The organism is Aeromonas sp. FDAARGOS 1411 (assembly GCF_019047125.1).
Classification (GTDB): Bacteria; Pseudomonadota; Gammaproteobacteria; order Enterobacterales; family Aeromonadaceae; genus Aeromonas; species Aeromonas veronii.
On sequence record NZ_CP077214.1, the window covers coordinates 2,986,754 to 3,042,387 of the forward strand.

At 56.4% G+C, this 55,634-nt stretch carries 61 protein-coding genes (2 of these 61 running past the window's edge); 15 read left to right on the top strand and 46 right to left on the bottom strand.

Annotated elements, in window-relative coordinates; translation table 11 throughout:
* The 4 genes from I6L41_RS13305 to rpsF all read right to left on the bottom strand — a co-directional run.
* On the bottom strand, positions 1-34 hold the start of the coding sequence (locus tag I6L41_RS13305) for a ferredoxin--NADP reductase (RefSeq protein ID WP_160880913.1). Its footprint begins 707 nt before the window's first position; the window shows 34 of its 741 coding nt (coding positions 1-34); it begins with the start codon at positions 32-34; its stop codon lies off the left edge, out of view.
* A gap of 101 nt (positions 35-135) precedes the next feature.
* Positions 136-582, bottom strand: a complete 447-nt coding sequence (gene rplI, locus I6L41_RS13310; RefSeq protein ID WP_005340490.1) for a 50S ribosomal protein L9 — start codon at positions 580-582, stop codon at positions 136-138.
* Positions 583-634: 52 nt separating this feature from the next.
* Positions 635-865 (bottom strand): 30S ribosomal protein S18, encoded by a 231-nt coding sequence (gene rpsR, locus I6L41_RS13315; protein WP_005308890.1) that lies wholly within the window; start codon positions 863-865, stop codon positions 635-637.
* A 30-nt stretch (positions 866-895) separates the two neighbouring features.
* On the bottom strand, positions 896-1,282 hold the full coding sequence (rpsF, locus tag I6L41_RS13320; protein WP_005308887.1) for a 30S ribosomal protein S6: 387 nt from the start codon (positions 1,280-1,282) through the stop codon (positions 896-898).
* A 237-nt stretch (positions 1,283-1,519) separates the two neighbouring features.
* On the opposite strand from rpsF, the gene I6L41_RS13325 reads away from it, so the two are divergent.
* The 3 genes from I6L41_RS13325 to I6L41_RS13335 all read left to right on the top strand — a co-directional run bounded on the left by I6L41_RS13325 (position 1,520) and on the right by I6L41_RS13335 (position 4,319).
* The gene (locus I6L41_RS13325; protein ID WP_162511762.1) at positions 1,520-2,743 is read left to right on the top strand and encodes an Nramp family divalent metal transporter; all 1,224 of its coding nucleotides are present in this window, start codon (positions 1,520-1,522) and stop codon (positions 2,741-2,743) included.
* Positions 2,744-2,854: 111 nt separating this feature from the next.
* On the top strand, positions 2,855-3,712 hold the full coding sequence (locus I6L41_RS13330) for a hypothetical protein (RefSeq protein WP_216959427.1): 858 nt from the start codon (positions 2,855-2,857) through the stop codon (positions 3,710-3,712).
* 163 nt (positions 3,713-3,875) lie between these two features.
* Positions 3,876-4,319, top strand: coding sequence for a PACE efflux transporter (locus I6L41_RS13335; protein ID WP_005358045.1), 444 nt, complete (start codon positions 3,876-3,878; stop codon positions 4,317-4,319).
* 127 nt (positions 4,320-4,446) lie between these two features.
* On the opposite strand, the gene hupA is transcribed toward I6L41_RS13335, so the two are convergent.
* Positions 4,447-4,719, bottom strand: coding sequence for a nucleoid-associated protein HU-alpha (gene hupA / locus I6L41_RS13340; protein WP_005340484.1), 273 nt, complete (start codon positions 4,717-4,719; stop codon positions 4,447-4,449).
* A gap of 337 nt (positions 4,720-5,056) precedes the next feature.
* Between hupA and rsd the strand changes: the two genes are divergently transcribed.
* Both rsd and I6L41_RS13350 read left to right on the top strand, forming a co-directional pair.
* Complete coding sequence (gene rsd, locus I6L41_RS13345) at positions 5,057-5,539, top strand: sigma D regulator (protein ID WP_216954864.1); 483 nt, start codon at positions 5,057-5,059, stop codon at positions 5,537-5,539.
* Positions 5,540-5,639: 100 nt separating this feature from the next.
* Positions 5,640-6,020 carry a PilZ domain-containing protein gene (locus tag I6L41_RS13350; RefSeq protein WP_005340482.1) on the top strand — a complete coding sequence of 127 codons (381 nt, stop codon included), beginning with the start codon at positions 5,640-5,642 and terminating at the stop codon, positions 6,018-6,020.
* A gap of 79 nt (positions 6,021-6,099) precedes the next feature.
* Here the strand turns inward: I6L41_RS13350 and radA are convergent, their stop codons facing one another.
* A complete protein-coding gene (gene radA / locus I6L41_RS13355) occupies positions 6,100-7,467 on the bottom strand; it encodes a DNA repair protein RadA (protein ID WP_005340481.1) in 1,368 nt (455 codons plus the stop codon).
* A gap of 100 nt (positions 7,468-7,567) precedes the next feature.
* Here radA and I6L41_RS13360 point away from each other — a divergent pair, with 100 nt between their 5' ends.
* A complete protein-coding gene (locus tag I6L41_RS13360; protein ID WP_216959430.1) occupies positions 7,568-9,946 on the top strand; it encodes a PilZ domain-containing protein in 2,379 nt (792 codons plus the stop codon).
* A 54-nt stretch (positions 9,947-10,000) separates the two neighbouring features.
* Here the strand turns inward: I6L41_RS13360 and I6L41_RS13365 are convergent, their stop codons facing one another.
* Both I6L41_RS13365 and serB read right to left on the bottom strand, forming a co-directional pair.
* A complete protein-coding gene (locus tag I6L41_RS13365) occupies positions 10,001-10,906 on the bottom strand; it encodes an alpha/beta fold hydrolase (protein ID WP_216959433.1) in 906 nt (301 codons plus the stop codon).
* Positions 10,907-10,935: 29 nt separating this feature from the next.
* A complete protein-coding gene (serB, locus tag I6L41_RS13370) occupies positions 10,936-11,946 on the bottom strand; it encodes a phosphoserine phosphatase SerB (RefSeq protein ID WP_216959439.1) in 1,011 nt (336 codons plus the stop codon).
* Positions 11,947-12,066: 120 nt separating this feature from the next.
* On the opposite strand from serB, the gene I6L41_RS13375 reads away from it, so the two are divergent.
* On the top strand, positions 12,067-12,687 hold the full coding sequence (locus I6L41_RS13375; protein WP_005340472.1) for an AhpA/YtjB family protein: 621 nt from the start codon (positions 12,067-12,069) through the stop codon (positions 12,685-12,687).
* Positions 12,688-12,754: 67 nt separating this feature from the next.
* Here I6L41_RS13375 and deoD read toward each other — a convergent pair whose 3' ends face one another.
* From deoD to I6L41_RS13410, 7 genes are all read right to left on the bottom strand, one after another.
* Positions 12,755-13,471, bottom strand: coding sequence for a purine-nucleoside phosphorylase (deoD, locus tag I6L41_RS13380; protein WP_005340471.1), 717 nt, complete (start codon positions 13,469-13,471; stop codon positions 12,755-12,757).
* 76 nt (positions 13,472-13,547) lie between these two features.
* Positions 13,548-14,756, bottom strand: coding sequence for a phosphopentomutase (locus tag I6L41_RS13385; protein WP_216959443.1), 1,209 nt, complete (start codon positions 14,754-14,756; stop codon positions 13,548-13,550).
* A 14-nt stretch (positions 14,757-14,770) separates the two neighbouring features.
* Positions 14,771-16,102, bottom strand: coding sequence for a thymidine phosphorylase (deoA, locus tag I6L41_RS13390; RefSeq protein WP_042030712.1), 1,332 nt, complete (start codon positions 16,100-16,102; stop codon positions 14,771-14,773).
* A 109-nt stretch (positions 16,103-16,211) separates the two neighbouring features.
* Entirely contained in the window at positions 16,212-16,985 is a 774-nt protein-coding gene (deoC, locus tag I6L41_RS13395) for a deoxyribose-phosphate aldolase (RefSeq protein ID WP_005340468.1), read from the bottom strand.
* A gap of 424 nt (positions 16,986-17,409) precedes the next feature.
* The gene (locus tag I6L41_RS13400; RefSeq protein ID WP_005340467.1) at positions 17,410-17,580 is read right to left on the bottom strand and encodes a XapX domain-containing protein; all 171 of its coding nucleotides are present in this window, start codon (positions 17,578-17,580) and stop codon (positions 17,410-17,412) included.
* 125 nt (positions 17,581-17,705) lie between these two features.
* Positions 17,706-18,980 (bottom strand): NupC/NupG family nucleoside CNT transporter, encoded by a 1,275-nt coding sequence (locus I6L41_RS13405; RefSeq protein ID WP_005340466.1) that lies wholly within the window; start codon positions 18,978-18,980, stop codon positions 17,706-17,708.
* A 222-nt stretch (positions 18,981-19,202) separates the two neighbouring features.
* A complete protein-coding gene (locus I6L41_RS13410; protein ID WP_216959446.1) occupies positions 19,203-19,976 on the bottom strand; it encodes a TatD family hydrolase in 774 nt (257 codons plus the stop codon).
* Between the two features lie 41 nt (positions 19,977-20,017).
* Between I6L41_RS13410 and I6L41_RS13415 the strand changes: the two genes are divergently transcribed.
* A complete protein-coding gene (locus I6L41_RS13415) occupies positions 20,018-20,659 on the top strand; it encodes a type II secretion system protein (RefSeq protein ID WP_202003075.1) in 642 nt (213 codons plus the stop codon).
* Here I6L41_RS13415 and I6L41_RS20880 read toward each other — a convergent pair.
* From I6L41_RS20880 to I6L41_RS13440, 5 genes are all read right to left on the bottom strand, one after another.
* Positions 20,628-20,807, bottom strand: coding sequence for a DUF5363 family protein (locus I6L41_RS20880; RefSeq protein ID WP_075113932.1), 180 nt, complete (start codon positions 20,805-20,807; stop codon positions 20,628-20,630). The genes I6L41_RS13415 and I6L41_RS20880 overlap by 32 nt on opposite strands.
* Before the next feature lie 177 nt (positions 20,808-20,984).
* A complete protein-coding gene (gene luxS, locus I6L41_RS13425; RefSeq protein ID WP_005340462.1) occupies positions 20,985-21,494 on the bottom strand; it encodes an S-ribosylhomocysteine lyase in 510 nt (169 codons plus the stop codon).
* 18 nt (positions 21,495-21,512) lie between these two features.
* A complete protein-coding gene (locus I6L41_RS13430; RefSeq protein ID WP_272502552.1) occupies positions 21,513-22,106 on the bottom strand; it encodes a hypothetical protein in 594 nt (197 codons plus the stop codon).
* Between the two features lie 59 nt (positions 22,107-22,165).
* Entirely contained in the window at positions 22,166-22,504 is a 339-nt protein-coding gene (glnB, locus tag I6L41_RS13435; protein WP_005308848.1) for a nitrogen regulatory protein P-II, read from the bottom strand.
* 9 nt (positions 22,505-22,513) lie between these two features.
* The gene (locus I6L41_RS13440; protein ID WP_216959449.1) at positions 22,514-24,136 is read right to left on the bottom strand and encodes an NAD+ synthase; all 1,623 of its coding nucleotides are present in this window, start codon (positions 24,134-24,136) and stop codon (positions 22,514-22,516) included.
* 146 nt (positions 24,137-24,282) lie between these two features.
* On the opposite strand from I6L41_RS13440, the gene I6L41_RS13445 reads away from it, so the two are divergent.
* Together I6L41_RS13445 and I6L41_RS13450 are read left to right on the top strand one after the other, a co-directional pair.
* Positions 24,283-24,801: a GspH/FimT family pseudopilin gene (locus I6L41_RS13445; RefSeq protein WP_069554505.1), complete on the top strand. Its 519-nt coding sequence runs from the start codon at positions 24,283-24,285 to the stop codon at positions 24,799-24,801.
* Between the two features lie 98 nt (positions 24,802-24,899).
* Positions 24,900-25,427, top strand: coding sequence for a GspH/FimT family protein (locus I6L41_RS13450; protein ID WP_058058695.1), 528 nt, complete (start codon positions 24,900-24,902; stop codon positions 25,425-25,427).
* 27 nt (positions 25,428-25,454) lie between these two features.
* Here the strand turns inward: I6L41_RS13450 and tapY2 are convergent, their stop codons facing one another.
* The 12 genes from tapY2 to murJ all read right to left on the bottom strand — a co-directional run bounded on the left by tapY2 (position 25,455) and on the right by murJ (position 39,355).
* Positions 25,455-25,736 (bottom strand): type IVa secretion system protein TapY2, encoded by a 282-nt coding sequence (gene tapY2 / locus I6L41_RS13455; RefSeq protein WP_019445572.1) that lies wholly within the window; start codon positions 25,734-25,736, stop codon positions 25,455-25,457.
* On the bottom strand, positions 25,733-29,395 hold the full coding sequence (locus tag I6L41_RS13460; protein ID WP_216959451.1) for a pilus assembly protein: 3,663 nt from the start codon (positions 29,393-29,395) through the stop codon (positions 25,733-25,735). The genes tapY2 and I6L41_RS13460 overlap by 4 nt, the downstream gene beginning before the upstream one ends.
* A gap of 10 nt (positions 29,396-29,405) precedes the next feature.
* Complete coding sequence (tppD, locus tag I6L41_RS13465; RefSeq protein ID WP_203119274.1) at positions 29,406-29,843, bottom strand: PilX N-terminal domain-containing pilus assembly protein; 438 nt, start codon at positions 29,841-29,843, stop codon at positions 29,406-29,408.
* Positions 29,840-30,838 carry a PilW family protein gene (locus I6L41_RS13470; protein WP_216959453.1) on the bottom strand — a complete coding sequence of 333 codons (999 nt, stop codon included), beginning with the start codon at positions 30,836-30,838 and terminating at the stop codon, positions 29,840-29,842. The genes tppD and I6L41_RS13470 overlap by 4 nt, the downstream gene beginning before the upstream one ends.
* Positions 30,835-31,404, bottom strand: a complete 570-nt coding sequence (pilV, locus tag I6L41_RS13475) for a type IV pilus modification protein PilV (protein WP_005348939.1) — start codon at positions 31,402-31,404, stop codon at positions 30,835-30,837. Before pilV ends, I6L41_RS13470 begins: the two co-directional genes overlap by 4 nt.
* Positions 31,405-31,406: 2 nt before the next feature.
* Complete coding sequence (locus tag I6L41_RS13480; RefSeq protein WP_005358030.1) at positions 31,407-31,811, bottom strand: type IV pilin protein; 405 nt, start codon at positions 31,809-31,811, stop codon at positions 31,407-31,409.
* 110 nt (positions 31,812-31,921) lie between these two features.
* Positions 31,922-32,857, bottom strand: a complete 936-nt coding sequence (gene ispH, locus I6L41_RS13485; protein ID WP_204419656.1) for a 4-hydroxy-3-methylbut-2-enyl diphosphate reductase — start codon at positions 32,855-32,857, stop codon at positions 31,922-31,924.
* Positions 32,857-33,309: an FKBP-type peptidyl-prolyl cis-trans isomerase gene (gene fkpB / locus I6L41_RS13490; protein ID WP_216959455.1), complete on the bottom strand. Its 453-nt coding sequence runs from the start codon at positions 33,307-33,309 to the stop codon at positions 32,857-32,859. The genes ispH and fkpB overlap by 1 nt, the downstream gene beginning before the upstream one ends.
* On the bottom strand, positions 33,306-33,803 hold the full coding sequence (lspA, locus tag I6L41_RS13495) for a signal peptidase II (protein WP_019445577.1): 498 nt from the start codon (positions 33,801-33,803) through the stop codon (positions 33,306-33,308). The genes fkpB and lspA overlap by 4 nt, the downstream gene beginning before the upstream one ends.
* Entirely contained in the window at positions 33,803-36,664 is a 2,862-nt protein-coding gene (gene ileS, locus I6L41_RS13500) for an isoleucine--tRNA ligase (RefSeq protein WP_216959457.1), read from the bottom strand. Before ileS ends, lspA begins: the two co-directional genes overlap by 1 nt.
* Positions 36,664-37,638, bottom strand: a complete 975-nt coding sequence (gene ribF, locus I6L41_RS13505) for a bifunctional riboflavin kinase/FAD synthetase (RefSeq protein WP_216963964.1) — start codon at positions 37,636-37,638, stop codon at positions 36,664-36,666. The genes ileS and ribF overlap by 1 nt, the downstream gene beginning before the upstream one ends.
* A gap of 154 nt (positions 37,639-37,792) precedes the next feature.
* Complete coding sequence (murJ, locus tag I6L41_RS13510) at positions 37,793-39,355, bottom strand: murein biosynthesis integral membrane protein MurJ (RefSeq protein ID WP_201947054.1); 1,563 nt, start codon at positions 39,353-39,355, stop codon at positions 37,793-37,795.
* Positions 39,356-39,546: 191 nt separating this feature from the next.
* Between murJ and rpsT the strand changes: the two genes are divergently transcribed.
* Entirely contained in the window at positions 39,547-39,810 is a 264-nt protein-coding gene (gene rpsT, locus I6L41_RS13515) for a 30S ribosomal protein S20 (RefSeq protein WP_005308808.1), read from the top strand.
* Positions 39,811-39,859: 49 nt separating this feature from the next.
* On the opposite strand, the gene I6L41_RS13520 is transcribed toward rpsT, so the two are convergent.
* The 8 genes from I6L41_RS13520 to rppH form a co-directional block, all read right to left on the bottom strand.
* Positions 39,860-40,162, bottom strand: a complete 303-nt coding sequence (locus tag I6L41_RS13520; protein WP_013724128.1) for a metalloregulator ArsR/SmtB family transcription factor — start codon at positions 40,160-40,162, stop codon at positions 39,860-39,862.
* A gap of 51 nt (positions 40,163-40,213) precedes the next feature.
* A complete protein-coding gene (gene nhaR, locus I6L41_RS13525; RefSeq protein ID WP_005340434.1) occupies positions 40,214-41,146 on the bottom strand; it encodes a transcriptional activator NhaR in 933 nt (310 codons plus the stop codon).
* The gene (locus I6L41_RS13530) at positions 41,133-41,540 is read right to left on the bottom strand and encodes a hypothetical protein (RefSeq protein WP_216959459.1); all 408 of its coding nucleotides are present in this window, start codon (positions 41,538-41,540) and stop codon (positions 41,133-41,135) included. Before I6L41_RS13530 ends, nhaR begins: the two co-directional genes overlap by 14 nt.
* The gene (gene nhaA / locus I6L41_RS13535) at positions 41,537-42,727 is read right to left on the bottom strand and encodes a Na+/H+ antiporter NhaA (protein WP_005348917.1); all 1,191 of its coding nucleotides are present in this window, start codon (positions 42,725-42,727) and stop codon (positions 41,537-41,539) included. The genes I6L41_RS13530 and nhaA overlap by 4 nt, the downstream gene beginning before the upstream one ends.
* Positions 42,728-42,950: 223 nt before the next feature.
* Positions 42,951-43,745, bottom strand: coding sequence for a thymidylate synthase (gene thyA, locus I6L41_RS13540; RefSeq protein WP_005340427.1), 795 nt, complete (start codon positions 43,743-43,745; stop codon positions 42,951-42,953).
* The gene (gene lgt, locus I6L41_RS13545; protein ID WP_031227775.1) at positions 43,745-44,569 is read right to left on the bottom strand and encodes a prolipoprotein diacylglyceryl transferase; all 825 of its coding nucleotides are present in this window, start codon (positions 44,567-44,569) and stop codon (positions 43,745-43,747) included. The genes thyA and lgt overlap by 1 nt, the downstream gene beginning before the upstream one ends.
* A gap of 67 nt (positions 44,570-44,636) precedes the next feature.
* Complete coding sequence (ptsP, locus tag I6L41_RS13550) at positions 44,637-46,916, bottom strand: phosphoenolpyruvate--protein phosphotransferase (protein WP_005340422.1); 2,280 nt, start codon at positions 46,914-46,916, stop codon at positions 44,637-44,639.
* A 14-nt stretch (positions 46,917-46,930) separates the two neighbouring features.
* The gene (gene rppH, locus I6L41_RS13555) at positions 46,931-47,458 is read right to left on the bottom strand and encodes an RNA pyrophosphohydrolase (RefSeq protein ID WP_005340421.1); all 528 of its coding nucleotides are present in this window, start codon (positions 47,456-47,458) and stop codon (positions 46,931-46,933) included.
* A 733-nt stretch (positions 47,459-48,191) separates the two neighbouring features.
* Here rppH and mutH point away from each other — a divergent pair.
* Positions 48,192-48,866, top strand: a complete 675-nt coding sequence (gene mutH, locus I6L41_RS13560; RefSeq protein WP_042084339.1) for a DNA mismatch repair endonuclease MutH — start codon at positions 48,192-48,194, stop codon at positions 48,864-48,866.
* 80 nt (positions 48,867-48,946) lie between these two features.
* Positions 48,947-49,270 carry an isoamylase early set domain-containing protein gene (locus I6L41_RS13565; RefSeq protein ID WP_005348910.1) on the top strand — a complete coding sequence of 108 codons (324 nt, stop codon included), beginning with the start codon at positions 48,947-48,949 and terminating at the stop codon, positions 49,268-49,270.
* Between the two features lie 108 nt (positions 49,271-49,378).
* Here I6L41_RS13565 and rplS read toward each other — a convergent pair whose 3' ends face one another.
* The 5 genes from rplS to ffh form a co-directional block, all read right to left on the bottom strand.
* Positions 49,379-49,726: a 50S ribosomal protein L19 gene (gene rplS / locus I6L41_RS13570; protein ID WP_005313505.1), complete on the bottom strand. Its 348-nt coding sequence runs from the start codon at positions 49,724-49,726 to the stop codon at positions 49,379-49,381.
* Positions 49,727-49,758: 32 nt separating this feature from the next.
* A complete protein-coding gene (gene trmD, locus I6L41_RS13575) occupies positions 49,759-50,508 on the bottom strand; it encodes a tRNA (guanosine(37)-N1)-methyltransferase TrmD (protein WP_005340400.1) in 750 nt (249 codons plus the stop codon).
* A gap of 34 nt (positions 50,509-50,542) precedes the next feature.
* Positions 50,543-51,064 carry a ribosome maturation factor RimM gene (rimM, locus tag I6L41_RS13580; RefSeq protein WP_019445585.1) on the bottom strand — a complete coding sequence of 174 codons (522 nt, stop codon included), beginning with the start codon at positions 51,062-51,064 and terminating at the stop codon, positions 50,543-50,545.
* 24 nt (positions 51,065-51,088) lie between these two features.
* On the bottom strand, positions 51,089-51,337 hold the full coding sequence (gene rpsP, locus I6L41_RS13585) for a 30S ribosomal protein S16 (protein ID WP_005340392.1): 249 nt from the start codon (positions 51,335-51,337) through the stop codon (positions 51,089-51,091).
* 177 nt (positions 51,338-51,514) lie between these two features.
* Complete coding sequence (gene ffh / locus I6L41_RS13590) at positions 51,515-52,891, bottom strand: signal recognition particle protein (RefSeq protein WP_005357987.1); 1,377 nt, start codon at positions 52,889-52,891, stop codon at positions 51,515-51,517.
* A 202-nt stretch (positions 52,892-53,093) separates the two neighbouring features.
* Between ffh and ccsA the strand changes: the two genes are divergently transcribed.
* Complete coding sequence (gene ccsA, locus I6L41_RS13595) at positions 53,094-53,882, top strand: inner membrane protein YpjD (protein ID WP_005340390.1); 789 nt, start codon at positions 53,094-53,096, stop codon at positions 53,880-53,882.
* Positions 53,883-53,924: 42 nt separating this feature from the next.
* Positions 53,925-55,205 carry an HlyC/CorC family transporter gene (locus tag I6L41_RS13600; protein ID WP_201988056.1) on the top strand — a complete coding sequence of 427 codons (1,281 nt, stop codon included), beginning with the start codon at positions 53,925-53,927 and terminating at the stop codon, positions 55,203-55,205.
* 40 nt (positions 55,206-55,245) lie between these two features.
* Here I6L41_RS13600 and I6L41_RS13605 read toward each other — a convergent pair whose 3' ends face one another.
* A protein-coding gene (locus tag I6L41_RS13605; RefSeq protein WP_005340388.1) for an Rrf2 family transcriptional regulator crosses the window boundary here: on the bottom strand, positions 55,246-55,634 show its 3' portion. Its footprint extends 82 nt past the window's final position; 389 of the gene's 471 nt are visible here — the last part of the coding sequence; its start codon lies beyond the right edge, outside the window — the gene reads right to left on this strand; the stop codon is at positions 55,246-55,248.

The following is a 55,634-nucleotide window of genomic DNA, read 5'->3' on the forward strand; positions in this document are numbered from 1 at the left end:
TGCGTTCGATGACGCGACCTTCTACCCAAGCCATAGGGATCTCCTCCAGTGGAACAGACCTTCACTCTACCCCCGGGCCGGAAAATAAAAAACCCGCGCAAGAGCGCGGGTTTTCTCTGCAAAAGCGAATCGCTATTACAGGGCAACAACCTGGATCTGTACGGTTGCTTTAACGTCAGCGTGCAGCTGAACAGCAACTTCGTAGTCACCGGTGTTACGCAGAACGTTGCCCATGCGGACTTCGCTCTTGGCAACGGCTACGCCGGCAGCAGTGATGGCTTCAGCCACGTCACGGGTACCGATGGAACCGAACAGCTTGCCTTCGTCGCCAGACTTGGAAGCGATAACCACGGTAGCCAGTTCGGCCAGCTTGGCAGCACGCTCTTCAGCAGCAGCTTTGTTGGCAGCCAGTTTGGCTTCCAGCTCAGCGCGACGAGCACCGAAAGCTTCGATGTTGGCCTTGGTGGCCATAACAGCTTTGCCTTGCGGGATCAGGTAGTTACGGGCATAACCAGATTTCACGGAAACTTGGTCACCCAGACCGCCCAGTTTGGCGATTTTGTCGAGCAGGATAACTTGCATTACCTTTCCTCTATAAATTTCGTTGAGTTAGGCTTAAGTGCCGGGCCGATTCTTACTTGTTGTGCAGATCGGTGTACGGCAGCAGAGCCAGGTAACGAGCACGCTTGATGGCGCGTGCCAGCTGACGCTGATACTTGGCGCGGGTACCGGTGATACGGCTCGGTACGATCTTGCCAGATTCAGTGATGTAGTTTTTCAGAGTAACGATATCTTTGTAGTCGATCTCGGTAACGTTCTCGGCGGTGAAGCGGCAGAACTTACGACGACGGAAATAACGTGCCATGGCCTTTATCCTCTAGTCAGTGATCCAGAATTACTCTTCGGAAGCAGCTTCAGTAGCTTCTTCGCGGCGCTCGTCGTCACGACGGGTGAAGCGCTCTTCTTTGGCCTTGGCCATCGGAGAAACTTCAGTCACGGCGTGCTTGGTGCGCATGATCATGTTGCGGATAACGGCATCGTTGAAGCGGAAGTTGGTTTCCAGCTCATCGATAACGGCTTGCTCTGCTTCTACGTTCATCAGAACGTAGTGGGCTTTGTGCAGTTTGTCGATCGGGTAAGCCAGCTGACGGCGGCCCCAATCTTCCAGGCGATGAATGGTACCACCGGAGGTGGTGATGGCGCCGGTGTAACGCTCGATCATGCCGGGAACTTGCTCGCTCTGGTCCGGATGAACCATGAAGACGATTTCGTAATGACGCATTTTAGCTCCTTACGGATTAATTCAGCCTCCGCCCAGGTGCAGCCAGACCTCGGAGGCAAGGAACATAAAGGTGTTTAGTCGCTGCTTTTCTAGGGCGGCGTATTGTACGAAATCACATCCCTCACTGCAACTGACTGCCTTAAATGTTTTTCCCGATGGAAATCATCAGAAACAACAATTGATAATAATTATCACTTAGATCTATTCTCTCTCCATATCCTTATGGAGGGTGATGCCATGCAACCCGCACTGACGACTACGATTCCAGCCCGCAAATTCAAACTGACCCTGCTCGGGCCTGCCTTTATCGCCGCCATCGGCTATATCGACCCGGGCAACTTCGCCACCAATATTCAGGCGGGCTCTACCTTTGGCTACCAGTTGCTCTGGGTAGTGGTATGGGCCAACCTGATGGCCATGGTGGTGCAAACCCTCTCGGCCAAGCTCGGCATCGTCACCGGCAAAAATCTGGCGGAGCACATCCGCGACCGACTGCCGAAACCGGCGGTCTGGGCCTACTGGGTGCAGGCAGAGATCATCGCCATGGCCACCGACCTCGCCGAATTTATCGGCGCCGCAGTCGGCTTCAAGCTGCTGCTTGGCGTGACCTTGCTTGAAGGGGCCTGCATCACCGCCGTGGTGACCTGGGGGATCCTGATGCTGCAATCCCGTGGTCAGAAACCGCTGGAATTCGTGGTCGGTGGCCTGCTGCTGTTTGTCGCGGCGGCCTACATCGTCGAGCTGATCTTCTCCCGCCCCCATCTGCCCAGCCTGCTGGAAGGGGCCCTCTTCCCCGGTTTGCCCAACAGCGATGCCGTCTATCTGGCCGCCGGTGTGCTCGGTGCCACCGTGATGCCCCACGTTATCTACCTGCACTCGGCACTGACCCAGCACACGCAGGATCAGGGCTCGGTCAGCCAGCGGCTGCACACCACCCGGGTCGATGTGGCGATTGCCATGACTATCGCCGGCTTCGTCAATCTGGCGATGATGGCGATGGCGGCCGCCGCGTTCCACAGCTCGGGCCACCAGCAGGTGGCGGAGCTGGAATCCGCCTACCAGACCCTCACTCCGCTGCTGGGTCAAGCTGCAGCCACCCTGTTTGGCCTCTCGCTGGTCGCCTCCGGCATCAGCTCTACCGTGGTGGGTACCCTGGCCGGGCAAGTAGTAATGCAGGGGTTTGTCCGCTTTACCATCCCGCTCTGGCTGCGTCGCGCCATCACCATGGCTCCCGCCTTCGTAGTGATCGCCATGGGGCTCAACACCACCGAAATTCTGGTGTTGAGTCAGGTGATCCTGAGCTTTGGCATCGCGCTGGCCCTGATCCCGCTGTTGATGCTGACCGGCGATCGGGCGCTGATGGGGCAACATCGCAACCATCCGGTCACACAAGCCATCGGCCGCCTTATCGTTGCGCTGGTGATCGGGCTCAATGCCTATCTGTTGGTCGCCATGATCTAGCGAACCGTCAAACCGAGAAGAGGGGCTCATTAACTCTGGTTAATGAGCCTCTTCGCACTTTGGCGTATGCTGCCGCTTTCTCTTCTCATTTATCGTTGCGGGAGCCTTGCCATGGAACATACCCGAGCCAGCTTCGTACTGGGCCATCATCAGGAGCAGGCCAGCGTGGTCTGCTGCCAGCGCGGTGATACCACACTGCTGGTCACCGACCTCACCCCCTTTCATCCCCAGAGCCACCTCTGGCCCGATCAGCCGGGGGATGTGGGCCATGCTCGCTGGGAAGGGGGCGAAGCCGCCATTGGCCCTTGCCGGATGGGGGCCATCAGCCCGGATGGCGAGCTGTTTGTCGATACTGCCATTCCGGTCAAACGAGGCGCTGAGGGGTGGCGTTTCGTGGTGGTCCACCCGCTGACCGGTGACCATGAGCTGGCCGTTGGCAGCCAGGTCGAATTGCAAGTAGATAGCGCCGCCCGCCACGCCCTGAGTCTGGGCCATAGCGGCTGCCATCTGGCCGCGATGGCCCTCAACCGGGTACTCATCCCCTACTGGCGCAAGGAGGTAAGCGAGCGCGATGCACTGGGCCAGCCCGACTTCGATCGTCTTGCTATTCAAAGCTCGCGGGTCGAGCCTTGCGGATCACGGGAGCAGTACCGCATCGGCAAGAGCCTGCGCAAGAAGGGGGTCAACAGCGAGGCGCTGCTAGCAGATCTGGCGTTGATTGAAGAGAAGGTCAACCAGCAGCTGGCCGACTGGATCGCAGCCGGAGGCGAGATCCGCCGTAGCCGCGCTGGCGAGGCGATCATCGATTCTCGTTACTGGCACTGCATGCTGGAAGGCCAAGAGGTGAACATTCCCTGTGGTGGCACCCATGTTGCCTCGCTCGCCGAGTTGGGAGAGGTCAAGGTAGAGCTCACCCAAGTGGAAGAGGGCTTTGCCATGCTGACCCGGGTCATGCCAACCGGCGCCTGAGTCGCAGACTTGACCACTCAGGGCTACCGCCCAAGTAGGCAATAGAAAAGTATCGCAAAGAGGGGGCATCATCATGCCCCTAAACGCCAGTCATGACGGGCCGATGCTTCTCTTCTAACCACTCACTGATTAGAATGCGCCTCCCACAGGAGGCACATCACCCATGAGTAGTACCCAACTACGCACCACCCCGGATCGACTTCGTTACCTGGTTCTCTACGAAGGCATCGGGCTGGCACTGGTCGCACCGCTGATCAGCCAGCTGTTCGGTCAGGGCGTCGCCGAGGTCGGTTCGCTGGCCATCTTCTTCTCCATCGTCGCCACTGCCTGGACCTACGGCTGGAACCTGTTGTTCGACAAGGGGTTGCTCAAACTTTGCGGGCGCACCAACAAGCGACCACTGGACCGCTTCCTGCACGCGTTTGGCTATGAAGCGAGCTTTATGATGCTCTCCCTCCCTTGCGTCATGTTCTGGCTCGATTTGGGAGTGTGGGACGCCCTGATGCTGGATCTCGGCTTCGTCGCCTTCTACCTCGTCTACATCATGGTCTTTACCTGGGCCTATGAGCGGATCTGGCCGCTGCCATCCAACCCGCAAACGGCATAAGGCCTCAGCCGCAACGAGGCTGACAGAAGGAAAAGTCAGGAAGGACTAATAGGAAGGATGGGAGAATCCCATAAAAACAATGCCAGTCAGCTCGCTGACTGGCATTGGACAAAACAGACTTTCGGACTTACTTGACGGCGTCTTTCAGAGCCTTGCCAGCCACGAATGAAGGCACGTTGGCAGCAGCAATCTGGATCTCTTTACCAGTTTGCGGGTTACGACCGGTGCGGCCTGCGCGGTGGGTGACCTTGAAGGTGCCAAAACCGACCAGTTGCACAGCATCGCCTTCTTTCAAGCTCTGGGTAATACCATTGATGATCTCTTCCAGAGCCACTTTGGCCTGAGCTTTGCTCAGATCTGCTTTGGCGGCAATCGCATCGACAAGTTGAGCTTTGTTCATAACATTTCCTTTATGATCGGGCATTTAGCGCTGGGTCACTCTATGCAAAAAAAAACGCACAGGCAAAGCCTTTATCGAGCCGAACGCGTCAAACGCTGGGGTTTTCATCAAGATCTGCGGAAATAGTCACATTCCACACGCGAAAAACCGTGAGCAGGCCTGAAACCTGCTAGCACGCAGACACAATCTGCTGACTATTTCTTCGCCACTTAACATTATCCCCCCATGGCTATTGACGCTTGCCCAGATTTTCCCTAGTTATAGGTTGTGTCACTGCTCAAACGGCTCGGAATACCGAACAATCGGCCGGCCTTTGCCCCACGGAGGGATAGGGATTATGTTGACGAAACTGGAACAGACCAAGCAGGCGCTGGCAGGCAAGCATAAGGCTATCGACGACTGGCTGGATGCAAGGCAAGCGTTGCTGGTTGGATACATGCAGCTGGCAGGCCTCACTCCGGCGCGGATCAAGCAACGCAGCCTGCCCAAAACAGAAGAGCTGCATCAGTTTTGCGACCGGCTGGTCGACTATGTCAGTGCAGGCCATTTCGAGATCTACCACCACGTCGTCACCGCCTTCGAGCAAGCCAGCGGCGAAACACTGGAGCTGGCCAAGCGCATCTATCCCCATATTCGTAACAGCACTGAATTCGCCCTCGAGTTCAACGACAAATACAGTGATGCCGACGAGGCCCAATTGCTGCTACTGGATGATGATCTCAATGAGTTGGGTCCGGTTCTGGAAGAGCGGTTCAAACAGGAGGACCGCCTGGTCAAGGCGCTTCATGTGGTGGAATCCTTGAGTACCCAGCAAGCCTGAATGCCATTTTCGGAGCAAGTTCAAGATACTGGCAACCAAGGTGGATTACACTCAGAGCAATGACCCTAGCGTCCACACTTATTGCATACAGGAGATGAGCATGTCTGAGCGCCGCCGTTTTGCACGGATCCTCTACTTGACCATGGCAGAACTCACCCAGGGGGAACAGAAGTGGCAGACCCAGCTTGTCGACGTCTCCTTGCAGGGAGCCCTGCTGATCCGCCCCGACGACTGGGAGAGCCGTGACAACAAGGAGTACCAGCTCAGCTTTATCCTGAGCGGTAGCGATATCGAGATCAAAATGCAGGTCGAGCTGACCCACGAAGCCAGCAAGAAGCTGGGTTTCTACTGCCACCACATCGATATCGACAGCGCCACCCACCTCAAGCGGATGATCGAGCTTAACGTCGGTGACGAAGAGCTGCTCCACCGCGAGCTGGAACAACTGCTGAGCGAACATCTGGAACATAGCCAGCCCTGATGGCAGGTTACGCCCCGTAAAAAAGAGCGCAGAGGCGCTCTTTTTGTTGTTCTGCTCTCTCGATTGCAATGCGGGACGATTACAGCGCCTCGAGTGCCTCGGACAGCTTCTTGACCGGTACCACTTCCATCCCTTCGATGGGATGCTTGGGGGCATTGGCGTGCGGCACGATGGCTCGACGAAAACCGTGCTTGGCCGCCTCCTGCAACCGCTCCTGGCCGGACGGCACCGGGCGAATTTCACCGGAAAGGCCCACTTCGCCGAACACCACCAGATCCTTGGGCAGCGCCTGATCCCGGAAGCTGGAGACCATCGCCAACAGCAGCGCCAAGTCCGCACTGGTCTCCTCGACCTTGACCCCGCCGACCACGTTGATGAAGACATCCTGATCCGCCATCTGCAACCCGCCGTGACGGTGCAGCACCGCCAGCAACATGGCGAGCCGGTTGTGATCCATCCCCACCGCCACCCGCCGCGGGTTGGAGAGCTGGGAGTAGTCAACCAGCGCCTGCAACTCCACCAGCAGCGGCCGGGTGCCCTCCCAGATCACCATGACGATGGAACCGGGCGCCTGCTCCTGCCCCCGGCTGAGGAAGATGGCGGAGGGGTTGCTCACCTCGCGCATCCCCTGTTCGGTCATTGCAAAGACCCCCAGCTCGTTTACCGCACCGAAGCGGTTCTTGTGAGAGCGGAGGGTACGAAAACGGGAGTCATGGCCACCATCAAGCAGCACAGAGCAGTCGATGCAGTGCTCCAGCACCTTGGGACCTGCCAGACTGCCATCCTTGGTCACATGGCCCACCATAAAGATGGCCACATGGTTCTGTTTGGCATAGCGGGTCAGCAGTGCTGCCGCTTCGCGCACCTGAGAGACAGAACCGGGGGACGATTGCACATCCGCCACATGCATCACCTGAATGGAGTCGATCACCATGATCTGCGGCTGCTCCTGCTGGGCAATCAGGCAGATCTGCTCGACGCTGGTCTCGGAGAGCATCCGCAGCTTGTCGGTGGGCAGCCCAAGGCGGTTGGCCCGCATCGCAACTTGCTGCAGCGACTCCTCACCAGTGACATAGAGGGTTTTCATCCGTTCAGCGAGACCACACATGGTTTGCAGCAACAGGGTCGACTTGCCCGCCCCCGGGTTGCCGCCGATCAGAATGGCCGAGCCTGGCACCACACCGCCACCAAGCACCCGATCCAGCTCCTTGAAACCTGAGGTAAAACGGGGAATTTCGGTGGTGGCGATCTCTGCCAGTGTCTGTACCTGACTGCCGACCGCGCCGGCATAACCGGTGTAACGGGCACTCTTGCCAGCGGGGCTCACCGAGCCGAGGCGCACCTCGGTAATGGTATTCCACTCCTTGCACTCGCTGCATTGACCTTGCCAGCGTGTGAAGTCGGCACCACATTCGGAACAAACATAAGCAGTTTTATTTTTGGCCATTGATAACTCGGGGACAGGATGAATTCCTGCTTGATATACTTGTTTGCGACCGACAGATCAAACCCAGAATCGGAAAAGTGACTTTCCGTGGCAGGAACAAATGGATTCAGAACACCAGCAACATCTGATTGAACAACTCGTCCCCTTGCTGCGGGAGAAAGATTTCGAGGAGATCTTCAACCGCATGACCCAGGAGGAAAACAGCAACAGCCGTTTTCTGATCAAGATGGAGCTCAAGCGCAAGTGCTCCCCCTGCCGCAGGGTCATCGACATGCGCGATGAGCTGGAGGATGAGTGCCAGGTGCATGAGTTTGACGGCATCACTCACTTCATGCCCGCCGATGCGATTGCCCTGTTCCAGTCCCAGTGCTATCTCTATCGCGATATCTATACCCTCGGCGTCTACGAGGCGCTGCAACAGTGGCAAAAACAGCACCACAACGCCCGCGTGGATGGTCAGCTGTCTCCACCGGCCAGCCCCTTCCGGCAATATGATGTCAACACCATTGCCTTTGCCAGCTACTACGGCCGCCGTCAGGAGCGGATGCACTTCAGCTCGCCGGTGCTGATCAAGTTTCAGGACGGGGAGAAGTTGTTCGCCAAGAGTTCCGATCTCTCGCTGGGTGGCATGCGGGTCTCGGTTCCCTATCTGCCGAACTATCACACCGGCGCCCAGGTGGAGGTCTTCTTTACCGGACTGGAGCGGGATACCCCTAATCCGGTGCTGCACCAGCCGGTCGGCTATCAGATCCTTGGCGAAGAGAGCAAAGAGGGGAAATACTGGCTGCGACTGGTGCGCTCCGGCGAACAGCCAGCCTTTGATGCCTTCCTCAGCGACTTTATCGACGCCAACAAGATCCGCTATCGGGTCAGCGTCGACTATCTGCTCTCCGCCGCCATCATCAAAGGGTATGAGCAGTTCTACCTGCCACGGATGACCGGCATGCCGCTCTTCTTCGGCACCGGCGACAGCCCAAATCTCGAGATTGCCCTGCGTACGGAAAACAACCAGCACCTGCTGGAGTATTGGCGCGATGAGAAAAACCGCGATGCCCTCGCGGGGCTTTTCAGCGCAGAGCGGATGAAACGGCTCTGCCCGGCCCCCGGTACCACCACCGAGACCATCATCTACTGCTTTACCCACACGGTGCGCAGCCATATCTACTTCTTCTCCGCCACCGCCGAGGAGCTGCGCCAGAGTGGCCTCACCGCCCTCTTCTTCCAGGTGGGCTCGCGCCGCCCCAGCTGGCGTGTCTACAAGTTCACGCTGGAGGCATGCGACCTGGTCGAGGCGGATGTGGGACAACTGCAGGGGCAAGACAACCCGCAGTTGCAAGATATCCTGCTGCTCGAGCGGCTCAAGCAGATCGGCTATTGCGGCCTGCTGCAGGAGATCGGCCTGGAGTCCCAGCGGGAAGAGTTCCATCAGGAAGGGGTCAGCAACAACGCCAACGAGCTGCAACGCTTTGGTCACGAACAGGGAGTTGCCCCGTTCGAGATCGAGACCCTGCACTATGTTCAGTTGCGCAAGGAGTCGCGCTACATCCACAAGACCGCGGTCGCCATCCATCACAACGGCAAATCCTGGATCGGCTGGACCCGCGACATCTCGACTCACGGCCTGCAAATCGAGCTGGAAGATGCCTTTATCGGCGAGAAAAACGATGTGGTGACCATCGCCCTGCCCCGCTTGCAGGAGCTCTCCAAGAGCATGGATCTGCAGCGCCTCTCCTACCGGCTGGTCAGCCTCAACATGACCCGCACCGTGCTGCACCTCTGCATCGAAGGGGATTCGGATCGCCATACCGGCCGCCAGTTCTTCAGTCTGCTTATCGAGAGCAACCAGAACAAGCTCAAGGCGGCGCAGGAGCAGCGCCGCTATCGTGGGCTGGCGCGGGCACTGCGCAACATCTACACCCACCACTTGTTCAACTCGCCGGTCTACGTCAACAAGCTGAAAGGCGCCCCCAAACCAGCCTCCATCGGCAAGTCTCTACAACCGCGCAGTCTGCAGCGGCTGCTGCAAGCCTGTGCCGAGCTGCCGGAGCAGGAGAACCTCTACCCGCTGTTTCAGGGGGAGTTGCTCAAGGAGCTGCTGATGAACCCGCTGCGTGCCATCGAGCGGGAGGACAAACCGAGAGAGGACGAGGTCTATATCGCCAGCATCCAGACCAAGGCCGGCCTGCCCATCTTCAGCAGCCGGCTGGCCAGCAGCTTTGCCAACGTCAAAGAGAAGCGTCAGTTCATCGAGCTGGCGCAGCAACAGGGGGAGTTCTACTCGGTGCTGGTCGGCATCTCCCGTACCGGACGGCCCGACACCAACTTCATCGCCAACGAGCTGGACTACATCGCCAAGTTCGCCATCCACAAGGCGCGTAAGCTGGAAGAGGAGCTGTGGAGCGTGGTGGGGGTGGGTGAACTGACCGATACCACCCAGGCCACCCTGTTCCGCTTTGGCATCACGCCGCCGCTGAACTGACGATCCGGAAACAGACAAAAATGAAACAGGGCGCTCGAGGCGCCCTGTTTTTTGTCATGCCGCCTGCGGGTTGAGCAGCCAGTCGAGGATCTGGGGGAAGTGATCCTCCAGGGCCTGCGGGGCGGTCAGCATATTGATGTGGTCATAATCGAGGCGGTTGCCGTTGTCCCGCCCCAATCGGGTGTGACGTGTGGCCGAACCCATCTCGTCACTGAAACGGCGCACATCGGTCGGGTGACCCAGCACCTTGTCCGCTTTGGCCGAAATCATCCAGAGCGGTGGCCAGTTGACCCGTGCCGCCGCCTCGTCATAGGCAAAACCGTCGTGAGGATCCTGCCAGGGGCCGCATTTGACCCAGGGGATGGTCTCCTGCAGATAGCGCAGCGGCTCGTCGTCAGCACCGATCTTCAGATTGCGAGCCGCCAGAAAACCACGGCGGCGAGCCAGCCAGGGGGCCAACCGATTCCAGATCAGATCCACCTTCAGCCAGCGCTCGGGATTGTGCACCGACACACCGCGCTTGGTGCCAAAAAACAGCAGGCTGGCCACCTGATCCGCCAGCTCGGGGAAGCGCACCAGGGTCGAGGCCATGATGACACCGCCCCAGGAGTGGGCCACCCAGTGCACCTTGAAGCCATGATGGCGCTCGGCAACCCAGCGCTGCAGGGCGGGCAGATCCTCGGTGATCAGCTCATGCTGACCGTGCTCCGCCTGCTCGGCGATGGCAGGAGTGCTGAGCCCTCGTCCCCGCAAATCAGCCACATAGACCTGATAGCCATGGCGGGCCAGAAAGCAGGCCAACCCTTTGCCCGATTCGGTATAGAAGATCCGGCCGTTCTCGATGGCGCCGTGCACCATCAGGATCGGCTCGCCATGCACGGCGACCCGGGGTTTGATGTGGCGAACATGCAATTGATGGCTACCACAGGGGATAAACAGAGACTGCTGCAACAATTCCATTTTTTATTGGTTTCCTCCTTGAAACACTGTTAGCGCTTGTCCCAGCGTTGCTCGCTGCAGGCCCGCGCCGCCAGCAGGCAAATCACCCCCTCCAGATCGTGATGATTGAGGGTGGCCGCCGCCTGCGCCCGCACCAGCGGCTTGGCGTGAATGGCGATGCCAAGGCCAGCGACCCCCATCATCTTGAGATCGTTGGCACCATCGCCGATGGCCACGGTCTGGGCGGGTGCAATGGCATATTCGGCCGCCAGCTGCTGCAACACCTCGGCTTTGACGCTGGCATCGACGATGCGCCCACTCACCTTGCCGCTCAGCTGGCCCCCCTCCACCGCCAGCTCGTTGGCGAAGATGGCATCCAATCGCAGCTCGCGCTGCAACTGGCCAGCAAAACGGGTAAAACCGCCGGAGGCGATGGCCACCTTCCAACCCGCCCCTTTGAGGGTATCGACCATCAGCTGCAAGCCCGGCATCCAGGGCATCCATGCCGCCACCTCGTCGAGAATGGTGACCGGCGCCCCCTCAAGCAGCGCGACCCGATTACGCAGGCTGTCGGAAAACTCCAGCTTGCCCTGCATCGCCGCGGCCGTCACTGCCGCCACCTGCTCGCCAACCCCGGCAAGCCGGGCTATCTCGTCTATACACTCGATGCGGATCGCGGTGGAGTCCATATCCATCACCAGCAGGCCGGGCTCGTTCAGGGTCGGTAGCGCTGGCAGATGGCAGAGATCGATCTCCCACTTACCGCTCTTGAGCTCGGCCACCAACTCGGCAGAGAAGCGATCGCAGCCAAGCAGCAGCAGCGGCACGCCTGCCACCTCGGTGGGAGGATAGAGGGTGGCCGCCAACCCCTGTGCAGCCAACAGTGGCGACAGACGCGCCAGATGGGAGGCGCCCAGCCCCTTGCCAAACAGCACCAACCAGCCGCCAGCCAGCGGAGTCTCTGTCGGTTGCAACGCATCTGCACTGAGCTGCCAACAGGGTGAGCCGGACAACAACGCGGGCCAATCGGATAACAGAGGGGGGAGCCGGGACAACAACATAAGGGATACGCCTTCCTTGGTGATCAGGGGGTTAACAATGCTGGCCCAGAGTAGCGTATTGCTTTTTGTACAGGCAAGCGCCAAGATCCCGCCACTCCTTGTTACCATGAGGTCTCACGCTTGCAGCGTCATCTTCCCATTAAACGTGTTCTCAGCCTGGGTGCCGGTATCCTGCTCGGATGCTGGGTGCTCGGTGTGCTTATTCATATGCAGGGTGAAAGCCAGGCCTCGCTGCACAGCGAAGCGCGCAACCGGGCACAAGCGCTGGTCGCCTATGCCGCCCGCGACATGAAACGCTGGATCAAGGAGGAGAAGAGCAGCGAGCTGGAGCGGCTGGCGCGGGATCTGGCTGCGGAGCCGGAGATCCTCGATGCCACCCTCTACGACGGACGCGGCATTCCCCTCGCCCAGTCTGAGCAGGCGGTGCCGCTGGAGAGCCTGCTGCCCATCGGCAGCGATAACAAGTCACTGCCGGAGCAGGGCAAGGGGCGGATCCAGTTCGTGCAGGAGATCCGGGATGGCGAGCAGACCATCGGCTTCCTGCGCATCACCCTGGAAGAGCAGCAGATGCTGGCAGACAAGGACACCCGGCTCAAGGTGGTGCAGGAGAAACAGCGCCTGATGCTGCTGGTCGCCCTGCTGGCCGGGGTGCTCATCTCCTACGGCGTACGCCGCAACTACATGCGGGTGCGCAAGCACAAGAAAAAGAGTACGCCCCCCTCGCCACCTCCGGAAAATTGATGGCGCAACCAGAGAGCGGATACAAAAACGGCGGCCAGAAGGCCGCCGTTTCTTATTCGCGGAGGAATTACTTGTCGCCCAACAGGACGGAATCCAGTGCGATTTCGATCATGTCGTTGAAGGTCAGCTGACGCTCTTCAGAGGTGGTCTGCTCACCGGTACGGATATGGTCGGAGACGGTGCAGATGGTCAGCGCCTTGGCACCGTACTCTGCAGCCACGCCGTAGATACCGGCGGCTTCCATCTCGACACCCAGGATGCCGTACTTTTCCATGACGTCGAACATGGAGGGGTCCGGAGTGTAGAACAGGTCGGCAGAGAAGATGTTACCGACGCGCACGGCAACGCCCTTGTTCTTGGCGGCCTGCACGGCATTGGCAACCAGGTCGAAGTCGGCGATGGCAGCGAAATCGTGATCTTTGAAGCGCAGACGGTTTACTTTGGAATCGGTGCAGGCACCCATACCGATCACCACGTCACGCAGTTTCACGTCTTCACGCACGGCGCCACAGGAGCCCACGCGGATCAGGGTCTTCACACCGTAATCGGTGATCAGCTCTTTTGCGTAGATGGAGCAGGACGGGATACCCATGCCGTGACCCATGACGGAGATACGACGGCCCTTGTAGGTACCGGTAAAGCCGAACATGTTGCGCACGTCGCAGATCTGCTCGACGTTCTCCAGGAAAGTTTCAGCGATGTACTTGGCGCGCAGGGGGTCGCCCGGCATCAGCACGGTATCAGCAAAGGCGCCATCTTTCGCATTGATATGAGGAGTTGCCATTCTCTTGATTCCTTCACACTAGGTTGAGTTTTATTGTTTTATAAATTTCCCGCCGCCGAAGTGGCGGGCGGGTAAATTACAGGAAGCTGGTACCGTACGCCAGTTTCGGCAGGCCGTGATAAGCCGCGATGCTCTGGCCGATATCGGCAAAGGTCTCACGACGACCAACGGAGCCAGCCTTGACCGGCTTGCCGAAGAACAGCACCGGAATGTATTCGCGGGTGTGGTCGGTGCCACCCCAGGTCGGGTCACAGCCGTGGTCGGCAGTCAGCACCACCACGTCGCCATCCTGCAGCAGATCAAACAGCTCCGGCAGGCGGGAATCGAAATACTCCAGCGCACCGGCATAACCGGCAACGTCACGGCGGTGGCCGTAGGAGGAGTCGAAGTCGACGAAGTTGGTGAAGACGATGGTGTTGTCACCGGCCGCTTTCACCTCTTCCAGCGTGCGATCCCACAACTCGGTCAGACCGGTCCCTTTCACCTGCTTGGTGATGCCCTGCTGGGCATAGATGTCGGCGATCTTGCCGATGGAGACTACCTGACCGCCCGCATCTTTCATGTAATCCAGCACGGTCGGCGCCGGCGGCAGCACGGAGTAGTCGTGACGGTTGCCGGTACGCTTGAAGTTGCCCTTGCCAGAGCCCACGAACGGACGCGCAATCACGCGGCCGATGTTGTAGGGCTCCAGCAGCTCGCGCACGATGTGGCACAGTTCATAGAGCTTCTCGAGGCCGTAGGTCTCTTCGTGGCAGGCAATCTGGAACACGGAGTCGGCAGAGGTGTAGAGGATCGGCTTGCCGGTCTTCATGTGCTCTTCGCCCAGATCGTCCAGCACCTGGGTACCGGAGGCGTGGCAGTTACCGAGATAGCCCGGCAGACCAGCCTTCTCGACGATGGCATCCAGCAGCTCCTGCGGGAAGCTGTTGTGGTGATCCTTGAAGTAGCCCCATTCGAACAGCACGGGCACACCGGCGATCTCCCAGTGACCGGACGGGGTGTCCTTGCCGGAGGAGAGCTCCTGCGCAAAGCCGTAGGCACCGACCACCTCGATATCTTTCTTCAGCCCTTCCGGGAAGTAGCCGGAAGCCTGCTCGCAGGCGTGGCCCAGGCCCAGTTTGTTGAGGTTGGGCAGATTGAGGGCGCCACGGCCTTCAATTTCACCTGCCGCACACGCCTTGGCGATATGGCCAAGGGTGTTGGCGCCCACATCTCCGAACTTGTCGGCGTCGGCAGCTGCGCCAATACCGAAAGAGTCCATCATCAGAATAAAGGTACGTTTCATGGGTCTTCCCCTTGTTACAAATCGGCCAGGGTGATACGGCGGTACACTTCAGGCAGTGCCTCCGGCCGCTCGCCACCAATCCGGACAGCCGCCTGCACCATGCTGGCAGCCTGAGCATATTGCTCTTCAGTCTGAGCGTGGATCATCGCGATCGGCTTGTCAGCATCGACGCTTTGACCCAGGCGGATAAAGTCGGTCAGACCGACCGCATAATCAAGTTTGTCACCGGCAGCGCGGCGCCCCCCGCCCATGGCGACCACGGCCAGACCCAGCTCGCGGGTATCCATGGCGGTCACGAAACCGCTGTTGGCCGCGAAGACCGGGCGCACGATGGCGGCTTTGGGCAGGTAAGCGTCGTAACGCTCCATGAAATCGGCCGGGCCACCGAGACCTGTCACCATGCGACCGAAGATCTCGGCCGCCTTGCCGTTATCCAGTACCGCCTGCAGCTTGGTGCGGGCATCGCGCTCGTCGCTGGCCAAGCCTGCGGAGATCAGCATCTCGGCGCACAACGCCATGGTCACTTCGTGGATGCGCGGGTTGCGGTATTCACCGGTCAGGTAACGCACCGCTTCACGTACTTCCACCGCGTTACCGGCGCTGGAGGCCAGCACCTGGTTCATATCGGTCAAGAGCGCAGAGGTGCGGCAACCAGCACCGTTGGCCACGGCCACAATGCTCTTGGCCAGCTCTTCGGAGGCTTCGAAGGTCGGCATAAAGGCGCCGGAGCCCACTTTCACATCCATCACCAGAGCTTCGAGCCCGGAGGCGAGCTTCTTGGAGAGGATAGAGCCGGTGATCATGGCGACAGATTCGACGGTGGCAGTGATGTCCCGTACTGCATAGATACGCTTGTCAGCCGGAGCGAGATCGCCGGTCTGGCCGATGATGGCGACACCCGCCTCTTTCACCACTTTCAGGAAACGATCGTTGTCGACCGAGGTCTGGTAGCCGGGAATGGCATCCAGCTTGTCGAGGGTACCGCCGGTGTGGCCCAAGCCACGGCCGGAGATCATCGGCACGAAACCGCCGCAGGCGGCCACCATCGGGCCAAGCATCAGAGAGACAACGTCACCCACACCACCGGTGGAGTGCTTGTCGACAATCGGGCCACCCAGATTGAGGTGATCCCAGGTCAATACCATGCCGGAGTCGCGCATGGCGCAGGTCAGGGCTACCCGCTCATCCATGGTCATATCTTTGAAGTAGACCGCCATCGCCAGCGCGGCGATCTGCCCTTCGCCGATGGTGTTGTTGGTAATGCCCTGAACGAAGAATTGAATTTCTTGGGTACTGAGCGCTTCACCGTTGCGCTTCTTGCGAATAATTTCTTGAGGCAAAAACATCTTTCATTCCCTCCGCCATTACTGGCGTTACACAAGCCTGAATCCTTGCCCGCACACAGCATGGTGGGGGCTAACAGGGCGGACAGCAGTCCGCCCTCTCATCAACCTATTAGTAACCGCTGGTGTTGGCCGGCTTGTCGCCATGCCCCAGAGTGGCCAGCAGACTGGCCAGCAGGCTGGATGCACCAAAGCGGAAGGTACGGGCAGATACCCAGTCGTTGCCGAGGATCTCTTCGGCCATGGCCAGGTACTGACCGGCAACGGCTGCATCTTTCACGCCACCTGCCGGCTTGAAGCCGACTTTCGGATTCTTGGCCTTGATCACTTCCATCATGATGCGTGCCGCTTCTGGGGTCGCATTGACCGGCACCTTGCCGGTGGAGGTCTTGATGAAGTCGGCACCGGCATCGATACAGATCTCGGAAGCGCGACGGATCAGCGCCTCTTCTTTCAGCTCGCCGGTTTCGATGATCACTTTCAGCAGCACGTTGGCACCGCAGGCCTCTTTACAGGCTTTGACCAGATCAAAACCAATCTGTTCATTACCGGCCATGAAGGCGCGATACGGGAACACCACGTCCACTTCATCAGCACCGTAGGCGACAGCGGCACGGGTCTCGGCCACGGCGATCTCGATGTCGTCGTTGCCGTGGGGGAAGTTGGTCACGGTCGCAATGCGTACGTCGGCTGCGCCGATCTCACGCAGGGTTTTGCGAGCGATAGGGATAAAACGGGGGTAGATGCAGACGGCGGCGGTCAGGCCAGCCGGTGACTTGGCCTTATGGCACAGGTCGATCACCTTCTGATCGGTGTCGTCATCGTTCAGGGTGGTCAGGTCCATCAGGTTCAGGGCGCGCTGAGCGGCCACTTTCAGATCAGTCATTCTGTTCTCCAAAGTCTCGATTTAATCCAGATAACCGGGCACCACCAGACCATCCAGCGATGGATGCACAGGCAGTAATCCCCAGCTATACGGGAATGGAATTACAGTGCGAAGGCACCGGCACTATCGGGATGCTATTCAAAACACCCTGCAGGCACTGCGACTGTAAATAAGGCAAGAGCCCTGTCACTTTCTTACAAAAGTGCGGACTTGGTTCCATGAAGACTTGAGAAAGGCCGACAACATCTGACCCGACTTCCCAATCAATTCCATTTGACCGCCAACACCCGATTTCATCGAGTATTAGTCATTGCCAGCACCCTGCTGGCAACGCCTATTTCAGCCGAGATACCCCCTGTTTGCAAGCCGGATTTGCCAATTTCAGAGGTACCTCACATCTGGCAAATCCAGGTCTAAAAAAGCCTTACGAAAAGAAACGAGTCAGGATCCAGGAGTAGGCCAATCCCCCCAGATAGACCCCGACGATCCCCATTACCCCGGACAAAACGGGAGGCGCCGGGATCGGCAATTTGAGGAAAGAAAACAACAAACCAACTATAAAGCCGGCCACCATCGCCAGTAGCACTTCATTCATATAACCTCCGATTTGACTCATTTTATTATTAGTTTAGATAGGAAAACGGTTGTCACCGCTCCATACGCGAACGCCACGGCAGATGCCGTGGCGTTCGTGTTTATACCCTGTCAGTCAGGCGGCGATTACATGCCGGACAGTGCCAAGAAGAAGCCTGCGATAGTGGCAGACATCAGGTTGGACAGAGAGCCAGCCAGTACGGCTTTCAGACCAAAGCGTGCAATGGTGCCGCGGCGGTTCGGCGCCATGGACCCCAGACCACCCAGCAGGATGGCAACAGAGGAGAGGTTGGCAAAACCACACAGTGCGAAGGAGATAATCGCCTTGGTGTGATCGGACATGGCCACACCGTTGATCAGCACTTCGTCTTTCAGGTACGGAGCGAAGTTCAGGTAAGCCACGAACTCGTTCACGACCAGCTTCTGACCGATGAAGGAACCGGCAACCACTGCTTCATTCCAGGGCACACCGATCAGGAAGGCCAGCGGGGAGAAGATCCAGCCCAACAGCAGTTCCAGAGAGAGTTGCGGATAACCGAACCAGCCACCCACACCGGAGAAGATGCCGTTGATCATGGCGATCAGACCGATGAAGGCCAGCAGCATGGCGCCGACGTTCAGGGCCAGTTGCATACCGGCAGAAGCGCCAGCAGCAGCGGCGTCAATGACGTTGGCAGGCTTGTCATCCAGCTCGGCATCGGCAGAGCTTTCGTCGTAGTTCGGGGTCTCGGTCTCGGGAACCAGCAGCTTGGCGAACAGCAGACCACCCGGTGCAGCCATGAAGGAGGCAGCAATCAGGTACTCCATCTTCACGCCCATGGAGGCGTAACCGGCCAGTACGGAACCGGCAACGGAAGCCAGACCACCACACATGACAGCGAACAGCTCGGAGTCAGTCATCTTGGCGATGTAAGGACGAACCACCAGCGGCGCTTCGGTCTGACCGACGAAGATGTTGGCAGTTGCAGAGAGGGATTCGGTGCGGGAAGTTCCCAGTACTTTCTGCAGACCGCCGCCCAGCAACTTGATGACCATCTGCATGATGCCCAGGTAGTAGAGCACGGCAATCAGGGAAGAGAAGAAGATGATGACCGGCAGAACACGGAAGGCAAAGACAAAGCCGCCGCCGCCGAACACTTCAAACATCTTGTTGCTGACCAGACCGCCAAACAGGAAGTCGATCCCGTTCTGGCCGTAGCTGATCACGCTGGATACCGCGTCGGACACGCCGACCAGGATATCGCGACCAACCGGAACATAGAGAACAAACGCCCCCAGACCGGCTTGAATTGCGAACGCACCGACAACGGTACGGACGTTGATTGCCTTGCGATTGCTGGAGAACAGCACCGCGATAAGGACGAGCGTCGCCATCCCTACCAGACCCATGAACAAATTCATTATTATCTTCCTCTAGTAGCACCTGGCTTGTTAGCGAGTTGTTATTAAACCCAACTAATCAAGGGGAGCGCATTATACTAATTAAAGTCCGATAAAATAGAATGCTGGTCACATTTTATCGTTATCAAAATGTCCAAGTGTCACAAAATTAGACAGCAAACGATTTTTACGCTCATTTTTTTTCCTGACAACTAAATCAGGTGTTGCGAATTTGTTTCATGGCTATTGGTCGTGATGGAAAATATGCCGGGCAGTTTCAAATAACACCTTGGCAACATCTGCCGATGATTCCTCCCGCAAGGTCATCAATATTTCCGCTATTTTCGGCAGCGCTTCCGGGGTATTCCGGGTACCTTGCTCACCTTGTAAGGGCATATCGGGCGAATCAGTTTCCAGCACCAGGGCCTCGAGCGGCATGGCCCGAAATACCTCTCGCGTCTTGTTCACCCGTTCAAAACTGATCACCCCGCCCACCCCGAGTCGAAAGCCCAGTTGCCAGAAAGCCTCCGCCTGCTGCAACGAACCGCTGAAAGCATGGATCACCCCGCCACGAGGCGGCTTGAAACGGCGCAACAGCTTGGCCACAGTGTCATTGGCACGCACCGAGTGGATCATCAGGGGAAGCCCGACATCGGCAGCCAGCCGGATCTGAGCCTCAAACAGCGCAAGCTGCCCCTCCTGCGACACGTGAGAACGGAGGTCCAGCCCACACTCGCCTATGGCCACCAGCCCGGCAGGCTGGCTCATTACCAGCGTTCGCAGCCGCTCCATCACCCCCTCCCGCTGTTCACCGGCATACCAGGGATGAATGCCCAGACCATAAAAGAGGCCGTCATGCTGATCTGCCAGTGCCATCACACGAGTCCAGTTATCCTCTGCGATGGCAGGAATGATATACTCCGTCACCCCTAATGCCCGACAACGGGCCAGCAGCGCCTCCCTGTCCTGGTCGAACACCGGAAAGTCGAGATGGCAATGGGTATCTATCAGCTGCATATCACTCACACCTGTTTGCGGTATTTAATGGGTCATTGAACATGATGAACAACAGAAACAACGGCTTTACCCTGATTGAACTGGTGCTGGTGATCATAGTGCTGGGGATCTTGGCCGTCACCGCCCTGCCCCGCTTTATCAATATCAAGGATGATGCCCTGAAAAGCACGGTCTCGGCGACCGCAGGCAGCTTTGCCAGTGCAGTTCAGCTGGCTCATGCTGGCTGGGCAGTGAAAGTACAGGGGCAAGCGATCGCGCTCTACAACCTGAGCAGCTTTGGTAAAGGCGATGTGGATATTAATCGATATGGTTGGCCAACGGGCTCGAAGGAAGACCAAGGGAGTGCGGGAAGCGATAAACCATATCAGCCGGGCTCAGGTAACCATATATCAGTCAACAATGATGATGACTGTGAATTGCTATTCAATGACCTGCTTGATGGAGACCAAACGGTCACCCCCATAGCTCCCAACGCTGTGAATATCCCAGAAGGGTTTGATTATCTATCCACACAAGTCGGTTCAGGCCATCAAGATGAGGATGAAGGCAACGAGAAACACTTCAACTGCCGCTATATCCTGCGCGACTCCATCAACCGCTTCCAGACCACCCCGGAATATCGAAACGGCCTCGGCTTCGAGTACAACAGCGTTACCGGTGCCGTGACCCGCAATTTTGATTGAGCTCAGCCTCTTCTGCGCAAGCTCGCTCTTTGCTTGAATCATCATCATAACGAACCGGCGTGCAGCAGCGCCGGTTCTCCTGAGTGAGCCCCCACTCCTCGCACCACGCGTCGTAACGGGCTAGCCAACGCAGCAATACCCCTTTCATCGTCACACCTCCGCCAACAGGTTCAGGTCAAAAACCATCCTAATCAGAGTCGGCAAGGGGAGCAAGTCATCCCCATAACCGCGATCGGGCGGAATAAAAAAGAGCCGGTCAGCATAGCTGACCAGCTCTTTTCACATTACCTGAAGAGGTTAACCGATGAGCGGCAGCTCATCAGCCTCACAGACTCTTCAGCTTCTCTTCCGGCAGGGCCAGCTCGTCGTTGTGGTTGACGCCGATACCGCGCTCCAGCACATGACGGGCGATAGCGTGCGCCTCTTCCAGCGAGTGCATGCTGTAGGTGCCGCACTGATACTCGTTCAGCTCGGGGATCTTGGCCTGATCCTGCACGGTCAGCACATCGCTCATGGCTGCCTGCCAGGCTGCGCCAACACGGGCTTCGTCCGGCGCGCCGATCAGGCTCATGTAGAAGCCGGTACGGCAACCCATGGGGGAGATGTCGATGATCTCCACGCCGTTGCCGTTCAGGTGATCACGCATAAAACCGGCGAACAGGTGCTCCAGCGTATGGATACCGCGCTCGGAGAGGATCTCCTGATTCGGTACACAGAAACGCAGGTCGAACACGGTAATAGTGTCCTTGTTCGGGGTCTGCATGGTCTTGGCCACACGCACCGCTGGCGCTTCCATACGGGTGTGGTCAACGGTAAAACTGTCCAATAACGGCATTTCTGACTCCTGATTTGGTTACCAGAACCAGCCCCCACGGGAGAGCTGATCCTTGCATTGACGGTACTGGGCGCCGTAGCGCTGGGCGCGAGCTTCCACCTTGCGAGAGGTCTTCATCAACCACCCCTTGCTGCGATAGCTGCCACGCCGGTAGCCACCCCACCCTTCGTGATAGTTGAGGTACTGGCCATAGGCATCCCATTTGGAGGTGCCATTGAGCCGCTGAGCTTTGTTAGTGTACCAACCCATAAAATCGATGGCGTCGGCAAAGTCATCACGGTCACTCCAGCTGTTGCCGGTTTCCCGCTGGTAATCAGCCCAGGTTTCATCTTTGACCTGAGCATAACCATAAGCCGAACTGGCCCGCCCGGTCGGGATGAAGAGGAAATACTGCATCGGCGGCTGTGCATCATGTACGTAAGAGGACTCCTGATACATCATGGCCATCACCACATGGATCGGCGTCCCCCACTTCTCGTTCATCTTGAGCGCGGCCTTGTGCCAGTCCGGCTTCTCGCGAAAGATCTGGCACAGATTCTCCGGCTGGGCCGGTGGACGGGTACTGCAAGCAGTCAGGCCCGCCAACAGGCTGGCCACGACCACAAAACGCATCCACCCCATCAAATGAGGTCGCGCTTCACGCCGCTGGTCAGGTAAAGAGATAGCCAAGGTCAGATAGCGTCTTCGTTCTCTTCGCCGGTACGGATACGAATGACGCGCTCCACCTCGCAAACGAAGATCTTGCCGTCACCAATCTTGCCGGTGCGGGCGGTGTTCTGGATCGCTTCCAGACAGGCATCGAGATCCTCGTCCTGCACCACCAGCTCCACCTTCACTTTCGGCAGGAAGTCGACCATATATTCGGCTCCGCGATAGAGCTCGGTGTGACCCTTCTGGCGACCGAAGCCTTTGACTTCGGAGACGGTCATGCCGTTGATGCCGATCTCGGCCAGGGCCTCGCGCACATCGTCCAGCTTGAACGGTTTGATGATGGCTTCAATCTTCTTCATGGTGACTCCTTACCAGTTCTGTTTGCCAAACCCCGAAGTAATGGGGTAACGGCGATCCTTACCAAAGTTGCGGGCCGTGATGCGGGGCCCAACCGCCGCCTGACGGCGCTTGTATTCGTTGAGATCCACCAGACGGATCACCTTGCGCACTACAGCCTCTTCGAAGCCCTCCGCTACCATGTCGGCCACGGAAGCATCCTCTTCCACGTAGCGCTTGAGGATGGCATCCAGGATGTCGTACGGCGGCAGACTGTCCTGATCCACTTGGTCCGGCGCCAGCTCTGCTGAAGGCGGACGGTCGATAACCCGCTGCGGGATCACGTAGTCGACCGAGTTGCGATATTCACACAATTTGAAGACCAGCGTCTTGGGCACATCTTTCAACACGTCAAAACCGCCCGCCATGTCACCGTAAAGAGTCGCATAGCCCACCGCCATCTCGCTCTTGTTGCCAGTGGTCAGCACGATACGACGACGCTTGTTGGAGAGCGCCATCAAGAGCACCCCACGGCAGCGAGCCTGCAGGTTCTCTTCGGTAGTATCGCGGGCGGTACCTTCAAACAGCGGCGCCAGCTGGGTCATAAACCCTTCGAACATCGGCTCGATAGAGATGATGTTGAACTCAACCCCCATCCGTTCGGCCTGCTCCTTGGCATCCTCCACGCTCATCTGGGCGGTATAGCGGAACGGCATCATCACCGCTTGCACCTTGTCGGCACCGATGGCATCGGCCGCAATGGCCAGCGTCAGCGCCGAGTCGATGCCGCCGGAGAGACCCAGTACCGCCCCGTGGAAACCGTTCTTGGTAACGTAGTCGCGCACTGCCAGCACCAGCGCCTGATAGGTCTCGGCCAACGGCTCCAGCGGCGCCGCGGGTTCCCGCTCTTTCACCGGTTGACCATCGGCAAAGCGTACCAGCGCCAGCTCTTCGGCAAACGGTGCCAATTTGTGGGTCAACTCGCCCTGGCTGTTGAACACCTTGGAGCAGCCGTCAAAAATCAGCTCGTCCTGACCGCATACCTGATTGAGGTAGACCAGCGGCAGATCGGTCTGATCGCAGCGCTCAGTCATCAGTTCGCGGCGGATCCAGGGTTTCTCCTGATCGTAAGGAGACGCATTGATGGTGAGTAGCAGATCGGCCCCTGCCGCCTTGGCGGCCAGCGCCGGACCCGGCTGCCACAGATCTTCACAGATGAGCAGCCCCAGCTGGTGACCCCGGAACGGCACCACGCAGGTCTCGCTTGCAGCGGTAAAGTAGCGCTTCTCATCAAACACACCGTAGTTGGGCAAATCCTGCTTGAAGTAACGGGCAATCAGCTGGCCCTGCTCATAGAGGGAAGCCGCGTTGTAGAGCGCCTCTCCTTCACGCCAAGGGTGACCCACCAAAATGGCACAGTTGCCCTGCCATTTGGCAACACGAGCCAACGCGGCTTCGACCCGGACCATCAGATCGGCACGCAGCAACAGATCTTCCGGTGGATAGCCGGTCAGGGCCAGCTCGGAGCAGACCAGCAGATCGGCACCTTGCTGCTCGGCCTGAGCCGCCGCAGCGAGCACTTTGTCAGTGTTATCTTCGATGGCGCCTACCGTCAGATTCAACTGGGCAAGCATCAGAGAGAGGGCTTTTGCCATGGCGATGCATCTTGAATTCGAAAATGATGGGGAATGATAAAGAAAAGGGGGGCAATCTGCCAGTTCAAGACAGGCGTAACCGTGTGACAGCAACCTGCGGGAAGGATAAGCTGTAGATAGTCACGGAACGACAGGCCTTCGCAGATATGAAAAACGCCGGATTTACCCTGATGGAGTTGATGATAGCCATTGCACTGGGCGTCATTCTGTTGGGGATTGGTATTCCTTCCCTCTCTAACCTGCTTGGCAGCAATAATTTGGCGACCCAGGAAAAAAGCCTTCTCAACCACTTAAACTATGCCAGACAACAGGCTATCTCTAACCAGCAAACGGTTACTCTCTGCCTGACCACTATCAATAATTCTGTAGAAGAGTGCGTTACTGCCAATCAAAATGGAGCGACCCGGCAGATCGCTTTTATCGATACTAATAGCGATCAGAAGCTCAATGGCAGCGAAACAACTCTGACGGCAAGTCCCGAGTTTCCTGCAGAACTGGCCATTTCTGCAGATGCACAGGCGCTGCGCTTCACCCCAGATGGCACCATTACGTCTGACAGCGAGGTCACCTTTTCACTCTGTGTAAGCGGCGAAAAGGGCGTTCAGATTGAAGTTATGCCTGCCGGGCGTGCCCATAGCCAGGCAAGTGGTGCTGTATGTCCATGACCTGCGTTAACTACCGCGAAACACACACGAGCACAAAAGGATCCATTTCAATCCAATAACTATGCTTAGAGTCTCTTTTGAACAAGGACTCATACGCTATGGCACGAAATGGATTTACCCTGCTTGAGTTTTTGATATCGGCAAGCCTGACAACCATCCTGCTGACCTTGGGACTGCCGTCATTGGCAAATCTGCTGACATCTACCGACAGCGACATCTACACAAGAAACCTGCAGGACCACCTGATCTTCGGCCAACGGCAAGCCATCACACAGCAGCAACCCGTCACAGCATGTCTTGCCATGCCTGTCAGAAACTCCACAAAAGAAGGTTGTGTACTCGCAAATCAAACCGGCGCTCAGCGCATGCTTGTCTTTATCGACACCAATCAGGATCGCCAATTCGATATTGCAAATGGCGATATCTTGTTATCAGCAACAGAACCCTTTCTTGAAAAACATACCGTGACGGCCAATCGACAATTTGTGCGATTTAGTCCAGATGGCACTGCGATTGGCACCAATATGACACTCCGGTTTTGTATCGACCAGGCACCCCGAGTCGATATCATCGTTTCCCCATCCGGCAGAAGCAGAAGCGAAAAAAAGGGGCTGAGTTGTTCTTAGCCCCTTTACCCTACTCAATAACCAACGTTATCTGGGTTGGATTTCATCTTGTTTTTTTGCATCAGCCAGCGAAAAGGTAGCCGCCAAAGGAACGCACTCGATTACCTCTGTGACAAGATGCACCACCCCATCAATCTCATAACCTTTCTGTTTAAACACCCTGACCAGATTTGCCTTGCTCGTATCAGCAACCGGTTGCTGCAACACCATCTGCACGCCACCTTCCAGAGTGACATAACATTTCATGTCTTCCGTTTGAGCATGAACCAACAAGGGTAAGCCCACACACCAGAGCAGCATGCGTTTCATCCCTGTTCTCCTTCATAGAGATAGATTTTCTTGGGGGACATATCCATTTTTGCCTCTTCCGCACCTTGTGAGCATTCTCCTTCACCGGTACAGCGCTCAGGCTCTCCCTTCCCATCATCTTTGAGGATGACCTCCTTGCCCGGAGCACCACCTATAATCCTGATCCGGCCATCATCCCCACCATGAATAACCAGATCATCAGCAACCTTATTTTGCACCTCTACGTAACGCTGAATAACTTCCTGATTGTTGCTATCCAGTACATATTTGAACGAAGTGCCATAGTGCATATCAATCATATATTGGCGCAGGGCACCGATCGATTGAATCGTACATTGTTGGAAGTCCTGTACCTGAGGTAAGAAGGAGGTGAAATAAAGCTTGCCTTGCAACACCAAACCAGCCCCCATTGATTTTTCACCGCTTTCATTGAGCCAGAATTTCCATCCCAACTTGCTGGTCAACGCCTTGGTGGTGCTTACAATCTGCTCTTCATTCAAACCCGTAAAGGGATCGCTGGTCACATCGTAGAGATCGTTCAGTGTGATACTTGATGGCACCGCTGGTTCAGACGTTGTCCCAAACAAGGTTGGATTAACATTGTAGTCACGTAGCATCACATACACATTTTGGGTTGTCGCTTCTGAGGAAGGACGATTTCTATCACCACTGCCTATCAATACGGCATCAAATGGACGCTCACTGTAAAGATAATTTGTACCATCATACTTCCAACCTTTATTGATGGTGCGCACCAATACGGGCTGAGTAAAGAAGCGACGGTCGTCTGCCAGTTTCTTATCACCCTCACTTAAATGGGCATTACCCAAACTGGCAAATTTGATGGCCGTCCATTTGGATTTTTCTGTCCGCTTCATGTCGATGCGCCAGATCTGGCCACCGGTATCTCCTGCATAGATTCGGTCTGAAATACCATCTCCATCACTATCCAGCACGGAGACAGAGCCAGGCATGCTATAAACCATGCCTGCAACTTGTTTGTTGGTTGCACTGGCCGCATCTGGGGTAAAGCTGAACAACAGCGTGCCGGCCTCAGCATCCACGATATAAATACCCAACCCTTCACTGTCTTCAGCCCCCTGGCCCAAATAGCTCTTGGCCTGGTCATAACCTCCAGAGAATATCAGGACTGGCTTATAGGTTTTTTTACCATTGGTTTCTATGTAATAACCGGGAATAAACGCAACCTCGGGGATCGACCAGGTTTCCCCCAGGTTGCTGAAACCGGCACTGTTTTTATCCAACCGCCACATCAGCGAAGGGGAGTCCGGATCGGATATATTCAACGCATAATAGGCCTTGCCACCACCGCGCAACCCGGTAAATAACCACACTTTGTCACCTTGTGACGACTTGATATGACCATCTTTGACTTGCTCATTGACCAGCACAGTGGGCGATGAATCTACACCATATAGATGAGCCGATGAATCCAGGTTTTCTCGCAGCGCTTTCTGACTGGCAATAAATTGATAGGGCATAACGGCCCAGCTTTCATCAACCGTGGTGCCGCTGTCTTTAAACATATGCAAGAAGCCGGCATTACTTCCCATCACAATGCGCAAGTCAGGTGTACATGTAGTCTGTCCTGTCGACTTTGTACAACCGTAGTTGATCACTAATGGCCGTGAATGCAACGGGTCACCAAGAATATGTTCCCGATTATCTGTTCTATCACCATCCTGATTCTCATCAAACGCATCAATCCCCTTGGTCCAATTAAGCAGGTCATCCATGCTATCAGCACTATCAAGTTTCATGACAGTACGTAGCTGCGTCGCCCCGCCTGCCATACCCTCAAGAGCAGACTTGCTAAAGGGAGTTAATGTATTAGTGGAAGGGGGAATAATATAAAGATTGCGATTGGTTTTAGCTGCCAGCATCTCTTGTACCCCACCCTCGGCAACCTTGTTACCATCACTGGTGGATGACCAATAGGTTCTTGCTGACTCAAGAATTGTTCCATCACTGGATATCGCAGGTAAGCCACTCTGATCGACTACATAACCCTTATCTGGATTCAGAACCAGCTTTTTAAGATTGCCCTTCCATCGTGGACCAGAACCAGGCTCAAACATTGCATAATAAATATTATTCAGACTGCGAGTACGGTCAAAGTTATTAGTGGCAATGGCGGGAGAGACCAACGAGGTATTCATTTTCAAGATAGCTAGTAATGATGATTTTAATGCTTCGTTAAGTTGGGTTGCATCGGTTGCTGGATAGTATTTACCCCCACCACGACGAGCGGTCTCTGCCAATAATGCACCGGCCCCCTTAATTGCTTCATCTCCAAAACCCACGGTGAATGTTGTGACTGTTTGTTTGCCAATAGCCGAGGTGTTTACATCATTGTTTTTCATATATCCGGCAAGTGCAGCAAGATAGCTTTTTTCACCAGAAGACCCATAACTAACCAAGCCACCATAAGCAACCTTGTCCTCTGTAGATAACGTACTGATCAGGTTGGCAACAAGGGAATCTGCTGCTTTATCATTGGTTGGTTCACCATCTGTCATATAGATGATATAACCATTATTGGAACATTTATCATAGGGGGTTTTATATATACCCGATGTTACTTCAGCATTGCTATCCCGCTTGGGAGTACGATTTACATCATCGTCACCAAAGTACACCCCCAAACCGCCAAAGTATCTATATGATTCATATAGTGTTTCACACAAGGGAGTCCAAGTGTCAGAGCTCAAACTATTTACCTTGTCAATCAAATCCTGCGCACCGCTTTTACCAGAGGTGAGGATGGCATCGTTACCTACAATATTGCGGATTATTCTTCCGCCATTTCTACTACCTGGTTCATTGCCATCATTGTAGTTAAAAACAGCCAGACCAAAATCGACAGCTGGCGTAGCCAAAACCAGTTCTTTGACTGCATCCTGAGCAACTTTCAATCGAGTTTGTGTTGACACACCTGTACTACCGTAATACCAACGGACATAATTTGCCGTAAATAATGAGATCTGGGTAGAACTACCACTAGCAAGAGCATTGGCTACGTTTGATGTGTAAAACCAGCTTCCCGTTGTACGATTTGGCTTGTCAACGGGATAACCATCAACAATATATGTTGAATATGGGCCTGAATATTGATTGTTTGCGTTTTGCTCATCAATATCTTGCTGGCAATCTGCAATTATTATACTGTAAATATCAAAATCATTTAGAGAACGCCAACGCCCCTTTCTATTTTTATCATATATTTCATATCCCCAAACTCGTGACTGAAATCGGCCCACATTATTTAGAGGGCCTTTAGATGTCGCACATGCATTTAAATTCTCACTAAAACGTTTGGTACTGTTGATAGTGGGGACTTTTCCATCAGTGGAGAAATAGATGAAGCGATTGCTATTATTAACATCTGGATCATTAGCCAATGATGGATAACTTATCGATGAGTCATAAGGCTCTTTAGCAACTTCGGTTGTATTTTTCATACTCCCCGAGTTATCGAAAATAAAGAGCACCTTAGGGCGGAAGTCCCCCGCCTTGGCAAAATCATAAATAAACAACTCGGTATCATCGGAATAACCAGTACCTACCGCCAAAGATGCACCTGACATTCCGCAACACAATACCAGCAAGCTTGTAAACAAACAGTTCCTTATGTTCATTACTGGCTCCCTAATTGGCACTGAGCAAGGGTTGTTCTACCCCGGCAGTAAAGGTCATTTGGCTATTCACCTTGCCATAAGCACTGGATGTGGTGGCTTCAGCATAACGACAAGCTGGCGTTACATTCTGGCTACTGGCTTCAAATTTGCGTTTGCATACACTTTCTGTATTGACTGTCAGGGTTGTAGCTGGAGTAGTAGTGCCTATTGCAGCTGAAACCCCAATAGCCTGTGTAGCAATTTGTGTTGAGAGAGAAGTATCGCTCAATGCAGACTCCAGAGTACCTTCAACTTCGTGCTCTGCCCGTTGCAAACTGGCACTGGAACCCGCCATCTTCAGACTCATACCACTGGACTGCATGACGACTACCGCAATCAGAGTCAAAGGAACCAGAATAACCAGTGCGACTATCAGTGCAATCCCTTGCTGTTGTTGAAACGATCTCATGTGCCACTCCGAGTAACAATTTGCGGGTTACGCAATGCGATGCTGCTTTCCAGCAATAGGCGGCGATAGCCATCGCCATTGCCTTTTATCGGGGGCAGATTGCCAAGTTGATAGGTGTTATTATTTTTGTAACGTGCAGACTCTTTCGCCGCTCTAATTAATAAAAATAACCGCACCCCCAATACCCGACCTTCATTCCAACTCTGAGCAGCCATCTGATCAGCTGAAAGATATCTATCGATATGCCCATCGGGGATCACTGAATCATCAATACCGAACATCAGTATCATATGTTCAACCCCTTCCGCCATGGCGCCACCAATCAGAGAAGAACCACCATTGACGGTCAAATAGCGCTTGCGTAAAACAGGAATACCATCTTCTTGTGACAGGTAATAAATGTAGTGCTGGTATTCCCAGATCTGGCTCTCATTATTGGCACCAAAGAGTGGTCTGGTTTCGCTTCCCTTGATGACTCTCGCCTCCTGACTATTGGTTGCCATATAAAAGCGGTTTGTATCCAATCCCTCTGATGCGGGTATAGAACGCCCTACCAATCGCTTGATACTGATAACATCCGAGTTTGCCACCCGATCAGCTGCGAGAATACAAGCGAATCCAGCCAATCCTTTGGTGGTTGATATCCGGCTTACCCATAGCCCCCTGATGGGACCAGCATTTGATGGCAAACTACCGACAGAACGCTCATCCAGACAATCGCTACTGGCAGGAACAATGCTACCAGCACTGAGGGTCAGAGAGGGGCCAACTTGCGTTGACTGACCGGTATAAGCTCCAAAAAAGCCAGCCCATTTGATATCCTGGCTAATCAGTCGAATGGCCAATCGACCATTTTCCTGTAATTCACTTTGATCAAAGGCATCTTCAGAGCTGGAGCGAGACATCACAAAAACTGTGAATACCCCCGCCAACAAAAATAGACCGAGCAGCATAGCGACCAGCCACTCTACCAGGGTGAAACCGCGAGAATTCATAAAGTCGTCGTCAGAATAAACTGGCGCCTCGAAAGATTATTTGCTGTCGAGAGTTGACACTCATTGATCAGCGTTGCTGCGGCAGCAGCAGCTCCCCCATCAGATATCTCTTGTTTGCCAGCCCAGAATATCCCGACAGCCAATACATTATTGGCCCGCCGCACCACGCAGCCTATCGGTGAATTCAAGGAAGATGCCGCCCCCGAAACACTGGCCCCAAGCAGGGCTTGTTGCCAGTAGTGAAGGTCGGCATTACGTAAATCTGCAGCACTGCACGCGCTGATTGTGCCATCTGCAGCGGCGCATGTCGGGCGTGGCAAGTTGGCAGCAAGATTGACGGTCACTGCACCGGATGCGGTCCAGCTATCGCGATTTATCCGTACCCGTTCAACCATATCGTTAGCCAGCCAGCTGGCAATAGTGCGCTGGCGAGCTTCATAACTGGCAAATTTTGAATGGGTTTGCAAAGCAACCAGACCAAGCAGCCCCAGCGACAGGATGACTGCGGTGATCATCACCTCCAACAGGCTGAATCCCCTCTCATGTGATGAAACATGAATGGCCATGGCTATTCCCAACAGCTATTGCTAGCTGCACCGGAAGCACTTTTGACACCCAACTGATTAATGGAAAACACCGTGCAATCGGTATCTTTGGCTTGGGCCGTCGCCGCGCCAGCACTGGCTGACAAGGTGTAGGTGTTACCTGATACGGCAATAGATAATTGATACAGACCATTCTCAGATGCACTACTGATACCAAGAGCAGCAGCAGAGGATGCATACTGATTGAAATCCATAAAATAGGTTTCTTGCCGATTGGCAGCATTCAACAGCATGCTCTTGGCTTCGACACGATGACTGGTCAGCACATATTGCTGATAGGCGGGATAAGCGATGGTGCCAAGAATCGCCACGATGGCGATGACAATCATCAACTCAATAAGAGAAAAACCACGAAAGTATCCAATCATATCCCATCCTTGGTGACAGACTGCTTCATAAGTTTAACGCCGAGCCTGTCTCTTGAACAAACCCGGCGTCATTATCAACACACTTTATTCTTAAGCCTTCCTGGCTGCACTCAAATTATTCTAAGTTCGGGAGGAACCTCAAAGACTACGTTCTCTTCACGGCCCGGATGCTCGGCAACCACCTTGCCACCCAGCTCCCGCAGGCGGGCAATCACGTTTTGCACCAGCACCTCGGGGGCGGATGCGCCAGCAGTGACGCCGATCGCCTTCACCCCTTCCAGCCAGCTCGCCTCGATCATCGACGCATCGTCGATAAGATAGGCCTTGGCGCCCACCTTCTCGGCCAGCTCGCGCAGACGGTTGGAGTTGGAGGAGTTGCGAGACCCCACCACCAGCATGGCGTCCACCAGCCCCGCCATCTCCCGCACCGCATCCTGACGGTTTTGGGTGGCGTAGCAGATATCGTCCTTGCGCGGCCCCTGGATCTTGGGGAAGTGCTTGCGTAGCGCATCGATCACGTCCGAGGTCTCATCCATGCTCAGGGTGGTCTGGGTGACGAAGCAGAGGTCATCCGGATTCTTCACCTTGAGCTTGGCCACATCTTCCGGCGTCTCCACCAGATACATGCCACCCTCACGGTTCTCGTACTGACCCATGGTGCCAATCACCTCGGGGTGGCCGGCATGACCAATAAGCACGGCTTCGGAGCCCTTGCGGCTGGCGCGATGAACCTCCATGTGCACCTTGGTCACCAGCGGACAGGTGGCATCGAATACCTTGAGGGCGCGGGACTTGGCCATCTCGCGCACTGTCTTGGCCACGCCGTGAGCAGAAAAGATGACGATGCTGTCGTCCGGCACCTCGTCCAGCTCCTCGACGAAGACAGCTCCCGCATCTTTCAGCTTGTTCACCACATAACGGTTATGCACCACTTCGTGGCGGACATAGATGGGGGCACCGAACTTCTCCAGCGCGCTCTCGACAATGCTGATGGCGCGATCGACACCGGCGCAAAAACCACGAGGGTTAGCGAGCAGAATATCCATTAATGCATCTTCTCCTCATCATCAACTCCCAGGATCTCCACCTCGAAGGTGACGGTATGACCGGCCAGCGGGTGGTTGAAATCGACCGTGACCGACATCCCTGCTACCGCCCGGATGATGCCCGGTAGCTCGCTGCCATTGGGCTGATCGAACAGGATGATAGTGCCGACTTTTGGCTCCACATCGGCGCCAAACTTGGCACGGTCGAGATGGTAGATGTTGTCGGGGTTGGAGAGGCCAAAGGCCTCTTCCGGTGCCAGAGTAAAACTCTTGCTCTCCCCTTCGCTCAGCCCCAGCAGGCACTGCTCGAAGGTGGGGGTCAGGCTGCCATCGCCCATCCGCAGGCGGGCAGGTTTGCCGTGCAGCGCCGTGCTGTCGGCAACCGAGCCATCTTCCAGCTTGATGGAGAAGTGGAACAGCACGCTGCTGTTAGCGGTGATCTGCTGGCTCATGCCTGCTCCTTTTTCTCACCACGGAAACCGTCCAGCACGATCATGGCGGCCCCGATAAAGATAAAGCTGTCGGCCAGATTGAATGCCGGCCAATGCGCACGCTGCCAGTAGAAGTCGAGGAAATCGACCACATGGCCCAACACCAGCCGATCAAAGACGTTACCAAGGGCGCCGCCGATGATGAGTGAATAGGCGATACCGCTCCAACGCTGGGCCACCGACTGCTTGCGCAGCCAGTGGATCAGCAATCCACAGATGGCAAAAGCCAGCACCGCGAAGAACCAGCGCTGCCAGCCCCCCTGATCAGCCAGGAAGCTGAATGCGGCGCCCTTGTTGTAGACGTGAACCAGATTGAAGAAGGGGGTGATCTCCACCCCCGGGTAACCAAATGGCAGCAACTTGACCACGGCGAGCTTGCTCGCCTGGTCCAGTACAAAGGCCAGCACTGCCAGCCACAGCCAACGCAGACCGCTTTTATGTTGAGTCATGTTCATCAGGCAAATTGACGAGTTTCGCCGTCACCCTCAACGTTGGTCACACAGCGACCACAGATCTCTTCGTGACCCGCGATAGTGCCCACATCTTCTACATGGTGCCAGCAGCGGTCGCACTTGGCGGCAGCAGACTGGGCCACGCTCAACCACAGGTCATCACGCTCGGTCGCCACAGAGCCTTCCGGCGCAGTGTCAGCCTCCACAACCTTGGCTTTGGAGGTGAGCAGCACAAAGCGCAGCTCATCAGCCAGGGCATTCAGGCGTGCAGCCAACTCCGGCTTGGCGAACAGGGTCAGTTCGGCCTGCAAAGAACCGCCGATACGCTTCTCGCTACGAGCCACTTCCAGTGCCTTGTTCACTTCACCACGCACGGTGAGGATCTCGGCCCAGAAATCGTCGTTGAGGGATTCACCCGCTTCCAGACCGAACAGGCCGTCGTACCACTCTTCGGTGAAGACGAACTCGCCGCGCTCACCCGGCAGCAGGGCCCAGATTTCATCAGCGGTGAAGCTCATGATCGGCGCCATCCAGCGCACCATGGCCTCGGCGATGTGATAGAGGGCGGTCTGGCAGGAGCGACGGGCCAGGCTGTCAGCCTTGGCGGTGTACTGGCGATCCTTGATGACATCCAGATAGAAGGAGCCCATCTCGATGGAGCAGAACTGCATCAGCTTCTGGGTTACGCCGTGGAAGTTGTACTCATCGAACGCTGCCATGATTTCGGCCTGTACCGCTTTGGCACGACCCACAGCCCAGCGATCCACCACCACCATGTCGGCAGGTGCCACCATGTCGGTCGCCGGATTGAAGCCGTTCAGGTTGGCCAGCAGGAAGCGGGCAGTATTGCGAATACGACGATAAGCATCGGCAGAACGCTTGAGGATCTCGTCGGAGACAGTCATCTCGCCGGTGTAGTCAGTGCTCGCTACCCACAGACGCAGGATGTCTGCACCCAGCTTGTTCATTACGTCCTGCGGGCTGACCACGTTGCCAATGGACTTGGACATCTTGCGACCCTGACCATCCACGGTGAAGCCGTGAGTCAGCACCTGGTTGTAGGGAGCCTTGTCTTTCATGGCCACGCCGATCATCAGGGAGGACATAAACCAGCCACGGTGCTGGTCAGAACCTTCCAGATACATGTCGGCTGGCTTGCCGTTGAACTCGGGACGGGCATCAACCACTGAGGCATGGGTAGAACCGGAGTCAAACCAGACGTCCAGAGTGTCAGGCACCTTGTCGTACATGTCTGCATCGGCACCCAGCAGCTCGGCCTTGTCCAGATCCCACCATGCCTGAATGCCGGACTGCTCGACCCGCTTGGCTACTTCGTGCATCAGGCGCACGGATTCCGGGTGCAGTTCCTGGGTCTCTTTATGGACGAACAGGGAGATGGGCACACCCCAGGTGCGCTGACGGGAGATACACCAGTCAGGACGGTTCTCGACCATCGCCTGAATGCGGTTTTTACCCCAGGCCGGTACCCAGCCGCTCTGGCCTTGCTGGGCAATGCCGTCCTTCTCGATGCGCTCGATCTCTTCCAGTGCGCGCTTGCGCAGACCCTTCTGCTCCATGCTGATGAACCACTGCGGGGTGGCACGGAAGATGATCGGGGTCTTGTGACGCCAGCAGTGCGGGTAGGAGTGGTTGAACACCTTGTGATGAAGCAGGGCGCCGCGCTCGGTCAGCACTTCGATCACGGAGGCATTGGCCTTGAACACATGCTGGCCGGCAAACAGTTCGGTATCCGGCAGATAGACGCCGTTGCTGCCAACCGGGTTGGCCACTTCCAGACCGTACTTCTGACCGACCACGAAGTCTTCCTGACCGTGGCCAGGGGCGGTGTGAACGGCACCGGTACCGGCATCCAGAGTGACGTGATCACCCAGTACCACCGGCACGTCGAAGCTGTAGAAGGGGTGGTTGAAGCGCAGCAGCTCAAGCGCGGCGCCCTTGGCGTAACCCAGATTGTGGAACTTCTCGATACCGGCGCGATCCATCACATCCTTGACCAGCTCGGCGGCCAAGATCAGACGCTCGGGATGCTCACCTTCAACCTGCACCAGTGCGTAATCCAGATCGGCGTGCATGGCGATGGCGCGGTTGGCTGGCAGGGTCCACGGAGTGGTGGTCCAGATCACCGCAGAGATCGGGCCCTTGCCAGTGTGGCCTTCGGCACAATCAAACTTGGCGGCAACGCCCGCCTCGTCGACCGCCTTGAAGCGCACATCGATGGAGGGGGAGTTTTTGTCGTAGTACTCAACCTCGGCTTCAGCCAGCGCGGAGCCGCAATCGGTACACCAGTGCACCGGCTTGGAGCCTTTGTGCAAGTGGCCGTTTTCAACGATCTTGGCCATGGAGCGGATGATGTTGGCTTCGGTGCCAAAATCCATGGTCAGGTAGGGGTGTTCCCAGTCGCCCAGCACACCCAGACGGATGAAGTCGGTCTTCTGCGCTTCGATCTGGGTCTTGGCGTATTTGCGGCACTCGGCGCGGAATTCGGCAGCGGAAACCTTCTCGCCCGGCTTGCCGACCATGCCTTCTACTTTCAGTTCGATAGGCAGACCGTGGCAATCCCAACCCGGCACATAGGGGGAATCGAAACCGGAGAGGCCCTTGGACTTGATGATGATGTCTTTGAGGATCTTGTTGACCGAGTGACCGATGTGAATGTTGCCGTTCGCATAGGGGGGGCCATCATGCAGAATGAAAGAAGGCTTGCCCGCTTTGGCGCGGCGAATAGCGCCGTAGAGATCCTGATCATACCAACGCTTCAGCATGTTGGGTTCGCGCTTGGCCAGATCGCCACGCATCGGAAACTCGGTTTCCGGAAGATTCAGGGTGTGTTTATAGTCGCTCATCAGTCCTGGGTTCCCTTCTTTTCTAAAAGAGTGCTGGGTAAATTGAATTGTGGCAGCCCGAACCAGGCTCGGGCCGCCAGGGCATCTCGTTCGATCTGCTCTTTCAAGGCAGTGAAAGAGGCAAACTTCTGCTCTTCGCGCAGCTTGTGGCGAAGCAGCACCTTGACCTGCTGACCATATAGATCACCAGAAAAATCAAATAGATGTACTTCCAATCTGGCTTGTGTACCGCTCAAGGTCGGCCGTACACCCACATTGGCTACACCGGGGAAGGTCTTGCCGGAACATATCACTTCCACCGCAAACACGCCACCGACCGGGATCACCTGGCGCTTGAGGGCCAGATTGGCGGTGGGAAAACCTATGGTGCGCCCCAGCTTGTCGCCGTGAGCCACCCGGCCGCTGATGGTGTAGGGACGGCCAAGCATCAGCTCCACTTCCGCCATCCGCCCCGCCTTAAGGGCTTCACGCACCAGGGTGCTGCTGACCCGCTGCCGTTCGAGCTGGAAGCTCTGGGTACTGATCACCTCGAAGCCGAAGCGATGACCCGCCTCCTCCAGCAGGTGGAAGTCCCCTTCCCGCCCCTTGCCGAAGCGAAAATCATCGCCGACCACCAGATAGCGCACCCCGAGCTTCTCCACCAGCAACTGCTCGATGAAGGTCGAGGCACCCTGCTCGGCAAAGCGGTGGCTGAAGCGCACGCAGAGCATGCGATCGATATGCAGCCCCTTGAGCGCTTCGTACTTTTCCCGCAAACGGCTCAGCCGGGCGGGCGCTGCCGTGCCGGCAAACAGCTCCAGCGGCTGCGGCTCAAACAGCATGACGCAGGCGGGCAATCCCAGCTGGGCCGCTTTCTCCTTGAGACGTGCCAATACCGCATGGTGACCCTGATGAACCCCATCAAAGTTGCCAATGGTTAATACACATCCCCGGTGACGGGGCTTGAGATTGTGAATGCCGCGAATAAGCTCCATCAGTGCCTTGTGCGTTGCTGCCATGGAAATCGGCGGATTATATATCAGGCAGCAGGCAGGGTCAGCCCTCATAGCCTGATTTCAACTATCCGTGCCCAATCACGCCCCCTGCGGCGCCATGAGGCACTATCCCCATGGCGCCGCAGGATCACGGCTACTGCTGCCCAGATTTAAGGTGACGCGGCCGAATGCCCAGCAGCAGCAACACCACGGCATAGACCGCAGCCCCCAGCGACAGCAGCATGGTCAGCTGCAAACTGGCCTTGCCCATGTTCCATGCGCCCCACTGGGCCAGATCCGGCGACAGATAGGCGAGCACGCCCCCCATCAGCACGCTGGCGACCAGCAGCTTGAGGCAGAACACGCCGGTATGGCGGGAGGGACGATAGACACTCTGCTGGTACAACCCTTTGAACAGCAAAGCCGCATTCAGGGTACCCGAGCAGGCGGTCGAGAGCGCCAACCCCACGTAACCGAGCGGGTAGATGAAGATGAGGTTGCAAACCATGTTGGCAATCATCGACATCACCCCGATCCGCACCGGCGTTTTGGTGTCCTGACGGGCGTAGTAACCGGGCGCCAGCACCTTGATCAGCATCAGGGAGAGCAGACCGGTAGTGGAGGCCAGCAGGCTGGCGCTCGACATGCTCACTTCATGCAGGCCAAATTCGCCGCGCATGAACAGCACTCGCAAAATGGGCTCGCGCATGACCGCAATGCCTATCATGGCGGGCAAGCCGAGCAGCATTACCATCCGCACCCCCCAATCCATGGTGCGGGAGAAGTCGGCAGGGTCTGCATCCACATGCTTTTTCGCCAGCGCAGGCAGGATCACGGTACTGATGGCCACCGCAAACAGACCGAGGGGGAACTCCAGCAGGCGATCCGAGTAGTAGAGGTAACTGATGGCACCGGTCGCCAGGAAAGAAGCCAGCATGGTATTGACCAACAGGTTGATCTGGCTGACCGATACCCCGAACAGGGCGGGGATCATCAGGGTGCGGATCTTCACCACCCCCGGGTGATTCCATCCCCACTTGGGCCATACCAGCATGTTGATTTGGCGCAAAAAGGGGTACTGGAACAAAAACTGCACCAAACCGCCCAAAAAGACACCAATCGCCAGCGAGATCTCAGGTTTGTCCATCAGCGGCGCAATCCACCAGGCCGCCGCAATCATGGTGATGTTGAGAAACACCGGCGTAAACGACGAGACCGCAAAGCGGCCAAAGGTGTTGAGGATGGCCCCCGCCATGGCGGTAAAAGTGATGAACCAGAGGTAGGGGAAGGTGATTTTGAGCATCAGACTGGCGAGCTCGAACTTCTCGGCCGCGGGGCCGCCATGCAGCCAGTCCCAGAACCAGCCCCAGCCAAACAGCGCGGTCAGCACACCCGACCCCAGCACACCGAGCAGGGTGACCACAGTTACTATCCCCCCCAGCGTGCCCGCAACCGCCGCCAGCAATTCACGCACTTCCCCCTCGTCGCCATTTTTCTTGTACTCCGTCATCACGGGAACAAAGGCCTGGTTGAAGGCACCTTCGGCGAACAGGCGACGCAGAAAGTTGGGAATGCGATTGGCAAAAAAGAAGACGTCGGCGGCCACCCCGGCACCGAGCAGATTTGCGATGACTACATCGCGAACCAAGCCCATTACGCGGGATGCCAGCGTCATTCCGGACACTATCATGCCGGATTTGATCAATTTCTTACTCAAGACGAGGCCTCTGGAACTGTCAGAATGAAAAGAATGCTGCTAGAATCGGCCGACAGTTTAACCGTCTCCCTACTGACACACCACCGGGAGGCGGTGTTTATTTGCACAAATCATTTGACAATATGTGGTTGGAAGGGCATATTTCCGGGCCTTTTCAATACACTCGCTAAGACAGTTTTAGGAGTTTTACCTTGGCTAACATCAAATCTGCTAAGAAGCGCGCTCTTCAGTCAGAAAAACGCCGTCAGCACAACGCCAGCCGTCGTTCCATGACCCGTACCTACCTGAAGAAAGTCATTGCTGCTATCGCCTCTGGCGACAAAGCTGCTGCGACTGCCGCTTTCGCTGTTGCTCAGCCGATCATGGATCGTATGGCGACCAAAGGCCTGATCCACAAGAACAAAGCTGCTCGTCACAAGAGCCGCCTGTCTGCCCAGATCAAAGCTATGGCTTAATCAGCGTCTGCTGATCAAAGCTGAAAAAACCGGCCTTAGTGCCGGTTTTTTATTTATCTGCGCTGCAATAAAGTCGATGCAGCAAACTGATCATTTCACGCACCTCATGGCTGCGCAGCGAATAGTAGACCGTCTGGGCCTCTTTGCGCGTCGTCACCAGCTCATCCCGCCGCAACAGCGCAAGATGCTGTGACAAGGCCGACTGACTCAATCCCAATCGCTCGTTGAGCTCCCCCACCGACAGTTCGCGCTCCAGCAACTGGCACAGAATAAACAGTCGCCGTTCGTTGGCCAGCGCCTTGAGCAAGGCCACCGCTTTACTCGCATTGGCTTCCATCTCTTCAAGTTGCATCACATCTCTCCTCTACCACTGATCGCCGATGATACGTGGTGACGGGTCGTTTTAAAACGACAGGGTGGCCGGCTGGATAGCGGAGAAGTTCTCCTGGCCGGAAAAGAGAAAGGTAAAATCGCTCTCACAGACCCGCTTCACCGCCGGATGCTGGATCATCCGCTCGGCGAAGATGACGTAATACTCCTCCATCAGATCCTGAGTTTCCCCGATCAGCATCACCCCCTCCCCCTCAAGGATCTCCTCCCGATAGATGGTGGGAGCCATGAAGATGCCCTGATTGAAGAAGCCAAACGCCTTCATCAAGGCGGCATCATCAAACTCGCCAAGAATGCTGGGAGAAACCCCCTGCTGCTCGAACCACTGGGTCAGCTGGCGCCCCATGGCGGTACGGCGACCGGGGATCAGCAGCTTGCGCTCCTCCAAACAAGCGGGAAAGGGCTTTTCAGGCAGCGGCGCCTTGCAGAAGAAGCTGACACCACAGCCGCCCAGTCGTTTGGAGAGCAGCCCCGCATGCTGGCTGGAGTCCACTGGACAGTCGGAGAGGATCATATCGAGCTTGTGTTCGCTCAGCTGCTCCAGTAGCAGTTCGTGGGTCGATTCGAAACAGCGCAGATGGATGGAACCATCATTGGGGATGACAGAGAGAAGCACGCGGCTGGCAAGGCGCTTGGAGAGGGCATCGGCGATGCCGACGTCGAACAGGATCTGGCTCTCCTTGCGGTAGTTGACGATATCGAGCATCTCGTAGGAGAGGCTGAACATCTTGTCGGCATAGCGAAACACCAGCTGGCCCAGCTCGGTTGCCTCAAGAGAGCGCCCCTTGCGTTTGAGCAGCTTGCCCCCGAGGCGCTGCTCCAGCAGCTTGATCTGACCGGTGACGGTTTGCGGGGTCAAAAAAAGGGCTTCCGCTGCCTGGGTAACGGAGCCCTTCTTCTGAGTCATCCAGAAATAGTAGAGATGGTTGTAGTTAAGGTGTGACATCCGATGGGGTTCCCGCTTGAGGCGGACTCCGGTAGCAGCTGAGTTCAACCGCCAGAATGTCATACATGTCGCTAACCGAGTCAACCTTGTTCGCGCCAAACTGCTCCATCAGAGTGGCCTTGAGGCGTGCCTTGTCCGGCATCCGGTCAGCGCAATAACGCTTGTTGGAGCGCTTTACCATCTCGCCAGCCCGGCTGCTCAGCGCCCGCTCGGAGAAGGTCTCGCCAAAGCGCGCCTTGGCCTGCTTGTCCCCCAGCAGCAGGGCGCTGTCTACCACCCCGTTGAGATAGGCAGAGCAGTTCGCCGAAGTGGCGTCCTGCTTGCAATCCTCTAGCCCGCCGGCCCATGCCGCGGGGCTCAACAACAGCATCAACAACCCTGTATGCAGCTTCATAGTCCCTCCGTACTCTGTTCCCCTTCACCCTTGGGAAGGGCCATGCGCAAGGCCAGATAGCCGACTACCGCCGCCATGGTGGAGCCCACCAGGATCCCGAGGCGAGAGTAGCTGCCGTAATCCAGCCCACCGTGCTCGAAGGCGAGAGACGCGATAAACATCGACATGGTGAACCCGATGCCACAGAGGATGCTGACCGCAAAAATCTGCTTGAAGTTGACCCCGGGCGGCAACTGGGCGATGCCCAGCTTGACCGACAGCCAGCTGATGGTGAACACCCCGAGCGGCTTGCCGATAAACAGCCCCAGCATGATCCCCATCGGCACCGGACTCAGCAAGGAGGAGAGACCAATCCCCTCCAGCGATACCCCTGCGTTGGCAAAGGCAAACAGCGGCAGGATCAGATAGGCACTCCAGGGGTGCAGCTGATGCTCCAGATACTTGAGCGGCGAGGCGTAACGCTTGCCGTTAAGCGGAACCATAAAGCCCACCACTACACCCGCCAGGGTCGCATGGACACCAGACTTGAGCACCGCAACCCAGAGCACCAGACCAACCAGCATGTACAGGCTGATCCTGTCCTCACCACGGCGATTCATCCAAAGCAGAGTGAGGGTTGCCAGAATACCGATGGCCAGCGCCTCCAGCGACAGCTGCTGAGTATAGAAAAGTGCGATGATGATGATGACACCCAGGTCATCCATGATGGCCAGCGCCAACAGAAATACCTTGAGGCTCACCGGCACCCGCTTGCCGAGCAGCGCCATCACCCCGAGGGCAAAGGCGATGTCGGTCGCAGCCGGGATCGCCCAGCCAGCGCGCGCCACTTCATCCGAATAGTTGAAAAAAGCATAGATCAATGCCGGAGCCAGCATGCCGCCCACCGCCGCAATAGCCGGGAAGGTCGCCTGAACCCGGGTCGAGAGCGCCCCTTCCAGCATCTCACGCTTCACTTCCAGACCAACCAGCAGGAAGAAGATCGCCATGAAGCCATCGTTGATCCAGAGCAGCAGCGGCTTGTTGATGTCGAGAGCCGCGATGCGTACCTGCACCGGCGTGTCGAGAAACGCCTGATACCCGCCAGCCAGCGCGGTATTGGCTAAAATCATTGCCAGCATGGCAGCCATGATCAGAATAATTCCGGAGGCGGCCTCCAGCTTCAGGAACTTTTTGATTACGTCACTCATGGTTAAATTTTCCACCGTATTGCTTTGGTTTGAGTCTATCCCTTGCAACAATCAATGGAAAATCGTTTCTTGCTGCTCAATACAACGAAAAAACCGAAAACAAAATAGAACATACCTGCTATAAGCAGGTTTTTCCTCGTCTCTGGCTACCGTCTTATTAATCAATAAAATGAATTTTCAATTATTTAACTGCATAAAAAAGGCGCCCTGAGGCGCCTTGCTATCAGATGGCGACGGGCGCCTTGATGCCGGGGTGGGGGTCATAACCCTCGATCTCGAAATCCTCGAACTTGTAATCGAAGATGGAGTCAGGTTTGCGCTTGATCACCAGGGTCGGCAGCGGGCGCGGCTCGCGGGAGAGCTGCAGAGCTGTCTGCTCCATGTGGTTGGAGTAGAGATGCACATCACCGCCAGTCCAGACAAAGTCACCCACTTCCAGATTGCACTGCTGGGCCATCATGTGGGTCAGCAGGGCGTAGCTGGCGATGTTGAACGGCAGGCCGAGGAACACATCGCAACTGCGCTGGTAGAGCTGGCAGGATAGCTTGCCGTCCGCCACATAGAACTGGAAGAAGGCGTGGCAGGGAGCCAGCGCCATCTTGTCCAGTTCACCCACGTTCCAGGCGGAGACGATGATGCGGCGCGAATCGGGGTTGTGCTTGATGTCATCCACCGCTTTCTGGATCTGGTCGATGACAGACCCGTCAGCGGCAGGCCAGGAGCGCCACTGAGCACCGTAAACCGGCCCCAGATCGCCATTCTCGTCAGCCCACTCATCCCAGATGCTGACGCCGTTTTCCTTCAGATAGGCGGTATTGGTATCGCCATTGAGGAACCAGAGCAGCTCGTGAATGATGGAGCGCAGGTGGCACTTCTTGGTGGTCACTAGCGGGAACCCCTCCGCCAGATTGAAGCGCATCTGATGGCCGAACAGGGAGACAGTACCGGTGCCGGTACGGTCAGACTTGACGGTGCCCTCATCGAGGATTTTCTGCATCAGGTCGAGATAAGCTCGCATTATTTCGCCTCCTTCACGGCATTACCGAACAACTGCGGACGCTTGTAGGCGGCCCAGATCATCAGGGCACCGGCGATAATCATCGGTGTGGAGAGGATCTGGCCCATGCTGATCTCCTGGAAGTAGAGACCAAGCTGGCTGTCCGGCTGGCGCACAAACTCCACCAGGAAGCGGAACAGGCCGTAGAACAGCAGGAACATGCCGGAGATGGCGCCGCGCGGCGGATTCTTGCGCCAGAACAGGTTGAGGATGATGAACAGCACCACCCCTTCCAGTGCGAACTGGTAGAGCTGGGAGGGGTGACGCGGCTCGGGGCCAGCCTCCGGGAAGATGATGGCCCAGGGTACATCGGTGACCCGGCCCCACAGCTCGCCGTTGAGGAAGTTGCCAATCCGGCCAACGCCGAGACCGAACGGAATGAGCGGTGCCACAAAGTCGGCCACAGTGAAGAAGTGGCGCTTGGTCTTGTGGGCAAACCAGATCATCGCGGTGATTACCCCGATCAGACCACCGTGGAACGACATACCGCCGGTCCAGATCTTGAACAGGTAGGTGGGATCCGCGAGGAAGAGATCGAAGTTGTAGAACAGCACGTAACCGACACGGCCACCGAGGATCACCCCGAGGAAACCGTAGAACAGCAGATCCGACACCTCGTTGCGGGTCCAGCCGCTGTTCGGCGCATCGGCGCGACGGCCGGCAAGCCACATGGCAAACGCAAAACCGAACAGGTACATGAGACCATACCAGCGTACCGATAGTGGTCCCAAACTGAATGCTACGGGATCAATCTGCGAGAAAACCCAATATCCATCGTGCTGCATATGCGGCCCCAGTCAAAATAAAAGCCGCATTTTCCGATCATTCGTCAGCAGGGACAAGGCATGATTATCAATCACTCTGTTTCGATTTATGACCGGCTCGCAGCAAACCGCCCAAACCATGCTCCTCCAGATAGCGGGCAAACAGGCCCCGCAGTACGTGGGGGTTGTCATGTTTGAGGCCATCGGCCATCAGTTCGGTCAACTCGCTCAGGGTGGATTGACGCAGCACGTACTTGATCCGGGCGATGTTGTGGGTGTTCATACTGAAGCGGCGATAGCCCATGGCCAGCAGCAGCAACACACCAACCGGATCACCGGCCAGCTCGCCACACACCGACACCGGCTTCTGGTAACGGTGGGAAGCATCAACCAGCTGTTGCAGGGCGCGGATCACCGCAGGATGGAAGGCATCGTAGATGTTGGCAACCCGGGAGTTGTTGCGATCCACCGCCAGCAGGTACTGGGTAAGGTCATTGCTGCCCACAGACCAGAAGTCGATGAGCGGCGCCATCTCCGGCAAAATAAAGAGGGCTGAGGGCACCTCGATCATCACCCCAAGGCTGGGGTAGCGGATCACCGCATCGCGGCTCGCAGCCTCTTCCGACACCTCCCGCCACGCCTGATCCAGCAGACGACGGGAGGCTTTGATTTCGCTGACGCTGCTGATCATCGGCAGCATGATGGCCAGATTGTCCAGCCCTTCACTGGCCCGCAACATCGCCTTGAGCTGCACCAGAAACAGTTCGGGGTGATCCAGGGTGATCCGGATCCCCCGCCAGCCAAGGAAGGGGTTTTCCTCGACGATGGGGAAATAGGGTAACGGCTTGTCGCCGCCCACATCCAGCGTCCGCATGCAGACCGGCCGGTTGCGGTAGGTCTCCAGAATGCCGCGATAGCGGGCAGTCTGCTCCCACTCGGAGGGGAAGCTCTCCTGCAGCATAAAGGGGATCTCGGTGCGATAGAGACCCACCCCGTCCGCCAGCTGGTTGAGGGAGATCTCGGTATCGGCACTGAGACCGGCGTTGAGCAGCAGGGAGACCTTGGTGCCGTCGGCCGTCTCGGATGGCAGGTTGTCGACGCTGCGCACCAGGGTATCGAGCGCCCGCTCTTCGCTCAGCAGCTGACGATACTCGGTCAGGATCACCTGATTGGGCTCGATGAAGAGATCACCGCTGTAGCCATCAACGACCAGCATGCGACCACCGATGTCACCAAGGGGCAGATCAACCCCCATGATGGCGGCTACCCCCATGGCGCGGGCCAGAATGGCCGCGTGGGAGTTGGTCCCCCCCTTGAGCGAGACCACCCCGGTCAGATACTCGCGGGGCACTTCTGCCAGAATGGTGGCGGTCACTTCATCGGCAACCAGCACCACCGGCTCGCCGATGGAGATATGTTCCGGTTCATTCTGCACCAGTCGGCTGATCAGCCGCTGGGCAATATCCTTCACGTCGGTGGAGCGCTCCTGCAGGTAGGGATCCTTCATCCCCTTGAACTGCTCGATCAAGCGATCGCTGATGAGCTTGACCGCAGAGACCGCAGTCCAGTGCTCCTTGCTCACCTTGTTGCGAATGGGCTTGATATAGCCTGGATCGTTCAGCAGATGGAGATAGATATCGAAGATCGCCACCGAATCCTGGCTGTAGCTCTCGCGAAAACGCAGCGCCAGACTCTCCAGATCGTGGCGCACCTCCTCAACCGCCAGCTCCAGCCGCGCCAGCTGGCTGGCATGGTCTTCATCCTTGCGCGGGGTAATGGACGAGAGCGCCTTGCGGGGCCGCCACACCCAGGCCTTGGCCATGGCGATGCCGCTGGCACCGGCAATACCGCGCAGCGGCTTGCTCCAGTCGGTCTTCTGCAACCACCCCTTGGCCTGCGCCTGGGCAATCCGCGCCGCCAGCTGGGCCGCCAGGGTGACCATGAAGGACTCTTCCCCCTCATCGAAGCGGCGACTCTCTTTCTGCTGCACCACCAGAATGCCGACCACCTGACGCTGATGCATGATGGGAGCGCCGAGGAAGGAGCGGAACGCCTCTTCGGCAACATCGGGCAGGAATTTGAAACTGGGGTGCGCGGGGGCATCAGCCAGGTTGATCAGCTCTTCCCGCTGACCCACCAGACCAACGATACCCTGCTCGTAGGGCAGGGTCACCTTGCCGACCGCGGACGGTGCCAAGCCGTCGGTAGCCGCCAGGCGATAGCGGCGCACCTCGGGTTCCGAGACATACACGGAGCAGCAGTCCACTGCCATGGCGTGCCGAGTCTGGCTCACCAATGCCTGCAAGGCCTGCTCGAGGGTATTGGCCTCGGCCATGCTCTCGACGATACGTCTCAGTTCCGTTAACAACTAATCTGTGCTCCTTAACGGGCGCGGTTGCGCCGCCCATCCTTCTTGTTGACCTGCACTGCCGGCACTGGCATCGCCAGCGGGGCAAACTCTTTCATGACCCGGCGATAAACCTCCCGCTTGAACGAGACGACCTGACGCACCGGGTACCAGAAGCTGACCCAACGCCAGTCGTCAAATTCGGGATGGCCATGACAGCCGAACTGGATCCGCGACTCCTTGCCCGAATTCAGCTGTAACAGGAACCATTTTTGTTTTTGGCCAATACAGACCGGTGAACTGTCCCAGCGGACAAGACGTTTGGGTAAACGGTACTTTAGCCAGTTACGACTGGTGGCCATGATGGTCACATCTTCGGGCTTGAGGCCAATCTCCTCATACAGCTCTCGATACATGGCCTGCTCTGGCGTTTCACCATCATCAACCCCCCCCTGCGGAAACTGCCAGGAGTGCTGCCCATAGCGTTTAGCCCACAACACTTGTCCTTCACGGTTACAGATCACGATACCGACATTGGGACGAAATCCGTCGCCATCAATCACGTGATCACCTTATAAAGGCTGAATCTATAAGGAGATTGTTCCACATTCACTCCGTGGCAGCAAACAAGGAGTGAATCCCCTGTTTCATGAATAACTTTCAATTTCAAACATACTTATAAACAAATCCAAGGATCCGCGCTCCCAAGTTGCCCACCCAGGCTGTGCATAAAGCTGTTAGCAAACGGGTATATACAGTACTTTTTAACTGTACGCGAAAAGTGCCTCTCCGTATCACCACGCGACATAAGATATAAAAAATCATTATTTTTTATAAGCTTGAGATAAAACAACTGGATCTAGATCCATGTTCCCCCAAGAGTCAGATCCATGATCCGGATTGTGAACAAGTTCAACTGTTCAAAGATCCACCGCGGCGAAATTATCCACAGGAGTGGCACAATATCTACCCCGTTTACCCTGTAAAAATGGGGTGGCATTCACAATTTTTTGTAACATATCAGCGACTCCACCCACTTTCATCCACTTATCCAAGATTTCTGTGGATAACTGTGTGTAACATCATGCACAAACCCTTGGACAACTATTTCGAGGTCAAACCAGACCTGGCTTACTGCTCGATAAAACAGACAAAACCCTTTAAAATCATAATGATGAACTGATAGCCCCCAAATTCTCTGCATTTGATCTTATCCACTCAGGATCGGTTATAAAAACAGCGATCCTTCTCGGGATCCTCCCCTGTTAGAATATGGCGAGCAAGATGGAGCCAACTATGCCAAGCAATCCCCAATCCGAGCAGGAGTTATTGAGCCGCGCCTATGCCATGGCCGGCTTCACGCTGGCGCAGCTGGCCGCCGAGGCTGGTGTCGCAGTGCCCAAAGACCTGCGCCGTGACAAGGGGTGGGTCGGTCAGTTGATCGAGCTACAACTGGGGGCCAGCGCAGGGAGCAAGCCGGAGCAGGACTTCCCGGAGCTGGGGATCGAACTCAAGACGATCCCCGTGGATCCTCAAGGCAAACCGCTGGAGACCACCTTCGTCTGCGTCGCCCCGCTGATCGGCGTCAGCGGCCAACGCTGGGAGGAGTCCAACGTGCGCAACAAGCTCTCCCGGGTGCTCTGGATCCCGGTGGAAGGCAGTCGCGAGATCCCGGTTGGTGAGCGGCGGGTCGGCATGCCGCTGATGTGGAGCCCGAATGAAGAGGAAGATCGGCTACTGCGTCAGGACTGGGAGGAGCTGATGGACATGATAGTGCTGGGAGAAGTGGAGCAGATCAGCGCACGCCACGGCCAGGTGATGCAACTGCGGCCCAAGGCGGCCAACAACAAGGCGCTGACTCGCGCCATCGGCCGCGATGGTCAACCCATCATGACCCTGCCCCGCGGCTTCTATCTCAAGATCGACTTCACCCACAGTCTGCTGCAACGCTATTTTGCCTTGCCGACTTGATCTGCCTTATCAACATCTTTGTCATATGGTGGTATAAAAATAGACAGGAGCCATTTTTAACTCACAGACAAGGAGGCGTCATGCCACTGATCAAACAGTTTTTGAAGTCCAAGCCCGAGGTCAAGGTGACCTTTGCCGTAGAGAAAGAGGCGGCAGCAGGAGCGGAACAGGTGATGCTGATCGGCGAGTTCACCCAGTGGCAACCGGTCGAGCTGAAACGCATGAAGAGCGGCGAGTTCAAAGCCACCCTCAATCTGCCGACCGACGGCCCGGGATACTTCGAATATTGCTACCAGCTCATCACACCGGCAGGGGAAACCCTCTACGAGAATGACTGGGCAGCGGATGACTATGTGCCAGGCCCCTTCGGGCGCGACAACTCGGTAGTTCGGGTCATCCAGTAACGGCTCCCAGATAGCCAATAGACGGATACAAAAAAGGCTCGCCATTGGCGAGCCTTTTCACTACCTGTCGAGCTATTTGCCGACATACCGACACCAATTCGAATCGAATTAGTTGAGCTTCTCTTTGATACGAGCAGCTTTGCCGGACAGGTTGCGCAGGTAGTACAGTTTGGCGCGGCGAACATCACCACGACGCTTCAGTTCTACACTGTGGATCAGCGGAGAGTGAGTCTGGAATACACGCTCAACACCTTCGCCGTTGGAGATCTTGCGAACGGTGAAAGCAGAGTGCAGACCGCGGTTACGCTTGGCAATAACGATGCCTTCGAAAGCCTGCAGACGCTCTTTACCACCTTCTTTAACACGAACTTGAACACGTACAGTGTCGCCCTGGGCAAAAGCCGGGATGTCGGTACGCAGTTGCTCTTGTTCAAGCTGCTGAATAATCTTGCTCATTGTCTTTCCTTACCTAGGATAAACTGAAAACTCTACTTAACGCTGTCACGCACTTCGCGGACATACTCGGCAAGAAGTGATTCTTGCTCGTCAGTCAGAGCTAGGTTGTTAATAAGTTCCGGCCTTCTTTGCCAGGTTCGTCCGAGCGACTGCTTGAGACGCCAGCGTCGAATCACTTCGTGATTGCCGCTTGTCAGCGCCTCGGGCACCGCCAATCCATCCAACACCTCCGGCCGAGTATAGTGGGGATGATCCAGCAAGCCATCCGTAAAGGAGTCTTGCTCGGCACTGGCCTGATCGCCCAAAACCCCGGGTACCAGACGCGAAACCGCATCGATCAGGGTCATGGCAGGCAACTCGCCACCACTTAACACGTAATCCCCGATAGACCACTCTTCGTCGACTTCGGTTTGTATCACGCGTTCATCGATACCTTCGTATCGACCGGCTACCAGAATCAGTTTCTGATTCGTCGCCAACTCGGTTACGCCCGCTTGAGTCAGCTTGCGTCCCTGAGGAGAGAGATAGATGACTTTCGCCCCGTCTCCCGCCGCTTGCTTGGCTGCATGAATCGCGTCACGCAGCGGCTGAACCATCATTAACATGCCGGGCCCACCACCATAAGGACGATCATCGACCGTACGGTGTTTGTCGTGGGTAAACTCCCGGGGGTTCCAGCACTCAATCTGCAGCAGGCCACTCTTGACGGCCCGACCCGTTACCCCGTGCTCGGTAATGGCTCGGAACATTTCAGGGAAGAGGCTAATAACCCCAATCCACATAAGAAACCTCCGGCACCCGTGTTAGCGCGGGAAACTAGAAACCAGGATCCCAATCAACTTCGATTGTTCGAGCAGTCAGATCAATGTTCTTGATCACCTGCTCTTCCAGGAACGGAATCAACCGCTCCTTTGCACCAAAGGCATCTTTTACATTGGCCTCAACCACCAACACATCGTTGGAGCCGGTTTCCATCAATTCGGTCACCTTGCCCAGGTCGTATCCCTTGGTGGTCACCACGGAGCAACCAATCAGGTCACGCCAGTAGAACTCACCTTCAGGCAACGCAGGCAACAGATCGGCGGGGACGCCAATCTCGACATTGGTCAATGCCAGGGCATCTTCGCGCACATCGATACCATCGAGTTTGCAGATCAGACCCTTGTTGTGACGTTTCCAGGATGAAACCCGGATTTCACGCCACACCCCGTTCTGATTAATCAGCCAGGGGTTGTAATCGAAAATCGCTTCGGCAACATCGGTGAAGGAGTTCACTTTAAGCCAGCCCTTGATGCCATAAACGGTACCCAGGGTGCCCAGAACTACAGGTTTTTCCACCTTAACTCCTTACCGTTGGGCTGATTAAGCAGCTTTTTTAGCGTCTTTGATCAGCTTGGCAACGCGGTCAGAAACAGCGGCACCAGTAGCAACCCAATGCTCGATACGAGCCAGGTCCAGGTTCAGCTTTTCAGCTTGACCAGCAGCAACCGGGTTGAAGAAACCAACGCGCTCGATGAAGCGACCGTCACGGGCGCAACGGCTGTCAGAAACTACTACCTGGTAGAACGGACGCTTTTTCGCGCCACCACGTTGTAAACGAATGGTTACCATATCGTCCTCATTAACATCTAATGAACAAGGCCCGCAAACACGCGGACCCTAGCTTAAAATAAGCCGCGTAATTCTACTTGGATTCGTAATAATTGCAACCAAGCCAGCCATTTTTTGCGCAGAGCGGCAATGAAAAGGGGCCTGCCACTGCAGACCCCCATCAACACGCAGCTCGGATCAGAACGGGCCGCGACCGCCACCGAAACCGGGGGGCATCATGTTCTTCATCTGGCTCATCATCTTGCGCATGCCGCCCTTGCCGGACATTTTCTTCATCATGCGCTGCATCTCGGTGAACTGCTTGAGCAGCTTGTTCACATCCTGCACCTGCATGCCGGAGCCTGCTGCGATACGGCGTTTACGGGACCCCTTGATGAGATCGGGATGGGCACGCTCTTTCGGCGTCATGGAGCTGATGATGGCCTCCATCCGCACGGTGAGCTTGTCATCCATCTGATCTTTAACGTTATCCGGCAGCCCGGACATGCCGGGCAGCTTGTCGAGCATCCCCATCATGCCGCCCATGTTGCGCATCTGGGCCAGCTGCTCGCGGAAATCTTCCAGATCGAAGCCTTTGCCACTCTTGACCTTGCTGGCCAGCTTGGCCGCTTTCTCTTTATCGACGTTGCGCTCGACTTCCTCGATCAGAGAGAGCACATCGCCCATACCGAGGATACGGGAGGCGAGACGATCCGGGTGGAACGGCTCCAGCGCATCGGTCTTTTCACCCATACCGATAAACTTGACCGGCTTGCCGGTGATGTGACGCACCGACAGGGCAGCACCACCACGGGCATCGCCGTCCGCCTTGGTAAGGATGACACCGGTGAGCGGCAGCGCTTCATTGAACGCCTTGGCGGTGTTGGCGGCATCCTGACCGGTCATGGCATCCACCACGAACAGGGTCTCGACCGGCTTGATGGTGGCATGCAGATCCTGGATCTCGGCCATCATCTCGCTATCAACGTGCAGACGACCAGCAGTATCGACGATCACCACGTCATAGAATTTCTTGCGCGCCTGATCGATGGCGGCGGTGGCGATATCGACCGGCTTCTGGCTGGCATCGCTCGGGAAGAAGTCGACACCGATGTCATTGGCCAAGGTTTCAAGCTGTTTGATCGCTGCTGGGCGATAGACGTCGGCACTGACTACCAGCACCTTCTTCTTGCTGCGCTCTTTGAGCAGCTTGGCCAGTTTGCCAACTGTGGTGGTCTTACCGGCCCCCTGCAGACCGGCCATCAGGATAATCGCAGGCGGCTGGGCAGCCAGGTTGAGCTGTTCGTTGGCCTCCCCCATCACAGTGACCAGTTCACCGTGCACAATCTTGATGAACGCCTGGCCCGGGCTCAGGGATTTGGCCACTTCCTGCCCGACTGCGCGCTCTTTGACACGCGCCACGAAATCACGCACGACCGGCAGGGCGACATCCGCCTCGAGCAGCGCCATGCGGACTTCACGCAGGGTTTCCTTGATATTGTCTTCGGTCAGGCGACCACGGCCACTGACATTGCGCAAGGTGCGCGAGAGTCGTTCAGTCAAATTCTCAAACATGACGGATTCCGGTTCTTGGCGTAATAAATTGGGGGCATTATAACCCAGAGCGGGCGCGAGGACGATTATTCACCGCACCGCAGCAGCAGGGACCTTCTCCCTATATATGGGCAGATCGGCCGTTGCACAACTGGCGAGCACTTCTCGTGCAAGGTATACTGCCCCTCTTACCCTCAAAAGCTTGTGCAACAACGACCTGGTTATGATCGTAATCTCTGTTCTGGCCCTGGCGTTTTATCTGCTGGCCATCATCGCCTCCCTGCATCTGTTACTGAGCGCCAAGCCGGTGGGACAGCGCTCCCTGTTTGCCTGTATCGGATTGGCCCTGATCGCCCATGCCAGCGCCCTCGGTTCAGAGGTATTGCAGAGCTACGGCCAGAACCTGAGCATGCTCAACGTTGCCTCGCTGGTCAGCCTCATCATCAGTTGCTTCATGACCTGCGTAACCCGCCGCTTCAACGGCTGGATCCTGCTGCCGGTGGTCTACAGCTTCTCGGCCCTGTTGCTGGCTGCCAGCGCCTTGATCCCGGGTCGCTACATAACCCATCTGGAGGCCCACCCCCAGCTGTTGCTGCACATCGGCCTCGCCCTGATGGCCTACTCGGTATTGATGATCGCCTGTCTGTTTGCGCTGCAGCTCGCCTGTTTGGACAAGCAGCTTAAATCTCGAAAAATCAGCAACCTGCCAGCCATGCCGCCACTGATGACGGTGGAGAAACGACTGTTTCAGTTGATCTCTGCAGGGGTGCTGCTACTGACACTCTCCATCGCCTCCGGCCTCTTCTTCCTCGAAGATATGTTCGCCCAGGGCAAGTCTCACAAGGCAGTGCTCTCCATCCTGGCATGGTGTGTTTACGTGTTGCTGCTATGGGGTCATCACACCTATGGCTGGCGCGGCCGCAAAGTCATCACGCTCAGTCTGATTGGCAGCTTCATCCTGACTCTTGCCTACTTTGGCAGCCGCTTCGTCAAAGAAGTGCTGTTGAGCTGACACCTATACTCTTTTAGCCATACCATCCAACAGGAGCCCTTTTTGGACAGCATCTCAACGAGTACATTACTGATTGTTCTCGTTATCTTGATCCTTCTTTCCGCCTTTTTCTCCAGTGCCGAAACCGGCCTGATGTCCATCAACCGCTACAAACTTCGGCATCTGGCACAGACCAAACACAAAGCCGCACGTCGCGTCGAGCAGCTGCTCGCCCGCCCCGATCGCCTGCTGGGGCTGATCCTGATCGGCAACAATCTGGTCAATATCCTCGCCTCCGCCATCGCCACCATCGTCTGTATCCGGCTGTTTGGTGATCTCGGGGTCGCCATCGCCACCTTCGGCCTGACCCTGGTGGTGCTGGTATTCGGTGAAGTGACCCCAAAGACCCTGGCCGCCATGTTTCCGGAGAAGATCGCCTATCCCGCCTCCTGGATCCTCAAGGGGCTGATGGGGCCGCTCTCACCGCTGGTCTGGCTGATCAACGGCATCACCAGCGGCCTGCTCAAGATGCTGAAGATCAATACCAACAAGGATGACTCCCTCAACACCGAGGAGCTGCGCACCATCGTCAATGAGGCGGGTAACCTGATCCCCCAGCGTCATCAGGAGATGCTGCTGAGCATTCTGGATCTCGACAAGATGCTGGTCGAGGACATCATGGTGCCACGCAGCGATATCTACGCCATCGACATCAACGATGACTGGAAGAGCATCCAGCGCCAGCTGGCCCACTGCGCTCACACCAAGATCCTGCTCTATCGCGACAATATCGACGACGTTGTCGGATTTTTACACGCGCGCGATGCCCTGCGGCTGGTAGCCAGGGACCAGTTCAACAAATCGAGTTTGTTGCGGGAAGTGGACGAGATCTACTTCATTCCGGAAGGAACGCCGCTCAACGTGCAGCTGGCCAAATTCCAGCGTAACAAGGAGCGAATTGGCCTGATCGTCGACGAATACGGCGATATTCAGGGTCTAATCACTCTGGACGACATTCTGGAAGAGATCGTGGGCGACTTCACCACCTCCATGACGCCAGCGCCGAGCGACGAGATCCATCCCCAGTCAGATGGTTCTTATCTGGTCGAAGGCTCAGCCAATATTCGTGAGCTGAACAAGGAGATGAACTGGCACCTGCCCATCGACGGCCCGCGTACCCTCAACGGTCTGATCCTCGAATATCTGGAGGAGATACCCCAGCCCAACATCGGGATCCGGCTGGCCGGTTATCCTATCGAGATCCTCGATGTGGAGAACAACATGGTGAAGATGGCGCGGATCATGCCGGCATCGTACCGGGCGGAGTCGGATCCGCAAGATTGAAAAAGGGCTGCCAGTGGCAGCCCTTTTCTATTGCTCATCGTCACTGTTCATCTTCATCATCCGGCTCCAGCACCAGCGTCGGGATCAACTCGCCAAACACCCTCTGTAGCTCGTCACGGTTGGCCAGCAGGTCTTGCAGCGTATAGCTGTCCATCACCGCCAGAAACGCATCCATCGCCTCTTTCAGCGCACTCTTGAGCAGACAGACCGAGACGATGTGGCAAGCGGGTGAGCCGCAGTCAATGCCGTCCAGATTGCCTTCCAGCGCCCTGATCACCTGCCCGATATTAATGGTGGCGGGATCGCAAGCCATGCGAATACCGCCATTCTTGCCACGCTGGGATTGCAGATAGCCCAGCTTCACCAACTGATTGACCACCTTCACCATGTGGTTGCGGGAAACGCCATACAGGGCCGATACCTTGGCAA

What these genes read in the sequence shown, in the direction of transcription:
- lspA (WP_019445577.1), bottom strand. Translation starts at nt 33,803, where the DNA reads ATGAACATGACTCAACATAAAAGCGGTCTGCGTTGGCTGTGGCTGGCA.
- glnB (WP_005308848.1), bottom strand. Translation starts at nt 22,504, where the DNA reads ATGAAGAAGATTGAAGCCATCATCAAACCGTTCAAGCTGGACGATGTG.
- deoD (WP_005340471.1), bottom strand. Translation starts at nt 13,471, where the DNA reads ATGGCAACTCCTCATATCAATGCGAAAGATGGCGCCTTTGCTGATACC.
- radA (WP_005340481.1), bottom strand. Translation starts at nt 7,467, where the DNA reads ATGGCCAAAAATAAAACTGCTTATGTTTGTTCCGAATGTGGTGCCGAC.
- rsd (WP_216954864.1), top strand. Translation starts at nt 5,057, where the DNA reads ATGTTGACGAAACTGGAACAGACCAAGCAGGCGCTGGCAGGCAAGCAT.
- ccsA (WP_005340390.1), top strand. Translation starts at nt 53,094, where the DNA reads ATGATCGTAATCTCTGTTCTGGCCCTGGCGTTTTATCTGCTGGCCATC.
- rpsP (WP_005340392.1), bottom strand. Translation starts at nt 51,337, where the DNA reads ATGGTAACCATTCGTTTACAACGTGGTGGCGCGAAAAAGCGTCCGTTC.
- I6L41_RS13410 (WP_216959446.1), bottom strand. Translation starts at nt 19,976, where the DNA reads ATGCAGCTGATAGATACCCATTGCCATCTCGACTTTCCGGTGTTCGAC.
- I6L41_RS13405 (WP_005340466.1), bottom strand. Translation starts at nt 18,980, where the DNA reads ATGAATTTGTTCATGGGTCTGGTAGGGATGGCGACGCTCGTCCTTATC.
- I6L41_RS13430 (WP_272502552.1), bottom strand. Translation starts at nt 22,106, where the DNA reads ATGCGTTTTGTGGTCGTGGCCAGCCTGTTGGCGGGCCTGACTGCTTGC.
- ileS (WP_216959457.1), bottom strand. Translation starts at nt 36,664, where the DNA reads ATGAGCGACTATAAACACACCCTGAATCTTCCGGAAACCGAGTTTCCG.
- I6L41_RS13385 (WP_216959443.1), bottom strand. Translation starts at nt 14,756, where the DNA reads ATGAAACGTACCTTTATTCTGATGATGGACTCTTTCGGTATTGGCGCA.
- I6L41_RS13520 (WP_013724128.1), bottom strand. Translation starts at nt 40,162, where the DNA reads ATGCAACTTGAAGAGATGGAAGCCAATGCGAGTAAAGCGGTGGCCTTG.
- I6L41_RS13530 (WP_216959459.1), bottom strand. Translation starts at nt 41,540, where the DNA reads ATGAAGCTGCATACAGGGTTGTTGATGCTGTTGTTGAGCCCCGCGGCA.
- serB (WP_216959439.1), bottom strand. Translation starts at nt 11,946, where the DNA reads ATGTTGTTGTCCCGGCTCCCCCCTCTGTTATCCGATTGGCCCGCGTTG.
- I6L41_RS13450 (WP_058058695.1), top strand. Translation starts at nt 24,900, where the DNA reads ATGGCACGAAATGGATTTACCCTGCTTGAGTTTTTGATATCGGCAAGC.
- I6L41_RS13350 (WP_005340482.1), top strand. Translation starts at nt 5,640, where the DNA reads ATGTCTGAGCGCCGCCGTTTTGCACGGATCCTCTACTTGACCATGGCA.
- tppD (WP_203119274.1), bottom strand. Translation starts at nt 29,843, where the DNA reads ATGAGATCGTTTCAACAACAGCAAGGGATTGCACTGATAGTCGCACTG.
- I6L41_RS13400 (WP_005340467.1), bottom strand. Translation starts at nt 17,580, where the DNA reads ATGAATGAAGTGCTACTGGCGATGGTGGCCGGCTTTATAGTTGGTTTG.
- deoC (WP_005340468.1), bottom strand. Translation starts at nt 16,985, where the DNA reads ATGACTGATCTGAAAGTGGCCGCTCAGCGCGCCCTGAACCTGATGGAC.
- luxS (WP_005340462.1), bottom strand. Translation starts at nt 21,494, where the DNA reads ATGCCGTTATTGGACAGTTTTACCGTTGACCACACCCGTATGGAAGCG.
- I6L41_RS13470 (WP_216959453.1), bottom strand. Translation starts at nt 30,838, where the DNA reads ATGAATTCTCGCGGTTTCACCCTGGTAGAGTGGCTGGTCGCTATGCTG.
- I6L41_RS13440 (WP_216959449.1), bottom strand. Translation starts at nt 24,136, where the DNA reads ATGGCAAAAGCCCTCTCTCTGATGCTTGCCCAGTTGAATCTGACGGTA.
- rpsR (WP_005308890.1), bottom strand. Translation starts at nt 865, where the DNA reads ATGGCACGTTATTTCCGTCGTCGTAAGTTCTGCCGCTTCACCGCCGAG.
- deoA (WP_042030712.1), bottom strand. Translation starts at nt 16,102, where the DNA reads ATGTTTTTGCCTCAAGAAATTATTCGCAAGAAGCGCAACGGTGAAGCG.
- ribF (WP_216963964.1), bottom strand. Translation starts at nt 37,638, where the DNA reads ATGGAGCTTATTCGCGGCATTCACAATCTCAAGCCCCGTCACCGGGGA.
- I6L41_RS13325 (WP_162511762.1), top strand. Translation starts at nt 1,520, where the DNA reads ATGCAACCCGCACTGACGACTACGATTCCAGCCCGCAAATTCAAACTG.
- tapY2 (WP_019445572.1), bottom strand. Translation starts at nt 25,736, where the DNA reads ATGAAACGCATGCTGCTCTGGTGTGTGGGCTTACCCTTGTTGGTTCAT.
- I6L41_RS13335 (WP_005358045.1), top strand. Translation starts at nt 3,876, where the DNA reads ATGAGTAGTACCCAACTACGCACCACCCCGGATCGACTTCGTTACCTG.
- lgt (WP_031227775.1), bottom strand. Translation starts at nt 44,569, where the DNA reads ATGCAGCACGATGGATATTGGGTTTTCTCGCAGATTGATCCCGTAGCA.
- rplI (WP_005340490.1), bottom strand. Translation starts at nt 582, where the DNA reads ATGCAAGTTATCCTGCTCGACAAAATCGCCAAACTGGGCGGTCTGGGT.
- hupA (WP_005340484.1), bottom strand. Translation starts at nt 4,719, where the DNA reads ATGAACAAAGCTCAACTTGTCGATGCGATTGCCGCCAAAGCAGATCTG.
- mutH (WP_042084339.1), top strand. Translation starts at nt 48,192, where the DNA reads ATGCCAAGCAATCCCCAATCCGAGCAGGAGTTATTGAGCCGCGCCTAT.
- I6L41_RS13565 (WP_005348910.1), top strand. Translation starts at nt 48,947, where the DNA reads ATGCCACTGATCAAACAGTTTTTGAAGTCCAAGCCCGAGGTCAAGGTG.
- I6L41_RS13460 (WP_216959451.1), bottom strand. Translation starts at nt 29,395, where the DNA reads ATGAACATAAGGAACTGTTTGTTTACAAGCTTGCTGGTATTGTGTTGC.
- nhaA (WP_005348917.1), bottom strand. Translation starts at nt 42,727, where the DNA reads ATGAGTGACGTAATCAAAAAGTTCCTGAAGCTGGAGGCCGCCTCCGGA.
- I6L41_RS13480 (WP_005358030.1), bottom strand. Translation starts at nt 31,811, where the DNA reads ATGATTGGATACTTTCGTGGTTTTTCTCTTATTGAGTTGATGATTGTC.
- nhaR (WP_005340434.1), bottom strand. Translation starts at nt 41,146, where the DNA reads ATGTCACACCTTAACTACAACCATCTCTACTATTTCTGGATGACTCAG.
- thyA (WP_005340427.1), bottom strand. Translation starts at nt 43,745, where the DNA reads ATGCGAGCTTATCTCGACCTGATGCAGAAAATCCTCGATGAGGGCACC.
- rplS (WP_005313505.1), bottom strand. Translation starts at nt 49,726, where the DNA reads ATGAGCAAGATTATTCAGCAGCTTGAACAAGAGCAACTGCGTACCGAC.
- I6L41_RS13445 (WP_069554505.1), top strand. Translation starts at nt 24,283, where the DNA reads ATGAAAAACGCCGGATTTACCCTGATGGAGTTGATGATAGCCATTGCA.
- I6L41_RS13365 (WP_216959433.1), bottom strand. Translation starts at nt 10,906, where the DNA reads ATGGAATTGTTGCAGCAGTCTCTGTTTATCCCCTGTGGTAGCCATCAA.
- I6L41_RS20880 (WP_075113932.1), bottom strand. Translation starts at nt 20,807, where the DNA reads ATGAAAGGGGTATTGCTGCGTTGGCTAGCCCGTTACGACGCGTGGTGC.
- ispH (WP_204419656.1), bottom strand. Translation starts at nt 32,857, where the DNA reads ATGGATATTCTGCTCGCTAACCCTCGTGGTTTTTGCGCCGGTGTCGAT.
- ffh (WP_005357987.1), bottom strand. Translation starts at nt 52,891, where the DNA reads ATGTTTGAGAATTTGACTGAACGACTCTCGCGCACCTTGCGCAATGTC.
- trmD (WP_005340400.1), bottom strand. Translation starts at nt 50,508, where the DNA reads ATGTGGATTGGGGTTATTAGCCTCTTCCCTGAAATGTTCCGAGCCATT.
- rpsF (WP_005308887.1), bottom strand. Translation starts at nt 1,282, where the DNA reads ATGCGTCATTACGAAATCGTCTTCATGGTTCATCCGGACCAGAGCGAG.
- fkpB (WP_216959455.1), bottom strand. Translation starts at nt 33,309, where the DNA reads ATGAGCCAGCAGATCACCGCTAACAGCAGCGTGCTGTTCCACTTCTCC.
- pilV (WP_005348939.1), bottom strand. Translation starts at nt 31,404, where the DNA reads ATGGCCATTCATGTTTCATCACATGAGAGGGGATTCAGCCTGTTGGAG.
- I6L41_RS13360 (WP_216959430.1), top strand. Translation starts at nt 7,568, where the DNA reads ATGGATTCAGAACACCAGCAACATCTGATTGAACAACTCGTCCCCTTG.
- I6L41_RS13415 (WP_202003075.1), top strand. Translation starts at nt 20,018, where the DNA reads ATGATGAACAACAGAAACAACGGCTTTACCCTGATTGAACTGGTGCTG.
- I6L41_RS13330 (WP_216959427.1), top strand. Translation starts at nt 2,855, where the DNA reads ATGGAACATACCCGAGCCAGCTTCGTACTGGGCCATCATCAGGAGCAG.